At 63.7% G+C, this 45366-nt stretch carries 38 protein-coding genes and 2 pseudogenes; 23 read left to right on the top strand and 17 right to left on the bottom strand.

The annotated features are described in order from the left end of the window. The 7 genes and pseudogenes from OR16_RS10805 to OR16_RS10785 form a co-directional block, all read right to left on the bottom strand. A pseudogene (locus tag OR16_RS10805) lies at positions 1–1957 on the bottom strand (molybdopterin cofactor-binding domain-containing protein); the annotation flags it as partial. Next, a complete protein-coding gene (locus tag OR16_RS10800; protein ID WP_043419279.1) occupies positions 1954–2457 on the bottom strand; it encodes a (2Fe-2S)-binding protein in 504 nt (167 codons plus the stop codon). The gene OR16_RS10800 and the pseudogene OR16_RS10805, both read right to left, overlap by 4 nt. A gap of 291 nt (positions 2458–2748) precedes the next feature. Next, entirely contained in the window at positions 2749–3315 is a 567-nt protein-coding gene (locus OR16_RS45565; protein WP_237717016.1) for a hypothetical protein, read from the bottom strand. Continuing rightward, entirely contained in the window at positions 3312–4487 is a 1176-nt protein-coding gene (locus OR16_RS10795) for an alkaline phosphatase family protein (protein WP_237717015.1), read from the bottom strand. Before OR16_RS10795 ends, OR16_RS45565 begins: the two co-directional genes overlap by 4 nt. Before the next feature lie 218 nt (positions 4488–4705). Then, on the bottom strand, positions 4706–5053 hold the full coding sequence (locus OR16_RS10790) for a hypothetical protein (protein WP_006158002.1): 348 nt from the start codon (positions 5051–5053) through the stop codon (positions 4706–4708). A gap of 305 nt (positions 5054–5358) precedes the next feature. Next, entirely contained in the window at positions 5359–5517 is a 159-nt protein-coding gene (locus OR16_RS45560) for a high-potential iron-sulfur protein (RefSeq protein ID WP_237717018.1), read from the bottom strand. Between the two features lie 152 nt (positions 5518–5669). Then, positions 5670–7025, bottom strand: a complete 1356-nt coding sequence (locus OR16_RS10785) for a hypothetical protein (RefSeq protein ID WP_006158001.1) — start codon at positions 7023–7025, stop codon at positions 5670–5672. Between the two features lie 215 nt (positions 7026–7240). Between OR16_RS10785 and OR16_RS10780 the strand changes: the two genes are divergently transcribed. Next, positions 7241–7885: a lytic transglycosylase domain-containing protein gene (locus OR16_RS10780; protein ID WP_006158000.1), complete on the top strand. Its 645-nt coding sequence runs from the start codon at positions 7241–7243 to the stop codon at positions 7883–7885. A 66-nt stretch (positions 7886–7951) separates the two neighbouring features. Here OR16_RS10780 and OR16_RS10775 read toward each other — a convergent pair whose 3' ends face one another. Next, positions 7952–8809 carry a peptidylprolyl isomerase gene (locus tag OR16_RS10775; RefSeq protein WP_006157999.1) on the bottom strand — a complete coding sequence of 286 codons (858 nt, stop codon included), beginning with the start codon at positions 8807–8809 and terminating at the stop codon, positions 7952–7954. Positions 8810–9175: 366 nt separating this feature from the next. On the opposite strand from OR16_RS10775, the gene OR16_RS10770 reads away from it, so the two are divergent. Next, positions 9176–9469, top strand: coding sequence for a hypothetical protein (locus tag OR16_RS10770; RefSeq protein ID WP_006157998.1), 294 nt, complete (start codon positions 9176–9178; stop codon positions 9467–9469). A 690-nt stretch (positions 9470–10159) separates the two neighbouring features. Next, positions 10160–11014, top strand: coding sequence for a response regulator (locus tag OR16_RS10765; protein ID WP_081488739.1), 855 nt, complete (start codon positions 10160–10162; stop codon positions 11012–11014). Between the two features lie 151 nt (positions 11015–11165). On the opposite strand, the gene OR16_RS45555 is transcribed toward OR16_RS10765, so the two are convergent. Together OR16_RS45555 and OR16_RS10760 are read right to left on the bottom strand one after the other, a co-directional pair. Next, positions 11166–11507 (bottom strand): sensor histidine kinase, encoded by a 342-nt coding sequence (locus tag OR16_RS45555; RefSeq protein ID WP_237717014.1) that lies wholly within the window; start codon positions 11505–11507, stop codon positions 11166–11168. A 17-nt stretch (positions 11508–11524) separates the two neighbouring features. Beyond that, positions 11525–12211: a PAS domain-containing protein gene (locus OR16_RS10760; RefSeq protein WP_237717013.1), complete on the bottom strand. Its 687-nt coding sequence runs from the start codon at positions 12209–12211 to the stop codon at positions 11525–11527. A 313-nt stretch (positions 12212–12524) separates the two neighbouring features. On the opposite strand from OR16_RS10760, the gene gspG reads away from it, so the two are divergent. The 20 genes and pseudogenes from gspG to OR16_RS10665 all read left to right on the top strand — a co-directional run bounded on the left by gspG (position 12525) and on the right by OR16_RS10665 (position 38950). Then, entirely contained in the window at positions 12525–12959 is a 435-nt protein-coding gene (gene gspG, locus OR16_RS10755) for a type II secretion system major pseudopilin GspG (RefSeq protein WP_006157996.1), read from the top strand. Positions 12960–13018: 59 nt separating this feature from the next. Further along, positions 13019–14222: pseudogene (locus OR16_RS10750) on the top strand (type II secretion system F family protein). Between the two features lie 7 nt (positions 14223–14229). Beyond that, positions 14230–15933: a GspE/PulE family protein gene (locus OR16_RS10745; protein WP_043419257.1), complete on the top strand. Its 1704-nt coding sequence runs from the start codon at positions 14230–14232 to the stop codon at positions 15931–15933. Continuing rightward, positions 15914–16822: a hypothetical protein gene (locus OR16_RS10740; RefSeq protein ID WP_043419255.1), complete on the top strand. Its 909-nt coding sequence runs from the start codon at positions 15914–15916 to the stop codon at positions 16820–16822. Before OR16_RS10745 ends, OR16_RS10740 begins: the two co-directional genes overlap by 20 nt. Further along, the gene (locus OR16_RS10735; protein WP_006157992.1) at positions 16819–17349 is read left to right on the top strand and encodes a hypothetical protein; all 531 of its coding nucleotides are present in this window, start codon (positions 16819–16821) and stop codon (positions 17347–17349) included. The genes OR16_RS10740 and OR16_RS10735 overlap by 4 nt, the downstream gene beginning before the upstream one ends. Further along, entirely contained in the window at positions 17346–17912 is a 567-nt protein-coding gene (locus OR16_RS10730; RefSeq protein WP_006157991.1) for a hypothetical protein, read from the top strand. The genes OR16_RS10735 and OR16_RS10730 overlap by 4 nt, the downstream gene beginning before the upstream one ends. Continuing rightward, positions 17909–18520 carry a hypothetical protein gene (locus OR16_RS44520; RefSeq protein ID WP_006157990.1) on the top strand — a complete coding sequence of 204 codons (612 nt, stop codon included), beginning with the start codon at positions 17909–17911 and terminating at the stop codon, positions 18518–18520. The genes OR16_RS10730 and OR16_RS44520 overlap by 4 nt, the downstream gene beginning before the upstream one ends. Positions 18521–18667: 147 nt before the next feature. Then, positions 18668–19843 carry a secretin N-terminal domain-containing protein gene (locus OR16_RS48190; protein ID WP_423739649.1) on the top strand — a complete coding sequence of 392 codons (1176 nt, stop codon included), beginning with the start codon at positions 18668–18670 and terminating at the stop codon, positions 19841–19843. A gap of 11 nt (positions 19844–19854) precedes the next feature. Continuing rightward, the gene (locus tag OR16_RS48185; RefSeq protein ID WP_423739648.1) at positions 19855–20859 is read left to right on the top strand and encodes a type II secretion system protein GspD; all 1005 of its coding nucleotides are present in this window, start codon (positions 19855–19857) and stop codon (positions 20857–20859) included. A gap of 72 nt (positions 20860–20931) precedes the next feature. Then, the gene (locus tag OR16_RS10715; RefSeq protein WP_006157989.1) at positions 20932–21381 is read left to right on the top strand and encodes a type II secretion system protein; all 450 of its coding nucleotides are present in this window, start codon (positions 20932–20934) and stop codon (positions 21379–21381) included. 8 nt (positions 21382–21389) lie between these two features. Then, positions 21390–21779, top strand: coding sequence for a type IV pilin protein (locus tag OR16_RS10710; protein ID WP_006157988.1), 390 nt, complete (start codon positions 21390–21392; stop codon positions 21777–21779). A gap of 65 nt (positions 21780–21844) precedes the next feature. After that, entirely contained in the window at positions 21845–22387 is a 543-nt protein-coding gene (locus tag OR16_RS10705; protein ID WP_237717017.1) for a type II secretion system protein, read from the top strand. 214 nt (positions 22388–22601) lie between these two features. After that, positions 22602–24101: a multicopper oxidase domain-containing protein gene (locus tag OR16_RS10700; protein WP_043419252.1), complete on the top strand. Its 1500-nt coding sequence runs from the start codon at positions 22602–22604 to the stop codon at positions 24099–24101. Between the two features lie 10 nt (positions 24102–24111). After that, positions 24112–25707 (top strand): multicopper oxidase domain-containing protein, encoded by a 1596-nt coding sequence (locus tag OR16_RS10695; protein WP_006157985.1) that lies wholly within the window; start codon positions 24112–24114, stop codon positions 25705–25707. 17 nt (positions 25708–25724) lie between these two features. Continuing rightward, complete coding sequence (locus OR16_RS10690; protein ID WP_006157984.1) at positions 25725–34244, top strand: choice-of-anchor Q domain-containing protein; 8520 nt, start codon at positions 25725–25727, stop codon at positions 34242–34244. A gap of 126 nt (positions 34245–34370) precedes the next feature. Continuing rightward, a complete protein-coding gene (locus OR16_RS10685; protein WP_100227865.1) occupies positions 34371–34898 on the top strand; it encodes a hypothetical protein in 528 nt (175 codons plus the stop codon). A 46-nt stretch (positions 34899–34944) separates the two neighbouring features. Further along, the gene (locus tag OR16_RS10680; RefSeq protein ID WP_006157982.1) at positions 34945–35730 is read left to right on the top strand and encodes a hypothetical protein; all 786 of its coding nucleotides are present in this window, start codon (positions 34945–34947) and stop codon (positions 35728–35730) included. A gap of 11 nt (positions 35731–35741) precedes the next feature. Continuing rightward, a complete protein-coding gene (locus OR16_RS10675) occupies positions 35742–36590 on the top strand; it encodes a hypothetical protein (RefSeq protein WP_050982935.1) in 849 nt (282 codons plus the stop codon). Positions 36591–36652: 62 nt separating this feature from the next. Beyond that, a complete protein-coding gene (locus tag OR16_RS10670) occupies positions 36653–38227 on the top strand; it encodes a c-type cytochrome (RefSeq protein WP_006157980.1) in 1575 nt (524 codons plus the stop codon). Between the two features lie 93 nt (positions 38228–38320). Further along, on the top strand, positions 38321–38950 hold the full coding sequence (locus OR16_RS10665) for an SCO family protein (RefSeq protein WP_006157979.1): 630 nt from the start codon (positions 38321–38323) through the stop codon (positions 38948–38950). Positions 38951–38988: 38 nt separating this feature from the next. Here OR16_RS10665 and OR16_RS10660 read toward each other — a convergent pair whose 3' ends face one another. The 7 genes from OR16_RS10660 to OR16_RS10630 form a co-directional block, all read right to left on the bottom strand. Beyond that, on the bottom strand, positions 38989–39531 hold the full coding sequence (locus OR16_RS10660) for a GAF domain-containing protein (RefSeq protein ID WP_006157978.1): 543 nt from the start codon (positions 39529–39531) through the stop codon (positions 38989–38991). A gap of 4 nt (positions 39532–39535) precedes the next feature. Continuing rightward, on the bottom strand, positions 39536–40516 hold the full coding sequence (locus tag OR16_RS10655) for a Bug family tripartite tricarboxylate transporter substrate binding protein (protein WP_006157977.1): 981 nt from the start codon (positions 40514–40516) through the stop codon (positions 39536–39538). Between the two features lie 92 nt (positions 40517–40608). Then, positions 40609–42438, bottom strand: coding sequence for a gamma-glutamyltransferase family protein (locus tag OR16_RS10650; protein WP_006157976.1), 1830 nt, complete (start codon positions 42436–42438; stop codon positions 40609–40611). A 206-nt stretch (positions 42439–42644) separates the two neighbouring features. Further along, positions 42645–43142, bottom strand: a complete 498-nt coding sequence (locus OR16_RS10645; protein ID WP_006157975.1) for a hypothetical protein — start codon at positions 43140–43142, stop codon at positions 42645–42647. 61 nt (positions 43143–43203) lie between these two features. After that, positions 43204–43443, bottom strand: a complete 240-nt coding sequence (locus OR16_RS10640; RefSeq protein WP_006157974.1) for a hypothetical protein — start codon at positions 43441–43443, stop codon at positions 43204–43206. A gap of 139 nt (positions 43444–43582) precedes the next feature. Beyond that, a complete protein-coding gene (locus OR16_RS10635) occupies positions 43583–44833 on the bottom strand; it encodes a CaiB/BaiF CoA transferase family protein (protein ID WP_006157973.1) in 1251 nt (416 codons plus the stop codon). After that, a partial coding sequence (locus OR16_RS10630) for an enoyl-CoA hydratase/isomerase family protein (RefSeq protein WP_006157972.1) occupies positions 44830–45366 on the bottom strand: 537 nt, incomplete at its 5' end. The genes OR16_RS10635 and OR16_RS10630, both read right to left, overlap by 4 nt.

The raw sequence follows: 45366 nt of genomic DNA, 5'->3' as shown, positions 1-45366 counted from the left end.
GTCGATGCGCGGCACGCTGATGCTGCCGTCCGTCGGCCACCACTCACCTCGATCACCGCCGCCACATAGGTCACGAAGCTGTAGCAGACCGCCCAGCCCCACGCCCGTGCCCCTTCGGCAGCGTCTTGCCCCAGCCGGCTTCGCGCGTGGCCAGTTCGATCACGCCGCGCAGGCGGCCGATATCGAGCGGATATTGCTGCGGGGACTCGCCGTAGTTCCAGGTGTCGGACAGATGCGTCGGGTCGATGCGGCGGTCCGGGCCGAGCAGCGCCAGCAGGTAGTCGCGATGGTCGCACCCGGCTGCCGCCGCCAGTTCCGCCGCGAACGACTGCACGGCGAAGGCGTGGGGGATGTTGGACACCGAGCGGAACCAGCCGATGCGGGTGTGGGCTTGCACCTCCGGGTTTTCCACGCGCACGTTGGGAATGTCGAACGGCATGTTCACCGCCGACATGCCGAGCTCGAACGCGGCTTCGTTCTTCGCGCCGGCCACGAAGGTCGACGTGATGGTGGAAGCGGCGGTGCGATGCAGCCACGCCTGCGTCTTGCCGTCGGCGCCGAGCATGGCTTCCATGTGCTCGACGGAGACGGTGTGGAAGTAGTCGTGATGCAGGTCGTCGTCGCGCGTCCAGGTTACCTTGACCGGCTTGCCGCCCATGGCCCTGGACAGCAGCGCGGCCTCGGCGGCAAAGTCCGGCTTGGACTTGCGGCCAAAGCCGCCGCCCAGCAGGGTCACGTGCACCGTGACGTCTTCCGGCTTCAGGCCGAGATGCCCGGCCACTGTTTCACGCGTGGCCTGCGGCGCTTGCACCGATGCCCATACCTCGCACTTGCCATCGGCGATGCGCGCCGTGGCAACCGGCGGCTCCATCGTGGCGTGCGCGATATGCGGCAGGTAATACTGCGCCGTGATGCGCTTGCCGGGGCCGGCCAGCGCGGCCATGGTGTCGCCCTGGTTGCGCACTACCTTGCCGGGCTGGCTCGCGGCTTGTTCCATGGCGACGCGGAACGCACCGGATTCGTAGCTGGCATTGGGGCCATCGTCCCAGCGCAGCTTCAGCGCTTCGCGGCCCTTGATGGCCGACCAGGTATTGGTGGCGATCACCGCCACGCCCCCCAGCGGGTGGAACAGGGCGGGCGCGGGGCTGCCGGCCAGCTCCACTACCTTGATCACGCCGGGCACCTTCATGGCCTGCGTGGCGTCGACGCTGGCGAGCTTGCCACCGAACACCGGTGGGCGGGCGATCACGGCGTACAACATGCCGTCCATCCGTACGTCGATACCGTACCGCGCGTGTCCGGTGGCGATGTCGTGGCCATCGATACTGCGCGTGTTGTCCTTGCCGATATAGCGGAACTGGGCCGGGTCCTTCAGCTTGAGGCTGGCAGCCGCTGGCACGGGCAGGCTCGCGGCGTCCTTCGCCAGCGCGCCGAAGCCAAGGCTCTTGCCGCTGGGCACGTGGACCACGGCGTGGTTGCGTGCCTGCACTTCGCTCACCGGCACATTCCAGCGGGCTGCGGCCGCCGTTTCCAGCATCATCCGCGCGCTGGCGCCCACGCGCCGCATCGGCTCGAAGAAATGCCGCACGCTGCGCGAGCCGTCGGTGTTCTGGTTGCCGTAGCGGATTTCGTCGCCGGGCGCCTGCACGACCCGCACCTGGGCCCAGTCGGCTTCAAGCTCGTCGGCCACCACCATCGGCAAGCTGGTGCGCACGCCTTGGCCCATCTCGGAGCGGTGACAGACAATGCTCACCTTGCCGTCTTCCCCAATGGAGAGGAACACCAGCGGGCTGTCGACGGCGCCGCCGGGCATGCCGTCGCGGCCGTACTTCTTGGGCTCATCGGCGGCCAGCACGATGCCGTCCAGGCCAACGGCCAGCGCCAGGCCGGCGAGGGCGCCCATGCTCTTGAGCCAGGCGCGGCGTCCGGCGGATTGCAGTTGGCTGATTTGGCTCATTTGGCGCTCCTCTTGCCTGTCGGCTGGGCAGCCGGCTTCGCCGCCAAGTTCGATTTGGCGACGTGCTGGATGGCGGCGCGGATGCGCGTATAGGTGCCGCAGCGGCAGATGTTGCCGCTCATGGCGCCGTCGATGTCTTCCTCGCTTGGGTGCGGGTTGGTGTGCAGCAGCGCCGTGGCGGACATCAGCTGGCCCGCCTGGCAGTAGCCGCATTGCGGCACGCCGAATTCCTCCCACGCTGCCTGCAAGGCCTGCCCGATCTTGTCGGCCGACAAGCCCTCGATGGTGGTGATCTTCTTGCCGGCCACCGCGGAGATCGGGGTCACGCAGGAGCGGATCGGCTGGCCGTCCAGATGCATGGTGCAGGCGCCGCACAGGGCCATGCCGCAGCCGAACTTGGTGCCGGTCAGGCCGATGTGATCGCGCACGGCCCACAACAGCGGGGCGTCGTCGGGCAGGTCGATCTTTTGCGGCTTACCGTTGATCGTGATGGTTCTCATGTTTTTGTGGGGGTGGTGCAACGGGGACGAGGGCTGGCTGACGAGCCAGGTGCCTGCGCTGCTTTGCGCAAAGCGCATTGTGATGCCGGCGGAAGATGTCAGGGAATGGCGAGGTCGGGATTTGTCAATTCCAGAAACTGGAATTATGGCGATGCGCGGAGATGAGGCGGGGCGGCGACCGCAAGCACAACTGTGCTTGCAAGGCATTAAAGTCCTTTCAGAGACATTAGATGGCTTGCAGAGTGTCTAGGCTGCCGGGACGGTCAGCTTGCGCTGCTGTCCCGGCGCCGCTCAATGCAGATGCGGCAGTACCTTGGTGTGCTCGGCCTGCACCGCTTGCAGCTCGTGCGGCTTGAGTCCAAGCAATGCGAGGATGGTCGGCGCGATCTGGTTGGTCTGGACCGGTTCGTCGACGATGTTCTGGTCGATGCCTGCGCCCCACACAACGATGGGTACGTGACGGTCCTGCTTGGCGTCGCCGCCGTGTTCGGCGATCTTCGACAGTTTGCCGCCGGCCCAGACGGTACCTTGCTGCGCAATGCCGACGAGATCCGGCACGCGATCGTCGCCGCGCGCCACGCCGAACAGGTCAGCGGCTTCTTCGCCAGCGTAGATCTTGCTCACGCCCGCCTGGCTGAAGGCCCTGGCGATGGCGTTGCCAGCAGCGTCGGAGCCGAGGCCGTTGCCCGAATAGCTGAGCAGGAAGGTCCTGGCAAAGCTGACGGCGGCGGGAGAGCGGTCGTTGAACCACATCAGGATCCCGTCATCGTCGATCGCATGGGCCACCAGATGGGATTTGGACGAGTCCTTGCACGTGGCGGCGTATTTTTCCCAGGCGCAGTTCAGCGCGTCGATCATGTCGCCATCGTTGATGATGGTGAGATCGTGATGGTGAGATCGGTGCGGTTCTGCGGGGACTGGCCGTGCTTGGCCGACAGGACCACCACGGTGTTGGTGCGGTCGAGGGCGCCGACCATTGTCGTCAGCTGGTTGTTGACGAAGGTCAGCGCGCTTTGCAGCACCACGCCGGGCGCGGTCCCGTTCATGGTGTAGCCGCCCAGGCCGCCGGCAACGATGGTGGCGGTGTTGTTCGGATCCGTGTAGTAGCTGGATTTGTTGAGTTTCTGCGCGGTCGACACGGCCTGGAAGTTCATGCCGAAGATGGCGGGGGTGCCCGGCGAGCCGTTGCCGGCATGGTCGTGGCCCTTGATCCAGTTGAGGACGGCCTGTACCTTGAAGCTGTCATAGCGTTGTGTGTTGGTGTTGTCCTTGGTCCAGTCGTTACCCGGGCCGGCGGGCAGCGACGGATCGCTTACCGAGCTGTTGATTTCGGGGGCAAACAGATCGTCGATGCCCTGGCCGGACGGCCCGTTGAGAATCTCGTAGGCGGCGTGCTTGTCCGACCAGGCGGTGCGCAGCCCATGCTTGTGCGCGACCTCGAAGATCGTGTTGACCTTGAGATACTGATGCGGATAAACCGGCTGGCAGGTCTGCGCGGAGACCGGCAGCAAGGCCGGGTTGATCAGGTCTTGCGGGTGCCCGGTCAGCTGCGAAATCCTGGTGAAGTCCGAGTACAGGCCGGGGATGCCCTGTCCGCTGTCGAGCCGGTTCAGGTCTTTCGCTATCACTTCTGCGAAATACACTTCAGCGCCCGGCTTGGCGCTGTGGCAGCTCGCGGCCGTGGTGCCGGCCGGCAGCAGGCTGCGGCTGTAGGCGTCGTCGTAATAGATGCCGGTGGTCCTGGGGTTGCCACCCGTCGCCTGGCCGACCATGCCGGGGAAAGAGTCCGAGGGGAACGGCGTTTGCGCATTCCGGTAGGCGACGCCATGGCGAACCAGTTGCGCAAGGGTGGAGGCTGGATTTGCGTTGACGAACCAGTCCAGGTCGGCCTGATGCAGGCCATCGACCGAAACCAGCAGCACATGCTTGGCACGCGGCTGACGGGCGTCGTCGTCCGCGCGTGCGGACGTGGCCAGCCCACATGACAGCGACAGCGCCACGGCCAGGGTAAGCCTTCTTGTTGCTCGCATGATATCTCCTCGAATGACTGCCACAGGGCAGCCGGGAGACGCTATCAACCGCCCATGTCCGATCGGTGTCAGTGAATGGACGGAGAGGTAACAATTTGTATGGGTGTCTTGAAGCACCCGGAGTCGAGCATGAGGCCGGCGGGCTTTTACGCAGCGGGCATGCCACGACACCGCATCTCAGGCGGTGTCGTGGCGGATGGCCAGTTGCGGGTACGGCATCAGGCGTTGGCACCCTCGGTGAAGACATCGACCTTGCCGCTGCGGGCGCCGTCGGTGTAGGCATCGAAGCTGCGGGCCGGCGTTGCGGAGACGCCCGAGCGGTCCAGGCCGGCGACCAGCGCGCCATCGGTGTACGGGTCAAACTTGCCGGCACGTGCGCCGTCGGTGTAGGCATCGGTTGCGCGGAAGTCGTAGCCATACTTGTCGGCGGGCACCGAGGTGCGGAATTCGTAGCCGTACTTGTCGCCGGCGTGGGTGTCCTTGGCGGAAGCGGCCTGGGCGGCGCCGATGGCGGCGAGCGACAGCACGAGGGTGGAAGCCAGCTTGAGGGCGAAGGTCTTGGTCATGATGTTCTCCAGTATCTTAAAATTCGTTGAATTTCATTGATTGTTCGCTGCGCCTGCCAGAACGTTGCTTTGTTTGTGTGCGCCGTCCATGTAACGAACTATAGGAGAATCATCGGTGCGTTAGACCAGCCTTGTCCGGATATATTGTTCAGAATATTTGAATTAACGTCGGTGGCGTCAGGCAGCATGGCCGCATGCGGACCGGACCGGGCGTCCAACCCGGCGCGCACTAGCCGGCCCAGAAATTGACAACCGCAGCGCGCCCTGCCGCAGCGGCCAAGACAGCCTTGCTCAGGGATGCGGACTCACCGGCGCGAAAAAGCCATGCACCATCCGTGAGGACTGATAGGGCCCTCCAGAACCTTGCAGGTGCCAGTATCGGAATCCGGCGTTGTCGAGGGCCTGAAGGAAGTGCATTCAGAGCACGATTTGCCATCCTTAGGGCTATCCTGGTAGTGGAGCATCCCCTTCGTCGCCGAGGCGCCCTTGGCGGCCGGTGAGTGAATCGCGATCGGAATCAGAGCAATGGATCCCAGTATGATGGTGCCGCGACGAAGCAAGTTTCGGCGGCTCAACGGTATCATTGTTTTCACGGCGCTTCCTCCCTGATCAAGGCCTAGAACATGAACCACGCATAGAAGAAAAGGGTGTTGTTATCCGCCGCGCGCCTGAGTGTCGAATCGTAGTTCGAGTGGCTACCATTGAACTTGGTATAGCCCGTATATTGAAGACCAAAGCGCACGTTCATTTGCGGGTCCCAGGCAAACTTGAACTTCGGCCAATAGTTCAGTTCGACGAGATAGCCCGACGTATCCGGCTTGCCTGTTGTGGTGCCGAACCTGGCGAAATCGGCGTCGCCCGTCACCTTGAACGCGCCGGCGGTAATGCCATAGGTGCGGTCGTATAGATAGGTGATCTTCGCCCGGGTCGAGCGCAGGCTCGAGCTGGGATTGTCGTTGCCCCCGTTGGGAAATCCGGATCGCCAGTCGGTTTTCTCGTTGATCATGGCAGCCTGTGCGCTGATGATGTGGTGATCATCCTTGCTGAAGAACTGGTATTGGGCATCGAATCCAAGATCGCGAAACCGGTCCGCGGGTGTGCCGCCGCTGTCCGGTGCTTCGACCGAGGCAATCGTTCCAAAGTGGCCGATCATGAAATTCTGGTGTTCATCGCCGATGGTATAGGCGATACGCCAGTACGGATTGGCGCCAGAAAGCGAGACTCTTTGGCTATCGGGGGTACCCGCGCGCAAGACCGATAGCGCCCCTTTTGCCGTTTGATATGAGGTCGCCTCAAGGTATAGGGCATCGAGCACGTGCGCATAGGCACCAATCCCCGCAACCCGGGCACCCGACTCAAGGAACGTCAGCGTGCCTCGGCCCGGGGCCGCGATGCTCGGGCTCCAGTACGGAAAGCTCCAGGCCGGCGCCGTATTGAAAACGTCCTGAACGGTGGGGTTGTTATGCAATGTCAGGCCGACAATGGTTGGCTTCTCTTCCGACCCGAACAGCTTCACGACACGTAGATCCGTATTGTCGAGCGCGCTATGCCCGGCGAACGTCTGGTTATCCGTGGTGCTGATATTGTTGTAGGTCCACTGGATGAAGGCCCCGGCGTTGTCCGTGATCTTCCCGCCGGAGAACAGGCTGATGGCTTCGGCAACAAACTCGTTGTTCTTGCCGTAGAGCTTGTCGCCGGTCGATTTGTCGGTATTGTCGTTGATGGAGTTGCGTGAGAAGACCGCCATCAGCGCTAGCGGCACCTTCTCGCGTTCACCCAGCGTGTATCCGCCAAGCTTGAATTTCCGTCCGAATGGTGTCAGCTCAGGATAGATCGTGTGACAGGACGCGCAATTCAGGCCGGTTTGCCGGGCAAAAAGCGGATTGGCTTCGGTCTGTGGCATGAAGCCAAAACTGCCGAGCAACCAAAGCGCAAGCATGGCGCTTTTAATGACAGCACAGGGGGTCTTCATTGCGGTTCTCCCGTCGGTCTTCCGCTCGGCGTCAGCCTTACAGAAAACTCTAGGTCAGCCACGCGCGGTCGTTAAGGGGGAGATCTACTCCTGCTCGCTTGGGTGCACCCACCCCTGGCTCGGGATGCGATGGCTTGTCCTACCGCAGCAGTAGGGAACCAACCCATGCCGCATCTCATCACTCATCTGCACAATGCAGTTTGGGGGATATCCAGATGCGTGCTCGCGTGTTGCCGCCCTTGCCGAGAGCTGGCTTTCTCATTGCGTCCTTCGCACTGGGCCTGGCTTGCCCGTGCGTGGCAAAGGCCCAGATATTCGGCGCCGTCGGTGCCGATGGATCGATCATGCTGACAGACAGGCCGGGCAATCCGGCGCTGCACCTGGTTGTCACCTCCAGTGAGCCGGCAGCGCGGGGCGCAAGAAAGGACAACGCCGCCGCGTCCGCGACGATGGATTCCGCTCAGTATTCCGAGATCATTGCCGAGGCCAGCCGCGATGCCCGGGTGCCACCCGAGCTGATCTCGGCGGTGATCGTGGTCGAATCCGGATACAACCCGAACGCGGTGTCCAAGAAGGGAGCGCGCGGCCTGATGCAGTTGATGCCGGAGACCGCCAGGCGGTTCTCCGCGGGCGACATACTCAATCCCCGCGACAATGTGCTGGCCGGCGCCAAATACCTGCGCTTTCTCCTGGATCTGTTCAGAGACGATGTTGAGCTGGCACTGGCAGCGTACAACGCGGGAGAGAATGCGGTGATCCGGGCGGGCTATCACATCCCCGCGTATGCGGAAACGCAAAGCTATGTGCCGATGGTGATGGCGCATTATCGGCGCCTGAGCGCAAGCAGGAGCGCTCCGTAGGCGCTGGGTACCTCGGGGCGATTGACAACCCGCCTCCCGCCTCCCGTCAGGAGGCGACTGCCGTCACTATTGCTGAATCGTCGCGCGTTGCATCTGGGCACTGATGAACCCAGCGCTCGCGCTCTTGAGGGCGAGCACCTGCAGCTGCTGGCGAATCGCGCCCTTCATCTGATCGAGGGTCGGCACCTGCGTCGCACGCTTGGCCTCCAGCTTGACGATCACGCGAACGCTATCGACGGCAATCGGCGTGGGCGTAACGCCGCCGGCGGATAGTTGCGTCACGGCCTGCGCGACCGCCAACGGCACGCCTTGCGTCTTTCCCTCGGCCGCCGGTGTCTTGAAACTCACCCACGGCATCTCGCCACCGTCTGCCTTGCTCGACGCAATGCTGTACTCGCGCACGAGCGCGTCGAAGGCCGCACCTGAACGCAATCGCTCAAGCACCTTGGCTGCGGTAGCATCGTCAGCCACGGACAGAATTCGCAGTTTGTACTCCTCGTTGCCCATCAAGCCGACGATCTCGTGGTAGCGTGCGCTCACCTGTGCATCGGTGATCGGCTCGGGATGGATATTGTCCCGCAAGTAGAGTTCCGTCTCCGCAGCGGCCTTGCTTGCATTGACCGCATCCTGAACCGCTGGCTTCATGCCGTAGTTCTGCTGTTCGGCACCCTGGCGCAAGACCTCGCGCGCAATGAGTTCCTGCTTGAACAGCCGGCGCAGCTCCGGCGTATCCGGCTGACGCGCCGCGCGCATGGCGTCGCTAAGCCGCGCTAGCGGAATTGCCACGCCATTCACGATCGCCAACGTGTCCGTTGGCAACCTGCTGTTGTCCTTGCTGGTGGCCTGCTGGGCGAAAACGGGTGCTGCCTGGCCAAGCGCGAAGGCGATGGAAGCGGCTATGAAGCTCAAGGCGTTCGTTCTCATTCGCATCTCCCGGTTGCGTGTCGTCAATACGATCGCTGCCGTGGGTCGAAGGACAGCAGCGGCACGCCGCGGCACTTGACTCCTCCAAGCCTTTATTTTGGTGGCGGCCAGTCACGCTCGCCATGGGTCAACACCCTACAGGTGAAGTAGGGTTGCCCACCAAGGAGTCGCATCGCACAGGAGATGAATGTTGGGGGCTGTGACCCTTACCGTCTTGCATTGGGGGATCTTGCCCATGCCCTTTGGCGTGGATTACTACTTCTCTTATTACCTGCCTGGCCGAGCATAGTGGCAGACCCTGGGACTGGCGTCGCCTCGCCCCGCTGGATGTCCCGGGCCGTTGTTGAATCGCTAAGGAAGACCATCATGAACAAGCTTACCGCTACCGCACTTGCCTGCAGCCTGGCGTTCACAGCCGCGGGCGTCCTTGCTGCCGATGACACGGTTAGCGACATCGCCATCAAAAGCCTGATGAATCACGAAGTCACGGCGCAGGAAGGGACCCAGAGCGATGCGCAGGACTACCATGGCATGGCCGCGGAGCCAATGAAGGACGAGCCGGCGAGCGCCGACAGCATGAGCGAGCAGCAGATGACAGACGAGCCGATGAGCCATGACAGCATGGCCGACGATGGGGCAAGGAATTCGACGGAGCAGTAGTCCGGATGGATGATGGCGAGGCGCCTGTGCAGCTTGCCCTGGTCGTGCCGGTATTCCGGCCCGGCCGTGACTGTTCATGACGCCAGGCTCTTCTCCCTCGGCACAAGCGGATCGCCCGGGCCGTCAGGGACGGCTGACCTAGTGCGTCTCGAGCCTTGGTGCATACCGCTGCCTTTCGCGCAGGGTGCAGGGCGTCCAAGGCATTGCGCGAAAAGCGCCGTGTTGGCCAGCGCATGACATGACATTAATGTATTAGATGAAGTGCATTGAAATTGTATCTGAATGGATTGTGCCGAATACAGCCCTAATCCATCTGGGCGGTGTATCTCCGTGAGTTTAGTTCCTAGCCTTGTATTACAGAAAGTTACGGAACGCGAAGACCACTGGGAGAGGCTCATGATGAGCAAACGCTGGGAGGGTTGCACCGGCCTGCCGCGGCATCTCCATGCCAGCGGAGCATCACGCCGAAACCAAGGAGGACCCGCATCGATCGGATCAGGCGCATTGCGAGCACGATCGCATGATCGTTGAACCGTTTTGTGCCCCGTCCCCCGGCGGGCACTTTTCTCATGCCGGCAGCACTTACGGCTGCGGATTTGTTGATCCATGCTTTATGGGAGAACATCGCTGATTTTAGCCAATCGCAGTAATGAATAACAGAAGAAAATAGGGTGGTAAAGGGAGGGGGAAGTGAATATAAAATATAACGTTTTAATCGTCGAAGATCATCACCTTCTACGAAGCGGCCTACGCTCGATGGTATCCGGCATCGGCGAGTTCAATGTTGTCGGTGAGGCAAAAGACGGCAGAGAAGCGTGTCATCTTGCCATCTCATTGAATCCGGACCTGATCCTGATGGATCTTTCGATGCCCGGCATGAACGGAATCGATGCGATCTCCGCGATCCGACGCCGAACGCCGGCCGTTCGGATTATTGCGCTCACTGTTCACCAAAGCGACGAGTACGTACGGGAGGCGCTGCGCGCCGGGGTGGATGGCTACGTCTTGAAGGATTCTTCATTCGAGGACCTGGTTTTTGCAATGCATGCCGTCATGCAGGGCAAGAAGCACCTGAGTCCGGAAATGTATGGAAACCTGGTGGAATCGTTTGTTAGCGGAAATGACCATGCGGCTTCGAACAAGAATGCGTGGGACGTGCTTACGGCCAGGGAACGCAGCGTCCTGAAGCTGGTTGCGGAAGGCCGCTCCAACAAGCAGGCCGGGCAATATCTGAACCTCAGTCCAAAGACGATCGAGAAATATCGTGCCAGCCTGATGCATAAACTAGGGATCACGAATCTGACTGGACTGGTTTTGATCGCAATCAACATGGGCCTGATCACTTCTCTGGCCAAGCGATACTACGACCCGAATCGCGCCGAAGATCCGCCACTGACGCATGCAGATGTGGCCCCCGATGGCAACGCGGATAGCGACGTGAAACGCGACGTGAAAAGCGGCGGCGACGTTCGCCGTGACCAGTCCGGCAGCACTGCCGGAAACGATGATCGGCTTGGTGGCCTTGGCGCTGGCGCTCAGGAATAGGCTGACTGGTGCGGTGGTGGCAGGCGGCGGCATTCAAGGCCATGTTGGCGCGGGCGGCACGAGGAGCGCCGCCCGCGGACCTTGTGCGGCCATGAGCCGCGTGCACGCACCACAGGCCGATGCCGGCACGTTGCCGTTGTGCCGCGGCGGTTCAGATTCTCCACGTTGCCGAGACGAGGGTACCGCTGCGCTGGCTTGACTGGAGCGAGAAGCTCCCGCCGTTGGATTCGACCCGTTCTTGCATCCCGATCAGGCCTAGCCCAGAGAAGGACGCGTCGTCGGCTGACAGGGGAAGCTGCTCGAAGCCAATGCCATTGTCTTGTATCGTCAACAGGATGTCGTTGGCGTTGCGTTGCAATGTCACCCTGATCTCGGTTGCCACCGCGTGCTTCACGACGTTGTTCATTGCCTCCTGGGCCACGCGGTACATATCCGCTTTCAGACCATCCGGCACCTCGTCCTCCCTGACCCGGCAATCGAAGATGACGACCACCTTCCCGCTGCCGTGCTCTACCTGCCTGCACAGCGATGCCAGAGCGGGGGCCAGGCCCAGATCGTCCAGCAGCCTGGGGCGCCCCGCTCGATGCGCAGCAGGGAATCTTCAACCATCAGTTTGATCAAGGTCAGTGCCTGCCCGAGGCCGTCGTGGAGTTCGGAGGAGACTCGCTTGCGCTCTTTCTCCTGCCCGATCATCAGGTGCGTGTAGAGCCGGCGAAGCTCCGACTCAGGACGGCTCAGCGCCTCGATGCTGCCATTTGGCAAAATGACGGGTTCCTCGAAGACAACCAGGAACGCGCTGAAGTTGCCTTCGCTATCCGCAATGGGTTGCTTGTGCAACAGGATATCGGTATCCCGGCCCCCCCGTCCGCGCAAGACCGCGCCAAAGGAGTGAAATGCACTGGACGCACTGCCGGAGAATCCCTCGCTAACGCGCTCCTGGTCGCTGTCCCGAACCAGATCGACAAGCGACTTGCCTATCAAGTCCACAATCGAGTAGCCAAACATCGCCGCGGCGCTGCTGTTCGCCGACAAAAACCGTCCGCCCGGCGCGAGAATGGCCAGAGCGGCACCATGAACATCTGTTATCGCGCGCAGGACCCTGTTGCTCGAATCGATCGCGGCCATCATCTTGCGCATTGCATCGGTGACGTCACGCAGTTTCAGATGCTCTCCTCCGTGGGGAGTGCTTGCGCTCATCGGAACTCCTAAAGTGCTGCTGCGGCCGCGGTCCGCGCGAGATGGACGGATTGCGCCGGTCACCTCTTTATGCAACGGCGATGCCCAGGAACACGGAAAGACGCCACCCAAGTGCTATTCCCTTCAGGTGTGTCCTATTGTATGTACCCGGAAACCCAAAAGCCAATACGGCTCATTGCCGTAGCCATGTGGAGGGTCTCTACCCATGGCGTTCGGCGGGTATCCCTACTTCTTTCCCATCGTTCGCTAGCCAAGAATGAGAAAAAGGCCGCGGTTGTGCCGAGGCTATCGTTCCGAGGGCAAGGGGTTATCCATGCGCATCGATACGCAACTGAAGAATTGGGGGCGAACCGAGGGCTTCACGCTACTGGAACTGCTGGTCGTCCTGGTCATCATCGGCTTGCTGGCAGGCCTTGTTGCACCAAAGTACTTCGCTCAACTCGGTAAGTCAAACATCAGCATTGCCAAGGCGCAGATCAGCTCCCTGGGCAAGGCGCTAGACCAGTATCGCCTGGATGTGGGGTCCTACCCGACCACGGAAGAGCGGCTCGAAGCGCTGGTGGCAAAGCCACAGAACGAGCCGCGCTGGAGCGGGCCTTACCTGGAGAAGGCCGTGCCGCCGGATCCATGGGGCAGGCCCTATCAATACCGCTCGCCAGGCGAGCATGGTGACTACGATCTGGTCTCCTTCGGCAAGGATGGGCAAGTTGGAGGCGATGGCGAGAATGCGGATGTCACGTCCTGGTAAGCGTGCCCTGCCTGCGAAGAGGTAGCGCGCTGCTTGGATGGCCGGACAGGGAGAACGAGGTGAAGTACCTGATGCGCGTCTTTGATACCTGCGGCGAGGTGCAGTCAATCCACATCGACAGCGACTCGCCGGCCAGTGCGGCCGCAACAGCGCGCTCGCGCGGGCTGCGCGTGGTATCGATTCGGCTCGCCGCTGGCGCCAAGCGCGGGCCTGGCCGCTGGATGACGCTGCAGGTAACGAAGTTCGACGTCGAGTTGTTTTGCCAGAGAGCTGGCCGCTTTGCTAGACGCCGGTGTTGGTGTGATCGACGCCCTACGCACGCTGGGCAGCAACGAGCGCCGCGATGCCTCGGCAAGAATCTACCGGCAACTGCTAAGGCAACTGGATGAGGGCCACGCATTGTCCGCGGCGCTCGAGCATGCGGATGAAGTCTTCCCGACTGTCCTGATAGCTTGTGTCAAGGCCAGCGAACAAACTGGCGGCCTTGCCGAAAGCCTGAAGCGCTATTCACGCAATAGCGCCACGTTGCGAGAACTGCGTGCCCGGGTGGTTTCCGCGGCAATCTACCCGTCCGTCCTGATGGTCGTGGGGCTGGCCGTGGTGTTCTTCCTGCTGGCTTTTGTTGTCCCGCGCTTCGCGAACCTGCTCGAGAACAGCGGCCGCGAGCTGCCGCTGCTGTCGCGATGGCTGATGGCCTGGGGCGGCCTGGTCCACGCGCACGGGTCTTCGCTGGCTTTGGGCTTCGTGGTGTTGCTGCTGGGATCGGTCGTCGTGCTGCGCCGGCAGGGCGTGCGCGACTGGATCGCCGATCGCATTCTTGCATTGCCCGGCATCGGCGCGCATTTCCGTATCTATCGCCAGTCGCAGTTCTTCAGAACCTCGGCGATGCTGGTCGACGGCGGCATTCCAGTGGTGCAGGCACTTGATCTCGCCCGTGGCCTGATCGGCCGTGGCGACCGCGTGGCGCTCGCCACGGCGATGAATTCCATCCGGAACGGCGGAAAGATGTCCGACGCGTTCCAGGATTGCGGGCTGGCGAGCGCGATTACATATCGACTGCTGACCGTCGCCGAAAAGACCGGCGGCCTGGGCCCGGTGCTCGACAAGATCGCGGGATTCCAGGAGGCGAAGGTGTCACGGGCCATCGACGTGATCTCGCGGCTGGTCGAGCCAATGATGATGATCTTCATCGGCGTCGTCATCGGCGGCATTGTCGTCCTGATGTATTTGCCAATTTTCGAAATAGCCTCCAGCCTTCAATAGGTACGTCATGAATCCGAACGGCGCGAATACGGAAAGAGGGAGTGTTCAGTTCCGGACCACCCTGCGCGAGCTCGGCGAGCGCCACGGCTCCGGGATACGCGCCCTCGAGGCACTGTTCGCACAACAGCCCATGGGGGCCGACGAGGTTCTCGCGCAACTGGCGGCCGAGTTCAGGATGGCCCCGATCAGTATCCGTGAACTCCATCAGCTTGAACCGGAGTTTGAAGTCATTCCCTTTGTCGAGGCGGCTACCAGGCTGTGCGTAGGATTCCGGCAGGGCACGGGCCTGCTATTCGTGATCGCCGACCCGCTGGACACGCGAACCCGCAGCTGTGTCGATCAACGCATGCGCGCACACCCGACAGTGCACTACAGCTGGTCGCTGGCCAGTGTTGGGGACCTGACTGCCTACCTGGCCGCGCGTGAAAAGGATGTGCGTGCACTGGACACGCTTGCGTTCGATGACCCGATACAGCGCACCAATGATCCGTCCGCGCTGGCCTTGACGCTACAGGGCATCAGCAGCGACGACAGCGCGGTAGTGCGCCTGCTCAATTCGACGATCTACGACGCATTGAAGATGAAGGCCAGCGATATTCACCTTGAATGCAGGGCGAACGGCCTGGTGATCAAATGCCGTGTGGATGGTGTGCTGACGGTGGTCGGCCGGGCGGAAGGCCGAGGCGTCGCCGATCAGGTGCTATCGCGCGTCAAGGTGATCTCGGAGCTCGATATCGCCGAGCGGCGGGTGCCGCAGGATGGTCGCTTCAAGGCCCAGTATGCGGGGCGGGACATCGATTTTCGCGTGTCGATCATGCCGAACCTGTTCGGCGAGGATGCCGTTCTTCGCATTCTCGATCGCTACCAGCTGTCGCAGGCGTCGGGTGGCTTGACGCTCGAGGCGCTTGGCTTCCAGGAGGCCGATATGCGCTTCATGCGCTCGGTCGCATCGATGCCGTATGGCATGCTGCTCGTGACGGGACCCACGGGCAGCGGCAAGACCACCACCCTCTACGCAATCCTGACCGAAATCAACGACGGCCTGGACAAGATAGTCACGATTGAAGACCCGGTCGAGTATCAATTGGGCGACATCCTCCAGATTCCGGTGAACGAAGCCAAGGGGTTGACGTTCGCCCGGGGGCTGCGTTCAATCCTGCGACACGATCCCGACAAGATCATGGTCGGCGAAATCCGCGATCCGGAGACCGCGCAGATCGCCGTGCAGGCGGCGCTCACGGGGCATCAGGTCTTTACGACCGTGCACGCGAACAACGTGTTCGATGTCATCGGCCGTTTCACCAATATGGACGTCGATCCCTATAGCTTTGTATCCGCATTGAACGGCGTGGTGGCGCAACGCCTGGTTCGCCAATGTTGCGCCGATTGCGCGATCGAGGAGGCGGGGGACACGGACGCGCTGGCACGCGCCGGGATCGATCCCGAGGTGGCAGCGGGCTTTCGCTTCCGCAGGGGTCTGGGCTGCGCCGCCTGCCGTGGCTCGGGATATCGTGGGCGACGCGCCATTGCGGAAGCGCTGCGGATGAACGACGAACTGCGTGAGCTGCTGTCGGAGCGGGCGCCGCTTGGCCGCATCAAGAGCGCGGCGCTGCGCCACGGGATGGAGACCCTGCGTACCGCGGCGGTCCGCCTGATGGCGAAGGGTGAGACGACCCTCGAGGAGATCAATCGTGTCACGATCGTCGAATGATGTCCTCGCAATCGGGCTGGGCACCTGTGCCGCAGCGGTCGGGGTGCGCCCCACGAGGCTGCAGCATCTGCTGCGCTTGGCGCAGCGCGCGCGCCGCGGGGTAAGGGCCGTCACCGCGCCGCCGTCCCTGCCGCCGGCCGTCGAGCACGCCTGCATCGCGATGGAGGAGGCACTGCACTTCTCCGAGCAAGGGGCGCTCGACGTCCTCCGGCGGGCATTGGCGGAGGCCCCCGGTGTTCCTGGACCGGCGACGAAATCGAAGCGCCGAGCGTTTATCGTGCTCGATGATTTCTGGGCCAATCACGGGATCCTGCGGGGCGACTTCCGCACCGTGCGCGCGCGGGAGGTCGAAGATATCGCCCGGAGCTATTTCGCGGAGACGTTCGGGCTGGATGGCGATGCCATCATGATCCGCACCGTGATGCAGCGGGGAGGCAGGGCAGTGTTCGCCAGCGCGCTGTCGAGATCGCTGCACGATGGCATCCGCGATGTCAGCGCGGATGCCCGTGTCGAAGTGCAAAGCCTGATGCTCGGGCTGCCGCAGGCGATGAATCGGGCCCGCCATAGCGTCGACGGCAGCGCTTCGATGCTGGTGGTGGTGGCCGAAACCGTACTGCACGCCGTGTTGATGGAGCATGACCGCTGGGTCGCCTATGGCGCGCAGCGCCTGTTTGCCGACGATGTCGCCGATACTTTGCGGCTTGCGGCCATTACCGAGCAGGTCTTCGAGCGGTTTTCAAACACGCGGCGAGAAGACTGCACGATCTATCTAGGCGGGCTCGACCTTGATCCTTCGGCGTTCGAACAACGGTTCGCCACCGTGCGCCGCTTGCAGGATATCGTGTCGAACGCTTCAGCCCCGCTGCGCTTGATGGGGTTCGCGCTATGATGCCGCTGCTCAAGATCGATTTCATCCGGCGCCCGGCAACCCTGGCGCCAACCGGTGTCGTGGTGCTGGTTCTGGCGGGCTTGATGCTGCTGCTCAGCGCCAGGACACTGTGGCATGCGTATCAGGACAACGATCGTGCCCGGACCCAGTTCGAGATTGCCGCGCGCGAAGAAACCTCCAGCAAGCACCTGCCCAAGGCGGCCCCCACCCCTGCCGCCAGGCTGGCAGAAAAGCAGGGCGAGGCGATCCTGCGCGAGCTCACCGTGCCATGGCAGAGCCTGCTCTCAATCGTGGAAGACTATCCCGCCCGCGATATTGCGCTGATCGGCATTGATCAAAGTCCCGCGCAAAGCCAGATCCGCATCACGGCCGAGGCCAAGGATGCCGATGCGATGATCGCTTACCTGAAGTACCTGCAGGGCAGCGTGCTCCTGCACGAGGCGGTGTTGAGCGGTCACCTGATCGAGACCAACATACCCGGGACGCCGGTTCGCTTCCAGATCGTCGCAGTATGGAGAAAGCCATGATGGCCCACCGGCTTGCCGATCTGCTGTTGACCCTGCACTTCGAGTTGCGGCGCACATTTGGCGTGCCAGGCCTTGTTGGCGCGTTGGCCTTGGGCGTGGCCGCTTTGACGTGGACCGCGATTCCCACCGTCGAGGCGCAGACGAGAGGCATGCTCGACAGCGCACGGCAGGCTCGTACCGCGAAAACACGGTATCCCGGCGACGCTGGCCGGGCGCCGGCCGAAGTGAATTCCCTGGGCAAGCTGCCGGCCTTGTTCACGACCTTCGCCGACAGCGGGAACGATATCGCCGTGATCTTCTCCCAGGCGCGCGAGAGCCATCTGACCCTGGGTTCGGCCCAGTACCAGATCGTCACGGAGCCCGGGGCAGGATTTACGCACTATCAGGTCGTGCTGCCGGTCAAGGATCAGTACGGCACGATTCGCCGTTTTGTCGCATCCGTTCTCAACAGCGTGCCAAACGCCGCGCTGCAGGAGATTCATGTCGAACGGCCAGCGGTGGACGGCAATGTTCTCGAGGCCCGTATCCGCTTCGATCTGATCTATCGGGCGAGCCGGCCATGAACACCGCGCTCGCCAGGAGAATGCTGATCGCCGGCACCGGGCTGGCGACTGCTGCATTGATGGGCTGGGACCAGGCGCCACAGCACCGCGCGCCAAGCGGGGTCTCTGCCATCAAGGCAGCCTATGGGCGCAACATCCCGAGCAAGACAGGCGTCCTGCCGGCCGCCCCTCCGGCTCCGGCCGCGGGGACGGCGCAGCGCACGCAAGCCGCGGCGAGCGAACCCGCGGTGCGCACGGTCGCCAAGGTTGCTCCGCGCGAGCGGCTTGCGGCGTTGCGCGCGCCCCTGTCGCCAGAGACAGCGCACGATCCATTCAGCGTTTCGTCCTGGCTCCCCCCGCCTGCGCCACCGGCGCCGCCGGCTCCGGCCCTCCCCCCTCCGGCACCCACGGCGCCGCCGTTGCCATTTGCCTATGTGGGCGCGCTGGGCGCGGACGTATCGAAGGAGCAAGTGTTCCTGAGCAACGGCGACCGTTTGTTGATCGTATCGCTGGGCGATGTGATCGACGGGCAATACCGCCTTGAGGCGATCACGGCAACAGGTGCGACCTTTACCTATCTGCCGCTTAACGTGAAACAGGTCATGTCCACCCAGGGCGAAGGAAAGTAGATGAAATCCCGATGCAGATCCGACGCTGCCTGCAGAGTAGAGCGCTGCGACGCGTCCCTCAGGTCGATAGCCGCGTCAGTTTGCACGGCTCCCCGCGCGAGTTATGCCAGCTACCACGCGCATCGATTCAGTGCGGCGCTGATCGCGATGCTGCTCGGTGGCTGCGCGCTGGAGCCAGGCGCGCTGCGTACGGCGAGCGTTCGCCAGCCCACCGATGCGGAGATACAACTGAACTACATGCACGAACGCAACGGCCAGATGAACGCGATCCTGGATGAGGTGGATCGGCTGCGAGCGAATTACCAGTTTCATGAAGCCGTGCTGAAGCTCGACGAGGCGAGCAGGATCGATCCCACCAGCGAGCGAGGGCGGAAGCTGGGCGCGGCACTGCAGATCGATTTGCGCGATCTTGTCATCCTGGCGGAGGTTCAGCGCATGCTTGAACGCGGCTCATATGACAGCGCGGCCGAACGTGTGCGCGAGGTGCTTGCGGAGAATCCGACCAATGTCCAGGCACAGCAGATGATGAGGCTGATCGAAGACAAGCGGCGGCAGACGCGGGCCGCGCGCGAGGAAAAGAGCGCGGCCGCATCGATCATGCGTACGCCGGTGACGCTGCAGTTTCGCGACGCGAACGTGCGGATGGTCTTTGAAGCACTGTCGCGCACGTCGGGCTTGAACGTCATCTTTGACCGTGATGTGCGCACCGACCTCAAGACGACGATCTTCGTGACCAACGCGGCGATCGAGGACGCGGTCAATCTGATCTTGTTGCAAAACCAGCTGGACAAGAAGGTCCTGAACGCGAACACGCTCTTCATCTATCCAGCCACGCCAAACAAGCAACTGGAGTACCAGGAGCTGAAGGTCCGAACCTTCCAGCTGTCGAACATCGATGCCAAGCAGGTACAGCTCTTGTTGAAGAGCTTGCTGAAGATCAAGGAGATCGTGATCGACGAACACGCCAACACCCTGTCGATTCGCGGAACACCCGACACCATTCGGCTCGCGGAACAGCTGATCGCCGCACAGGACCTTCCCGAACCCGAGGTCATGCTGGAGGTTCAAGTCCTGGAGGTCTCGCATGAACGGCTGACAGACCTGGGGATTGCATGGCCGAACAGCTTCACCATGGCCACGCCAAGCACGGCGTCCACATGGGGCGCCCTGCACACGCTGCCCATCAACCAGCTGGTGGTCAGCGGGCTGTCGGCAACCGCCAACTTCAAGCTGACGGATACCGATGCGAACCTGCTCGCGAGCCCTCGCATCCGCACCCGCAACAAGTCCGCACCCGCAACAAGGAAAAGGCAAAGATCCTGATTGGCGACAAGGTGCCGGTGATATCGAGCTCGAGCACCCCGAGCACCAGTGGTCCGTCCTATGCGCAAAATATCCAGTACCTGGATGTCGGTATCAAGCTTGAGGTTGAGCCGCAGGTCTACCGCGACGACGACGTCGGCATCAAGATCAGTCTCGAGGTCAGCAATATCACGAAGACAATATCGAGCAGCAACGCACAGACTGGCCTGAGCTCGCTGGCTTACCAGATCGGCACACGCAGCGCATCGACCAGTCTGCGTCTCAGGGACGGCGAGACACAGGTTCTCGGTGGCCTGATCTCGGATGCCGATCGCACCACGGCGGACAAGGTGCCTGGCCTGGGCCAGCTGCCGGTTCTCGGGCGCTTGTTTTCGGATCACAACGGCGACCACGTCAAGACGGAAATCGTTTTGCAGATCACCCCGCATATCATCCGTCCTCAACGCATCGCGGATGCCGATACGCGTGAAATCTGGTCCGGCACGGACACCAATGTGCGCACGGAGCAATTGCGTCTCGATCCCGCCAGTGCCGCAACGCCCGCCGTTGCCGCGCCCGTGGCGCCGGTCAAGCCAGGAAGGGTTGGCGGCGGAACCGTGGTGCCCGCGGCGCCTGTGACACCCGTGGCACCCGTGGCACCGGCGAGTGTCGGCGGTGCGGCCACCGGAGAGGGCGCACCTGCCGCCGCGGGTGGCGGCGCCACTGCGCCGGCGCCCCCTCCGTTGCCGCCCAGGGGCTCGCTCGGGCAGGCTCCGGCGGCGCCGCGGACTACCCCGCCAGTGGATCCGTATGCGGGGCGGTTCCCGGCCATCCAGGCCGCGCCGCCGGCGCCGGTGGCCGCCGCGCCGGCTGATGCGAACGCGGCTGCGCAGGACGCGACAAGCGCGGCTGGCACGACGCAGGCGCCAGCACCCGCGGCAGGGCCCTTTTCCACGCCACCCTCAATCCTGAAGATGCCGCCGGGCGATATGTCCAGCGACAACCCACTCTATCCGGTCCCCAACGGGACGCATTGACTCATGACACTCCAGGCCCAGTCCGCACGTTGCCGTGGCCGCCCGCTTCTCCATGGCCGCGGTTTCACCTTGATGGAGCTGGTGGTGACGCTGGCACTTGTCGGCATTGTCGCGCTGGCGATCCTGCCATTCTCCGAGTTGATGGTGCAGCGTGAAAAGGAGCAGGAGCTAAGGCTCGCGCTGCGACAGATCCGTACCGCGCTGGACGCCTACAAGGACGCCAGTGACTACGGATCGATCGAAAGAGAGGTCGGCGCTTCCGGCTATCCACCGACACTCACCGTGCTGGTGACCGGTGTCAAGGATGCGAAGGATCCCAAGGCTGGGCTGCTGATGTTCCTGCGCAGCGTGCCGCGCGATCCGTTCTTCAACGGCGATGCCACCACGCCGGCGGAGGACACCTGGAACTCGCGTGCCTATGGCAGCGTGGAGAGCAGCCCGCAAGGCGGCAATGACGTGTTTGACGTGTCATCCAAGGCTGACCGCCTCGGTCTGAACGGCATCCCCTACAAAGATTGGTGAGGCCCACGATGAAACGCGTTCGCAGCCGCAGGCTCCATGGATTTACCTTGATCGAACTGGTGGTCGTGATGGCGATCATCGGCTTGCTGCTGACCATTGCGCTACCGCGCTATCTTCGTAGCATCGATCGCGGCAAGGAGCAGGTGCAGCGGCAGAATCTTGCCGTGATGCGGGATGCGATCGATAAATACTTCGGTGACAATGGCGAGTATCCCGAGAACCTGGACGAGCTGGTGCTAAAGCACTATCTGCGCAGCGTTCCGCAAGATCCGGTCACGGGCGGCACCAGCTGGACGGTCATCGCGTCGCCGGATGCGGATAAGGCCGGCGTCTATGACGTCGCGCCGGCGAGCGAAGCGGCGGCGGTTCCGGCCGCTGCCGTGGCGCCGGAAAAATGAGCCGCCTTCGCTGTACGCATCGTGCAAGGCGGCATCGCCAGGGTGACGGTGCCCGCGGCCTCGTCCTGCTGACGCTGCTGATCGCGCTGATCCTTGTTTCGGTGGCATTGCTGGGCGCGCTCGATGTATGGGCGCTGCAACGGCAGCGGCTGCAGGAAGAGGAGTTGCTGTTCGTCGGCAACCAGTACAGGCTGGCGATTCAACGCTACTACCAGGCCGGCCGGACACTGCCGGCGTCGGTCGACGATCTGCTGGAAGACAAGCGCTTCCCGGTGCCGCTACACCATCTGCGACGTGCCTACCCGGACCCGATCACCGGTAAGAACGACTGGTTGTTCCTCCGCGACGGCGATCGTATTTACGGTGTGTATAGCAAGTCCACGGCGCCCGCGATCAAACACGCGAATTTCCCCAGGCGCTACGCGGATTTCGCCAATGCGAAAACCTATGCCGAGTGGCAGTTTTTCTATCTGCCACCGGGCCGCCGAAGCCGCGCGAGCAATGCGCTTCCGAGCAAGCAGGATTCGACCGGACAAGGCGATGCAGCTGGCCGGCGCACAGGCGTGAACAACGCCTCTCCGTTCAGTCCAAACGGGCGGTCCAGATGATGTGGCCGGCACGGCCGGGCCTTCGATGGATTGCCCTACCGCATCAGTAGGGTGTTGACCCATGCAAACCTTCATCGGCGTTATCCACAATACAGGCGTGGGGAGAGATCCGCGGAAATCAGTGATGACCGGCAAGGACGGGTGTCGTTGCCGCAGGCGTGGAAATTGATGTCCTACGGGAATCGTGCTGGCTGACCCGCAGGAAGGAGGTTATATGTTTAGTACTCGCATATATCGCGGCGGCGTGTCGGCGCTGGTCTTGCTTCTCTTCGCTCTACCCGCGATGGCCCAGTCATTCCGGGTTCAATGTCCTGAAGAAACGCCGCTTCATCCAAAGTCGGCCGCGGGTGTGGTCAGCGATGGAATCAAGTGTCAGCAGATCTCGGGTGGTGACGGCTACGCGACGATGGGCGACGGCACGCAGACCTACTTGTTCGCCTTCGGTCCACTGTCAGGCATCACTGACATCAAGAACGGCCTCCCGGGCACGCAGAAGGCGTCCGTGTTTCGCACGCCGGATGATCCGAATGGCGCGATTGGCCTCGTCCCGGATCCGAATGCCGGTGGCGCGATCACGGGACACGTCGATGCACGGGCGATCATGGATGTCGGCGTCATGAACGGCAACATGCCGGCCCCTACCATGGCGATCGACGAGGACGATGAATTCTTCCTGACCCTGACGAATGTCGGAATGATCATGCGCCCCGACCTGTTCGAGCAGCACACCGTGCACTTCCACGGCTACCCGAATGCGTCCGCGTTCTATGACGGTGTGCCGGATGCCTCCGTCGCCATCAACATTGGCGGCAGCTTCACTTACTACTACTTGGCGCCGGATGCGGGAACCTACTTCTGGCACTGCCACATCACCCCGCCGGAGCACCTCCAGATGGGCATGGTGGGTCAGATCTATGTGCGGCCACGCCAGAACCGGGTCCCTTTGAACGGTTCGCTGTACGCGGCGTTGCAAGCCCAGCAGAGCGATCCGCGCACGAAGTGCGGCGGCGACATTCTGTGCTCGACGCCGCTGCCGCGTGTGAACAATGGTGCTATCCACCAGCCCAACAAGAATAACTCACCGACGCTGTACGCCTACAACGACGGCGATGGCACGACCGCTTACGATGTCGAGTATCCGATCCAGATCCATGGTTTCGATCCGAACTTCCACTTCGTCGGCATGACCTTCAACCCGGAGCCATTTACCGACATGAAGGACAAGTACTTCCTTTTTAACGGACGGAGCTATCCGGACACGGTAACGCCGGGGGCCATGAGTACACCAGTGGCGGATGGCACTGCGCATTTCTCGCAGCCGCTGCCGACGGTCATCAACATTCCACTCGGTGGCAAGGCGTTACTGAGGATCTCGGATCTCGACGTCAGCGAGTTCCAGACGCTGGCTTCACTCGGCATCCCGATGCATGTCGTCGGCGTCAACGCGCGATTGCTGCGCGATATGACGGGCAACAACCTGGCCTACGACACGAATTCGATCACGCTGGGGGGCGGTGAATCGATCGATGTGATCCTGGACGCAAGCGTTCTGGACGCAAGCGGCAATTACCGTTACCCGGCGGGATCGACGTATTACCTGTACACGCCGAATCTGGATCACCTCTCGAATGACGCCGAGAACTTCGGTGGCTTGATGACGGAGGTCCACATCTGCACTGCGGCGGTGGACCTGACTACTAAGTCCTGCAAATAGGAGAAGCGCCGTGGGCCACACTACCAGCCATACGTGGATCGCGACTTTCGCGCGGCTCGTCTCCGTCATCTTTGCCGCGCTGCTCTGCATGCCGGCACACGCCGCCGCGCCAGGTATCACGGGGACGAGCTTCGATCTGACCGCAGAGGCGGCCCGTATCAGCCAGCCCGATGGATCGAGCGTCTACTCCTGGGGCTACGGCTGCCGTGCCGGCGGCACTGCGCCGGCCGGCTTTTCCCCTGCGGCCATCCCCGGTGCGGCCTGTCCGAACATGCAGATACCCGGGCCGACGCTGATCGTCAGGAAAGGCGACACCGTGACGGTGACGCTCAGGAACAACCTGCCGGCGGCCGCCGGCAATACCTCGATTCTCTTCCCCGGGTTTCAGGTCACCACGTCAAACGGCGTGCCGGGCCTGCTCACCAGGGAAGCCGCGCACGGCGGGTCGGTCACCTATAGCTTCGTCGCAACGACCGAGGGCACCCATGGTTACTACAGCGGTACGCAGGGCGACCTGCAGATAGAGATGGGACTGTATGGCGCCATCATTGTCTTGCCGACCACCATACCTGCTGGCTGCCGTGCCGTCGGCAGCACGCTGCCGGACGGGCAGACTGACTTCCGCAACGCGGCGGCAGCCTACACCAATAGCGCGGCGTGCTACGACCGCGAGTACCTGTTCCAGTTCTCCGAGATGGATCCCCGCATCCATTCCCAGGCGGAGCAGCAGGTCGGGACACCGGCCGGGAAGGCGTGCACACGGCCCAACGGCTGCATGACGGTCGAGACCGAGCCCTACCATCCGGCTTATTTCATGATCAATGGCCGCTCCATGCCCGATGACATGGATCCGAATTATGCCGTGCAGTATCCGCACCAGCCGTACAACGGCAATCCGCATATGCATCCCGGTGAGCTCGTGCTGCTGAGAATCATCGGTACCGGCCGCTGGCAGCATCCGTTCCATGAGCACGGCAATCATGTGCGGGTGCTGGCGCGCGACGGGAATCTGATACTCAGCCAGACCGACAATGTCTCGCCTGCCGGGCCGCTGTTGTTCACCACGACGACCACGCCTGGTCTGGCGATGGATGGCATCTTCTACTGGACGGGCAGAGGCCTCAACTGGGACGTGTATGGCCATGTCGATGGCGGCCTGTACACCGACCAGGCGTTCCCTGCATACCTCGGCAAGCCGGTGGTCTGCACCCCGGACGCAAACGGTTACTACACGGCAGACCCGATGGCGCCGAACTACTACGAGTGGTGCCAGGACCATAACAAAGCCCTCGAGACCCATCCGTTCGGCCAGGTCGGCAGTGGCGGTCCTGTCACGCTACCCGATGCGAACATCCTGACGAACGGTACCTGGTATGGCGGCAGTCCTTACCTGGGGCCCGATGCGACGACCCGCGCTGTTGGGCCTACGGGCACTACGCCGCCCTCGGGCACGATCGCGAATCCTCCGACGAGCGAGGCAGGGTTCGCCTTCATGTGGCACTCGCACAATGAGCGTGAGATCACCACGAACAATATCTTCCCGGGCGGGATGATGATGATGATGCTTGTCGATCCACAAGCCTTCACGATCAACGAAGCCAATTAGAGGTCAGGGGAAACGCGATGAGATCCAATCAGTTCAAGGCGAGCCTCTTCGACTTGGTCAAGACAGGCCTCGCTGCATCGATTCTATTGATGGCGAGCTGCGCGTCGTTCGCGCAGAGTGTCAACCTGACCGCGAGCGCGACAAGTACCACGCTGCCCGACGGACAAGTTGTGCCGATGTGGGGCTACACCTGCACCGGCGCCACTGCGCCCGCCGCTTGCAAGGGCTTGAATCCGAATGCCGGGACGAGCTGGACGCCCGTGGTGATTACCGTCGCTCCTGGCAATCTGACGATCAACCTTACCAATCATCTGCCGGTGCCTCCGGGCGCCACCTCGGGAATTCCCACGTCGCTGGTGATCGTGGGTCAGTTGGGCGGCGGTCTGGGCGTGGCGCGAACAGCCATGCCCAGCCCGAACCATGCGGTCCAGGCCGTGACCTGGCCGATCGCCGGGGATAGCAATGGCGCCACCTTTAGTCCGCCCAGTCAGGGGTCCCGTGTCCAGTCCTTTTCAACCGAAGTGGCCACGGCCACAGGCGCAAGCCCAACGGCGCTGACATGGAGCAATCTCAAGCCCGGTACTTACCTGATCGAATCGGGAACCCATCCGTCCATCCAGGGTCCGATGGGTCTTTATGGCGTGCTGGTGGTCACCACCGCTCCCGTAGTGCCCGCGCTGGGCACCGCCTATCCGGGCGTCACCTACAATGCGGACGTTCCACTGCTGCTCAGTGAAATCGATGCCACGCAAAATGCCGCCGTGGCTACGGCTGTGTCGACCGCGAATTTCAGCGAAACCTCTTCCCGCGTCCTCAGGGACTCTGTCAGTTCCATCGCGGTGGCGCTCGACTCCGCCGGCAACCCCATCGCGGGTACCGGCTACAAGATTGGCGATCTCGTCGCGTTCTCCGGTGGCGGCGCTTCGGTAGCGGCGACAGCGCATGTCGCAAGCGTGGATGGCGCTGGCGCTATCACCGGTATCACGGTTGACAGTGCCGGTGCGGGCTACTACGCCGTTCCCGCCGTCACGGTAACGAGTGCCACTGGCACCGGGGCACAGATCATTGCGGCTTTGACCTTGACTGGCGTGATTTGCAGCGACGGCGCAGCCGCGTGCTATCCGCCTGCTGTCAACTACGATCCGCGCTACTACCTTGTCAATGGCCTCGCTTTCGACAGGACCAAGACCGCCAGTTCGCTGTTCTCGACGAACCCTGCCAACGCCACCGGCAGTGTCCTGGTGCGCTTTGTCAACGCTGGTCTGCGCATGCACGTACCGTCCATCGTAGGCTCGCTGACCACCGACAACAGTTCGGGTACGCCCAAGGTGGTTTCGGGGCTGTCGCTGGTAGCGGAGGACGGCAATCTTCTCCCGGGGAACCGGCGAGTGCAGAATGAAGTATTCCTGGCTGCAGGCAAGACATATGACGTACTGATCAATGCCCCCGTCGCTGTCGCTCCGGCGACCGCGCCCACGGCCCTGGCGGTGTTTGATCGCCAGTTGAGCCTATCCACCAACAATCAGCGCGACGGCGGCATGATGGCATACATCGGTGCCAATGGCGCCACACTGCCCTCCAGCGGGGTGACTGCGAAGGCCAACCCCGACTCCTACTTCCTCCTGGTTTCCGGCGGTAGCCTGACGGTGGCGGACCCCGCCAAGGGCGTGGTCGCCAACGACGTGGGCGTCTACGGCGTCAAGTTGCTGACAGCCCCCACGGGCGGCACGGTCACCTTGAATGCGGATGGTACGTTTACCTACGTGCCCAATGCCGGCACCACGTCCGACAGCTTCACGTACGAGGCGAACGGAAACGCCGCGCTGACGGCGAAGGTGACGCTGGCCGCCTGTACCGGTGGTTGCAAGGGGGGCGCGCCCACAGCCGGCGGCGACAGCTTCACCAGCAGCATCGCATCGCGGTTGCAGATCGGCGCGCCCGGCGTGCTGGCGAACGATAGCGATCCTTCACAGCTTCCGTTGACTGCCGCGCTGGTCGCCGGCAGCGCCACGGGCGGCACGGTCACGCTGAACGCGGACGGGTCGTTCACGGCAATACCCACGACTCCGCCGGGCCCGGCAACGACGGCTAGCGTGACCTTCAAGTACAAGGCGGTGAATTCGCAGAAGACGCCGAGCAATGCTGCCACGGTGACGGTGACGTTCAAGGGCGGCAGTGGCCTTGTCGTGAATGTATTTGACGCGCCGAGCGTGCGGCCGGGGGCAACGCCGGTCAAGATCACCGACTACCGCTGGATCATCGAGGAAGACCGCACCTTCCAGATCGACCCCGCATGCCAGGTGAACTCCGCCACACGGCCGGCCAATTGCCCGCCGCTGCCGGTGCCGAGCCTGGGGACCAGCTTCCATGTCAGCTATATGCCCGTCATTGCCGCGGGCTGTGTTGGCCAGGTTGCCTGCGAGGCGGGGCAGACAGTCTTTGACCTAGCGAGCAATTCACACGTGCCAGCCGTGTGCGATGTTGGCAATGGCGTCTGTCGTACGGACTCCGCGCAGCAGGCCCCGGTCGACCCGAGCCAGGTAGCGCTCGACCCGGCCAAGCGCTACTACATTTCGATCTTGCCTGGCGATGCCGGCAACACCTTCTCCGCTGGCGCAGGGGCGCCCCAGCCGGTCGATCCGTCCCAGCCCATGGGAGCGCAAAGGCCTTTTAGTATTGCCAAGGACTGCCTGTCCGGCCCGGGCGGCGCGGATTTTGCCCCCGGGACGGGAACCTGCGGGCATGGCATGGGCGGTGCGCCAATCGCACCGTCGCAGAAGACCGTCAATATACCGCTGCAACAAACGCCGCTTGCGACAGCCAAGGTCTCGGTGTTTGTGTTCGAGGATGACGCACCGCTCAACGGCGAAGTCGACGTCAGCGGCGGCACCGACACCTTTGGGACATCCCGGGAACCGGGGCTGGGCGGCTTCGAGATCAAGCTCTTCGACGACGCCGGCGGCACAGGCGATGCCACCGGGCAAATGACCTATGACATGTTCAACATGCCCCTGTCCAACTCTTTGCAAGGGATGATCGATCCTGTCACGCACCTGTATGCGTGCCCGATCTCGCCGACGGAGAAGTCGGCGAAAGACGGACTGGTCGGCATGATTCCCACCTGTCCGAAATATGAGTCTGACGGCAAGACACTTTCCCCGCTGGTCGGCCAGGCCATCATTGCCAACCTGATGCCCGGTAGATATGGCGTGGTCGCAACGCCGGCAGCCGACAGAATTGCCAAGGGAGAGGAGTGGCTGCAGACGAATACGCTCGACGGCCAGAAGGGTCATGACGCCTTCATCAAGGTAGGTGGCCCCTCATACTTCCAGGAGTTCGGGCCGGCCGGCTTCCATGTCTCGGTCGGCTTCGCGAACGCGAAGATCATCAATGATCGCAGGACCAATGCCGCGAAGTCCGGCCTGTGCGACCGTACGGGAGCCTCGTGCGCCAATGCGGTCAACGGCAGAATCACCAACCTGCACTACAGCCGCCCGCCCAATCAGCATCTTTACGGCAGCGGTTCGCGTGACTCCCTGGCTTTCACGCAGTGCTATGTGAGTCTGGGGGATCCGGACGGCGAGGATATCGCCTTCACCAAGTGCAACGACAAAGGCGAGTTCAGCTTTTCCGGTATTCCCGATGGCACATTCAGGCTTACGGTCTTCGATCAATGGAACGACCAGATCGTCGATGGTCTTGCCACGGCGGTACGGCTTGGACCTAACGCGAGGAGCGTCAACGTCGGGGATCTTGCGGTACTGCAATGGCACACGAATCTCTATACCAGATCATTCATCGATCTGAACCGTGACGGCGTCTCGCAGGACGGCGAGCCCGGCCTCACGCTGGTGCCGACCAATATCCGCTTCCGCGATGGCAGCTATTCCAATTTCAACAATACCGACCTCAACGGCTACGCCGCGTTCAACGAGATATTCCCGCTGTTCAACTGGTATGTGGTGGAAGCCGATACGACCCGGTTCAAACAGACGGGCGTGCACGTGGTCTATGACGCTGGCGGTCCGCCGGATGGCACGCCTGGTGGCGGAAAGTCGAACATTGCGGCGAATTTTGCCAACACAACGGAATCCGCGACGGCACATCTGCCAGACAAGCTACGGGTCCCCGGCGCGGTGTACTGCGACAACGCTGATTGCACTGGCTATTCGATCCTGCACCCCGGCCACAGTGCCCCCAACCCGTCGACCGGCCGGATCGATCCGCCGTCGGTGACCACCCTTGGCTGGCAAGGCTTCTCCGGCCAGAGCTCGTTCATCGAGTTTGGCAAGACGCCGTTCGCCGATAATGAGAATGGTGGCATCAAGGGTGAGGTGATCTATGCCTCCACGCGGCCGTTTGACGACCCCGCGCTGCTGATCCACACCAGCTGGACGCCCAACGTGCCGAACGTGACTGTCAACCTGTACCAGCAGGGCACTGCCCGGGATGGAACGCCCAGCCTGACCCTGGTGGATACCACCACGACCAGCAGCTGGGACGATTGGGCGCAGGGCTTCCGCAGCGACGGCGTGCCCAATATGAACTGCCCGGGCCAGGAAACCACGGACCCGTACTTCTTTACGTTGCAGAACAGCACCCAGTGGCTCGATCCGCAGCATCGGTCCTTGCCGGCAAGTTCCCAGTTCAAGTGCTATGACGGCATGCACATGTTCAATCAGCTTCAGCCCGCGCCCTACGATGGGATGTATCAATTCCCCAGCGTGAAAAGCAGGAATCCGCAAACCGGCAGGCCGATGGGTACCAATTGCAGCGTCTGTGTGCCGAATCCCGCGGAGGCCGGAACGCCCATGCTGCCCGCCGGCAAGTATGTCGTCGAAGTGGTCGTGCCCCCGGGCTATGAACTGGTGAAGGAGGAAGACAAGAACATCCTCATTGGGGACAACTACATCGCGCCGGTGACCCAGCAGTTCGGTGGCCTGGGCAGCATCTTCATCCTGCCCGACCAGGCGGCCGTGAATGCCACCTACAACCCGAACAATCCGCAGAACCCGACCACAAATCTGGGATCCACGCCCAGGCATGAGGGCGACACGGGGAGCGTCGAGACCTTCTGGCCCTGCGTCGGTGCGCTGCGCATCGTTCCCGACTATATCAGCCTGTTCCCCGGCTCGCAGGAAGTGGCGCCGTTCGCGGGTGCGTCGCGGCATCTGTGCGACCGCAAGGAGGTCACGCTTACCGATCAGATGACTGTGCTGGCGAAGTTCTGGGTATTCAGCTCCACCCACGTCGCCGCGCACTTCACCGGCTTCATGCTGGACGACTTCTCTTCGGAATTCGACCCGTATTCGCCGCAATTCGGCGAGAAGTTCGCCGTGCCCAACGTGCCGGTGTCGATGAAGGATTTCGGCGGCAACGAAGTGGCCCGCGTGTACTCCGACCAGTGGGGTATCTTCAATGGCCTGAACTATTCGACCTGGGAAGTCAATCCGCCGAATCCGACCGGCTATGCGCCGACCATGATGGTCGCGTGCATGAACGACCCGGATATGCCGGATCCAGCGCATCCCGGGCAGACCATCAGGGATCCCATGTACAACCCCGCGTACAGCCAGTTCTGCTACGAGATTCCATTCATGCCGGGACAGACCCAGTACATGGACACGCCGGTGGTGCCGGTGCAGGCCTTCGCGGATGGCTATAACCAGCCTGACTGCGCGTACCCGGATGCCACGCCGGCGATCTTGAAGGTGGTCGGCGATGCCCGCAACGGCGGTGCCGGTCCCTGGGTCAGCACTGCAGGCAACAGCTTGACCATCACTGCCCTGGGCGATCAACAGGTGAGCAACCACGCCTACAGTGGGCCGGGGGCGAGCAAGGCGCCGTACAATCAGAAGTTCATCACGCGCCACTATGGTTTCGGCAACTGGTGTACCAGCGCCGGCGGCACCTGCACGGTACCGTCGAGCGTGACCATCGGTGGCGTGCCTGCGCAGATCACGGCGTGGACCGACCAGTCGATCACGGTCACTGTGCCTACGCTGTCGTCGGACCACGGTGAACTGGTGATCACTGCGGGCAATGGCAAGAAGTCCGTCGACACTGTCACTGTCAGCATTGGCGGGAAAGACCCGACCTACGTCGCCGGCGAAAACGCCACTGGCAACGCCATCCAGACGGCGATCGACAAGGCCATCCCCGGCGACCTGATCATCGTCGGCCCGGGTGTCTACCAGGAGATGCTGCTGATGTGGAAGCCGGTCCGGCTGCAGGGCGTTGGCGCTGCCTCGGTGACGGTCAACGCGAACACGCACCCGTCCGGCAAGATGGACCCGTGGCGGGCGCAGGTCAGCTGCCTGTTTGGCGTGTCGCGCAACGGTGGGGTGATCTCGCCGACCAATCCGTTCGACCCGACCAATACCTATGCCTGCCCAACGGGCGCGGCGACCGATCCGCTGGCCATGCAGCGGCGGATCGACCCGATTCCGTTCGAGCCCACCGTCGGCTGGGACAACACGCTCAACGGCAACCTGGGCGAGCTTCTGATCGAGCCCACGCTGATGGGCGCGTACGAAGGCGCGGTCATTACGGTTCTGGCGAAGGGCGTGCAAGACGTCAACGGACAGCCCGACCCCAACTGTGCCGCGAATGGCATCTGCACGCCGTTGACGGCAAGTGCCACGGATTGCGCGAACAATCCCAGCAACTTCCTCTGCAACCCGTCGCGCATCGATGGCATCACCTTCACCAACAGCTCGCAAGGTGGCGGTGGCATCTTCCTGCACGGCTGGAACCACAATATGGAAATCTCCAATAACCGAGTCTTCGGCAATGCCGGCACGCTCACCGGCGGCATCACGATCGGCCAGGTCGAGGTTCCGGACGGGACCATCGGTGCGGACGGCGTGACGCAGATTCCGTTCGGCTTCAACACCAATGTGAACGTGCATCACAACGCGGTCACCTCCAACGCATCCTATGGCGACGAAATCAATTCGACCACGCCGTCGGCGGCCGGTGGCGTGACCTTCTGCTCGGGAGCGGACAATTACCACTTCAACTACAACTGGGTGTGCGGCAATATGAGTAGTGGTGACGGTGGCGGCGTGGCGCACTTCGGCTTCAGCTATAACGGCGACATCTCGCACAACCTGGTGCTCTTCAACCAGAGCAACAACCCGACGCTACCTACCTACGGGGGCGGCATCATCGCCCAGGGCGTGCCGCCGGATGGCACCTTCTGCGAGAACCAGACCACCGACGTCGATTGCGCGCCGCAGCTATCCGACGGCGTAGGCCCGGGCCTCACGATCGACGGCAATCTCCTTGTCGGCAATACGGCCGAGAGCGGTAAAGGCGGTGGGCTGCGGCTGCAGGGCATCAACGGCACCGATGTACAGCGCAGTCCCAATGATGCGTCGAAGTGGTACCGGGTTTCCGTCACCAACAACATCATTGCGAACAACGTCGCGGGATGGGCAGGGGGCGGCGTGTCGATCCAGGACGCGGTGGGAGTCAACTTCATCAACAACACCATCGTTTCCAACGACGCGACGGCGTCGGCAGGCGTACTCTTCAACACGTCCGCGGCCGCTCAGTCCAACGTACCTCCGCCGACGAACTGCACCACGGTGGGCGCGGAAACGACTTGCGATCCGATCACAACGTCGACCTACCAGCCGGCTGGTCTCGAGACGGCGCGGCACACGCCCAACTTCATCGCGGCGTTCAGCAATGCAGGGGTCACCTGCCCGGGAGGAACCTCTGCCTGCGCGACGTTCTCGAACCCGACGATGGCCAACAATCTGTTCTGGCAGAACCGTTCGTTCTACATCACGGTGGGCGGCCTCAATCCGTCGATCCCCGGCTTGCAGAACGTGGTGACGTTGAATCCGACGCTGAACCAGGCCGGGAAGACGACGGGCTATTGCGATCCCAAGGCCATCTACTGGGACATCGGCGCTTTTGGCGACTCCGGACCGAGCAAGCACGAGTCGGGCCTCACGCTCAACCCGCAATTCTCGATCCTGACCGACGCCGCCGACTACCAGGGGGCAAGCAACCTGGGTTCCAACCCCGCCGTTGTCAGCCAATACTGCAATGGCTCACGGGTGCCGCCGGAAGGTGGAGGGATCGGATTCGCTGTACCGCCCGGTATCTCGGATGCAGTCTTGCCCAACCCGCTCTTCGGCCTGATGCCGACGGCGACGCCGGATGAAGGCAATCAGTGGATCAATATGTCCTACGGACCGCTCTCCCTGTTCAATGCCAGCATCTCGTCTGGCAGCCCGGGCTACGGTGTGCCGCTTGGCAACTACGCGATTACATCGGGTTCGCCGGCAATCAATACCGCGACCGACGCGGGTGCGCCGAATCACGACTTCTTCGGTACCGTCCGGCCGCAAGGCGGGAAGTTCGATATCGGCGCGGTCGAGTTCGTGACAGGCACCGGACTCAGCGCCGTCCTGACGCCCGCCCTGACGCCGGTGGTGGCGCCCGTCCTGGCGCCACTTACACAGGGATTCGGCAGCGTTGGACAGGGCGCTGCGGGGCCGGTACGCAGGCGTCGGCCTTGACGGGAGTGGCAACGCGTTAGGAAAAGAGGGAGCAGCGCGAGCTTGAAGGGGGAGGGCGCGGCCTTTGCCGCCCCCTCCGGGGTCGAAAAGCCAGAAACCGGTGGCCGCCAGGGGGGACGTAAGGACATGTCCAGCCATGCGAGGAAATTGATGACGATCGCGATGTTGCTCGCCGGTGGCGTCTGGGCGGGTACGGCCCTGGCGGACTCGGCCTTCCCGCAGGAAGCGCCTTCGGCGGCGCCGGCACGTGCGCCTTCGCCGTCCGCCAGGACCTCGCCCTCGCCCTATACGCCGGTGAAGCTGCCAAAGCACGCTAAGGCCTACTACGATCTCTACGGCGGTGTCGAGGATCTGCACGTGCGCCGGACCGCGTCGGGCAACCTGATCCGCTTCAGCTACCGCGTGACCGACCCGTGGATCGCCAAGGTCCTGAGCGACAAGAATGCGACGCCCTACCTGTTCGGGCGAAGGAGCCAGGCGCTTCTGCAAATACCGGTCATGGACAAGATCGGCCAGCTTCGTCAGTCGGGTCCGCTGGCGGTTGGCCAGGAATACTGGATGGTGTTTTCCAACAAAGGCAACCTGATCAAAACCGGGGACCGCGTCAACGTGATGATCGGTTTCTTTCATATCGACGGCCTGGTGGTTGAATGAACGCGCGCGGGCGCGATCTTTGAGGCATGGATTGGGGGGTGTGCTCATGAACCGAATTCTCTTCCTGGCATTGGGCCTGGTGTCCCTGGCGGGGTCCGCCGGCGCGGCGACGGAAAGCGCACCAGGGAGCCGGCTGACGGCGGCCCAGGTCGCCGACCGGAACGTGGCGGCACGCGGCGGGCTTGAGGCCTGGCGGGCGGTAAGCAGCCTGACCATGTCGGGCCAGATCGATGTTGGCGGCAAAAAGGACTTGATGGTGCCGTTCGTGGCCACCATGAAGCGGCCGCACAAGAGCCGCTTCGAGCTTCGCTTCCAGGACCAGACCGCCCTGCAGGTGTACGACGGGGCGCAAGGGTGGAAGGTCAGGCCCTTCCTGGGGCGCGATGAGGTCGAGCCGTACAGCGCAACCGAGGCCAAGATAGCCGCGCAAGCCGCGGAGCTGGATGGCCCGCTGGTCGACTACGCCAGGAAAGGCACCAAGGTCGAACTCCAGGGGATGGAGTCGGTGGAGGGGCACCAGGCCTACAAGCTCAAGCTGACGATGAAAGACCGCGTGGAGCGGCACTTGTGGGTGGACGCGTCGAGCTTTCTCGAACTGAAGATGGAGGGCGAACCGCGCAAGCTGGACGGCAGGATGCATAACGTTGCCATCTACTACCGGGATTACAAGGTGGAAGGCGGGCTGAAGGTGCCCCATGTCTTCGAGACCGCTGTCGTAGGCGTCAAGAAAACCCACAGGATGACCGTCGACCATGTGGCGATGAACCAGCCGGTGGACGATGCATTGTTTGCGAAGCCGCAGCTGGCGTCGGCCAGGTTACCCGGCAAGTAAGGGGAGCGGCTATGACGATAAGTTCGATAGGACCGACAAGACGGATCGCCCTTGGGGTTCTCGCCGCTTGTGTCTCGCTGGCGGCGCTGGCGGCGCAGGCATCGGCATCGCCCGATCTGAGCGTGGCCCAGATCGTGGAGAAGAACGCCGCCGCGCGCGGAGGGCTTGAGGCCTGGCGCAAGATCCAGACCATGGTCTGGGTCGGGCACGTGGAGAGCGCGAATGCGCCTGCACGTTTCTTGCTGGCGATGAAGCGTCCCAACAAGACGCGCTTCGAGATCACCGCGCTCAATCAGATGGCCGTGCGTGTCTTTGACGGCAGCCATGGCTGGAAGCTGCACCCGACCCAGGGCGGCAAGCCGAACCTGCAGCCCTATTCGCTGGAAGAGGTGAAGTTCGCGCATGACGAGCAGGTGATCGACGGGCCGCTCATGGACTACGAGGCCAAGGGTATCGCCGTGACGCTCGATGGCGTCGATGAAGTCGAAGGGCATAAGGCATACCGCCTCGGCATCCGGCTACCCTCGGGCGGGAGCCGCCACCTGTGGATCGACGCGAAGACATTCCTGGAGCTCAAGTACGACCGCGAATCCCGCAACGTCCTCGGCCAACTGCATACCGTCACCGTGTTCTATCGTGACTACAGGGCAATCGACGGGCTCCAGATACCGTGCATGATCGAGAGCGGCGTTGCAACGGCCCAGGCAACGGACAAGCTCGTGATCGACGAAGTCTCGTTCAACCCCTCGCTGGGCGACTGGATGTTCGCCAAGCCCGGCACGCCGAGACAGGACAAGGCGGTTTCGATCGACGCCCAGGCGCGGTCAAGGTTGGGCGATATGGTCCGCCCGGCGCCATAGCGATGAGCCGGGGACCATCTGCCCTGCGGGCGCTCGTAGCGTGCTTCGCCGCCGCCGCACTGATGGGGTTTGGCGGCCAGGCCTGCGGCGCCTCGACAACGGATGCCGGCGAAGCGATTTTCCAGCGCGGCGAGCTGCCTTCGGGCGCGCCGCTCAATGCGGTGCGCGAGGGCGGCATGCGCATGCAGGGGGCCGCCGCGGCCTGCGTCAACTGCCATCGGCGTAGCGGCCTCGGTGCCAAAGAGGGCTTTGGCACCGTACCGCCGATCACCGGGCGGTATCTCTTTCACCCACGCGCCAAGAGCCTCGAGGACGTCGACCTGCCCTATGTCGAGGGCATGCGGGCCGATCGTGATCCGTATACCGATGACACCATTGCCAGGGCCATCCGCGAAGGCCTCGACTCGGAAGGTAGGCCCCTAAGCTACCTGATGCCGCAGTTCGCGCTGAACGATGCCGACATGGCCGCACTGATCGCATACCTGAAGCGGATGGACCAACGCAAGCTGCCTGGGGTCACGGACACGGTACTCCACTTCGCTACCATCATCACGCCCGATGCGGATCCCGTGAAGCGCCGCGGCATGCTGGATGTGCTGGACCACTACTTCGCCGACAAGAACACCTTTCCGCTCGGACCGACCCCCGCGCTACGCACATCGCGCAAGATGATGTTCATGGTCAATCGCCGCTGGCAACTGCATGTCTGGGAGCTGACCGGCCCGGAGACGACCTGGCTGGATCAACTCAAGCGGCATCTGGCGGCGGAGCCTGTCCTTGCCGTGGTGTCCGGGCTCGGTGGCAGGAACTGGGCGCCGGTCCACGCATTCTGCGAGCAGGAATCAGTGCCATGCCTGTTTCCGAACATCGAGGTGCCAGTCAACAGCAATACCGATTTCTATTCCCTGTATTTCTCCAGCGGCGTGCTGCTGGAAGCGGACCTGATCGCGAAGAAGATCCTGGATGCGGGCAGTGGCAAGGTGGCGAAGTCAGTGCACCAGTTCTATCGTGCCGGCGACAGCGGGGAACCGGCGGCCAAGGCGCTCGCCATCAAGCTGAAGGGGCACGGTATCGCGGTATCCAGCCACGTTCTCGCCAACGGCGAGAGCATGGCTCAAGCGCTGCGCGGCGCATCGGGCGCGGACGCACTCATGCTGTGGCTGCGCCCGGGCGACATCGCCGCGCTTGGCGGCGTGCCGCCGCCGCGCGCCGACGTGTTCATGTCAGGCCTGATGGGCGGCCTCGAGCGCACGCCGTTGCCTGCGGGCTGGCGCGGCGTGACTCGTCTCGCCTATCCCGTCGACCTGCCGGAGCGCCGGCGCGTGCGCGTCGACTATGCGCTGGGCTGGTTTGCGATCCGGCATATTCCGGTCGTCGCCGAGCAGACGCAGGCGGATACCTTCCTTGCCTGTGGCCTGCTGGCGGAGACGCTGAGCCACATGGTCGATGCCTTTGCGCGCGACTATCTGGTGGAGCGCCTCGACGACATGATCGAGCGCCGGATCATCACTGGCTACTATCCACGCCTGACGCTCGGGCCAGGTCAGCGCTTCGCCTCAAAAGGGGGTTACGTCGTCCGCTTCGCCGAGCCTGAGCGCACACGGCTGGCTGCCGACGGGGAGTGGACGGTGCCGTAGGCAAGCATCCAGATGAAGGCCCACCCGGAGGGAAGTACGGATTGTCCAGGTTCGCTTGCGACAGCGTGTCGATGATTGCTGAAGGAGGTTTCCATGAGAACGTTCAAAGAACGATGGGGCAGGGCACTGGTATCGGCCCTGGTGGCCGGGAGCACGATCGCGGCGGTGATGCCGCTTGCCAGGGCGCACGACGACGCCGACCCGCATGCGCATCACCACATGATGCGGGACACGCACACATCGACCGCAGCGTACTCGCTACCTTCCGTGACGCTGGTACGGGACGATGGCCGTACCGTCTCCCTGAAGGATGAACTGGACGATGGCCGCCCGGTGGTCCTGACGTTCATCTATACCACTTGCACATCCGTTTGCCCGGTGATCAGTCAGACGCTCTCGCAATTGCAGGGCGAGCTCGGCCCGAATCGGGACAAGGTGCACATGGTGTCGATCTCGATCGACCCGGAGCAGGACACGCCGTCGCGCCTGCGGGAATACGCGACGAAGTTCGGTGCGGGTCCCGAATGGCAGCACTACACCGGCGCGGTTGCCGCGAGCGTCGCCACGCAGCGCGCGTTCAACGTCTATCACGAGGACAAGATGAACCACCGTCCCGTGGTTTTCCTGCGGGCGGCGCCTGGTGACTCCTGGCTGCGGATCGATGGCTTTGCTACCGCCGACGAGCTGTTCCTTGCGTACCAGAAGCTGGTCACAGCTAACTGAGCCGCCTGGCCGCAATGGCGGGTGCCCGGGGTCCGGTCTCAGCGGTCCCCCGCCACCACCCGGCTCGCCGCCATCACCGCCGGCACCACCATCTGCGCGAGCAGCCGCAACACGGCAACCTCGCTCTGCGCCCACGCGCTACGTGCCGCAAGAAAGTTGAAGGTGCCCACGCATCGTCCGCCCTCGCAGACCGGTACATTCACCACCGCCGAGAGCGCAAGCCCGCGTATCGTCGAAATATCGTCGAACACGGCTTCAAGCGCAGCGTCCCCCTCGCCCACGAAGACCTCGCCCTGATGCAGCACCCAGCGTGTCCACGGCGTGTCGGCCTTGAACTTGCGGCCGCCCAACGGGTAGGCGGCGGTGTTCGAGGACCATAGCCGCACCACTTCCGAGCTGGCACGCCGGTAGGCGTTGATGGTGAGCAGCCCCGGGCCTAGCAGCGCGGCGGTGGCGCTGCCGATCGCATCGAAGGCGATGGTGGGCCTGCCTGCGCGCGCCAGCGTGTCGCATAGCGAAGCCAGCAGCGGCACGGGCAAGCTCACGGCGCCGGGCACGGCATCATTCACGATGTCGGTCATGGCTTCACTCCCCCTTGATGCCCAGGTCCCGAATCAGCTTGCCATAGCGGTCCGCGTCGCGGTGCAGGATAGCGGCGAACTGCTGGGGCGTGGAGGTCGCGGTTTCCACGCCGATGGCGTTCATCTTTTCCTTCACGTCCGGCAGCGACATGATGCGGTTGATTTCCAGGTTCAGGCGCGTCACCAGCGCCGGCGGCATGCCGACCGGGCCGAAGGCGCCGTACCACACGGACAGCTCGTAGCCGGGTACGGTCTCGGCCACGGTAGGCACGTTGGGCAGCAGCGGCGAACGCTTGGCTTCGGTCACCGCAAGCAGGCGCAGCTTGTTGGCTCTGACGTGCGGCAGGGTCTGCGTGCCGGCGGAGAACAGCAACTGCGTCTGCCCGGCGACCGTGTCGACCACGGCGGGCGCGCCACCTTTATAGGGCACGTGCAGCATCTGCACGCCGGCCATCTTCTCGAACAGCACGGCGCTCAGGTGGTTGGTGGAACCGGGGCCGGCGCTGGCATAGGCCAGCTTGCCGGGGTTGGCGCGTGCGTAGGCGATCAGCTCCTTGACGTTGTGCGCGGGCACCGAGGGGTTGACCACCATGGTGTTGGTCACATAGGCCAGCAAGCCCAGCGGGGTGAAGTCTTCCACGCCGCGGAAGGGCATGTTGGGCATCAGCGCCGGGTTCATCGCGTGCGTGCTCATGGAGCCGACCAGCAGGGTGTAGCCGTCGGGCCGGGCGCGCGCCACCATGGCGGAGCCGATATTGCCGGATGCGCCGGGCTTGTTGTCGACGATCACCGGCTGGCCGAGCGAGCGGGTCAGGTGCTCGGACAGCACGCGGGCCAGGATGTCGGTGGAGCCGCCGGCGGCCCACGGCACGATCAGCGTGATCGGCTTTTGCGGGAAGGGATCGGCGGCGCCGGCGCCCGAGGCGGCGGCAACCAGCGAGAACGTGGCAAGGCCCAGCAAGCAGCGCTTCAAAACGGCTTTCATCTCTTTCCTTCTCCGATTGCTATGCGAACCGCCCCGTGCGATGCGCTTTGATTCGATCCGGCGCGTCAACAGGCCAGCTGGCCCGCGAGCCCTCAGCGGCCCACCGCATATCCCTGCATGCCCCGCGCATTGGCGCCGGCGCGCAGCACCAGCCGCCCCTGCGCATCGCGCTCGCGCGTGCAGGCGGACATCCGTCCTTCCGACCAGGGCTCGCCCACCTTGACCTCAAAGCCGCGCGCGCGCAGCGCCGCGATGGTGTCCTCGGGCATCCGGGACTCCACGCTGAGCCGGTTGAGCACCACCGAGCGCGGCCAGAACGAGCCAGGGAAATGATCGATATGCCAGGCTGGCGCATCGATGGCTTCCTGCAGGTTCATGCCGTGCACGGCATGGCGCAGGAAGAAGGCGACGGACCATTGATCCTGCTGGTCGCCGCCGGGCGTGCCAAAGACCATATAGGGCTCGCCGTCGCGCAGCGCCAGCGAGGGCGACAACGTGGTGCACGGGCGCTTGCCCGGCGCCAGCGTGTTGGGCAGGCCTGGCTCCAGCCAGGTCATCTGCAAGCGGGTATTGAGCGCGAAGCCAAGCTCCGGAATCACCGGGCTGGATGACAGCCAGCCGCCCGACGGCGTGGCCGCGACCATGTTGCCGTCGCGGTCGATCACGTCAATGTGGCAGGTGTCGCCGACGAAGATCTCGCGTTCGGCCCATTGCGCCACCGGCGGCATGGCCGCGAAGGTGGGTTCGCCCACGCCGAAGCGCACATCGGCTTGGCGCAGCGTGCGCTCGGCCGCGCCGAGGTCAGGCAGGCGGGGCGCGCGGCCATCGACGGTGCCGGGCTGGATCTCGGGCGAGGCGCGTTCGCCGATCTGGCGCGCGCGTGCGGCGAGGTAGCCGGGATCGAGCAGGCCGGCCAGCGGCGCATCGCAAAAGTCGGGGTCGCCGTACCAAGCCAGGCGGTCGGCCATGGCCAGCTTGGCGCTTTCCGCAATGCGGTGCACGAACTCGGGCGAGGTGGGCGCGTGCGCGGCCAGATCCGCGTGGCGCAGCATGCCGAGTTGCTGCAGGAATGCCGGGCCCTGGCTCCAGATGCCGCACTTGGCCACCGTATAGCGGCCGAAATCCAGCGTGGCGGGCGCTTCCACGGTGGGCGCCCATTGCGCCATGTCCTCGAAGCGCAGCAGGCCTTTGTGGCGCTCGCCCGTGGTGTCGCGCACCGCCTGGGTGCGGCAGAAGCGATCGATTGCTTTGGCGACGAAGCCGCGGTACCAGCAATCCAGCGCGGCGTCGATTTGCCGCTCGCGCGTGCCGCCGGCGGCTTCGGCCGCCTCGACAATGCGTGTATAGGTGCGTGCCACGCCAGGCACCGTGTGCAGGCTGCCAGGGCGCGGCACGCGGCCATCGGGCAGCCAGACATCGGCCGAGCTGTGCCATTCGTTCTGGAACAGTTCGCGCACCGCCAGGATGGCTTGCGAGATACGCGGCACCAGCGGGAAGCCGTCGCGCGCATAGCCGATGGCGGGGGCCAGCACATCGGCCAGCGTCCAGGTGCCGTAGTCGCGCAGCATGGTCAGCCACGCGCCGAATGCGCCGGGCACCGTGGCGGGCAGCAGGCCGATGCCGGGCACCAGGTCCAGCCCCATGGCGCGCATCGCGGCCGGGTCGGCCAGCGCGGGCGCGGGGCCTTGCCCGCAGACGGAGCGCACCGCGCGTTCGCGCTCGCTCCACAGCAAGATGGGCACCTCGCCGCCCGGCCCGTTCAGGTGCGGCTCCACCACCTGCAGCACAAAGCCGCCGGCAACCGCCGCGTCGAACGCATTGCCGCCGCGCTCCAGCACGCTCATGGCGGTTTGCGAGGCCAGCCAGTGGGTGGACGAGGCCACGCCGAAGGTACCGACGATTTCCGGGCGGGTGGTGAACATGGAGACTCCGTGGCGGATCGGGCGGGGTGGCGAAGCACATCGATGCGCCACGCAAGCCGAAAGAAGTTGGTGCCTGGAAGTATAAGGTTGCCGGATAACCGTTTGCGGTCAAATAATTATCGTTGCATAAGAGGATGGTTATACATGGCAGGCGCCCATTCGCCGGCGGCGATCCGGCGGCGATCCGGGGCAGCGCAACCCGCAGGCTAACCCGCCACCAGCGCCACGAGCAGAAGCAGGACATTGACGGCTATCAAGCCGTACAACACCAGCATGGGCACCGGCGCGGTCCGGCACAGCGCGTACAGCTTGCGCAGGCGCCCGTCCCGTGCGCGCTTCAGCACGTAGGCCAGGCTCACGGCGAACGCGCCAAACCAGGCCAGGTTGCCAAAGGCGCTCCCGGGGCCGGAAGCGCTCTTGTCAGCGAGAGGCGCCGGCGCGGCGCGCAACGCGGTGTCGGGCGCCGTGGCGGTGGCGAGCATGGCCGGTTGCGCATCGCGTTGCGGGGCGACAGGCTGCATTGGCGCCTGCGGATTCTGTTTCGGCGGCATCGGCCTTGCCGCTTCGCCGCGTCGTGGGCTGTCGCGCGCCGCCAGCTTCTCCGGAAGCTCGGGATGCTTGCTGGCGCGATTGGCGTCCCGGGCTGGCGGGCGTCGCGCTTCATGCTGCTGCCATTGCGCGAACACGCCGTCGAGGCAGCGCACGGAGTCGCAAGCGTCCCGTTTCCTGCGCCAGGCCAGGATATCCGCCTGGCGGATCGCGCCGCTACGCCTGGCGGATCGCGCCGCTACGCAGCTGCCGTTGCTGATCGGCGTAGATACGCTCGTAGTTCAGCGAGAGCAGGGTGTAGTCGCAGATGAGCCGCGCCGCGTGCGGGCGGTTGTCCGCTCGGGCCGGGCGCGTGCGGTATGTTGTTTTGCACACGATGTCAGACGCCTCCGCACCACGGATGGCAAAGAGGCTCATTGCCAGGAGGACGGCCAGGTGGCCTGTGACCCTGTTCATCGCGACTTCATGGAAGTGATGATTTAGGCGCTGAGGCCCGGGCTGGATCCAGCTGGCATTGTGCTACAAGGTCGAGTCCGCAGTACGCGCGCTAACGCACGTACTTGGCGGCCCTTGAGGCTCTCGATTCAGCCGTGTGTCAGGCGCGCCGTGCGGGCGTGAAGATGACCTGGTTTGCCGTCAGGTCCTCGATTTCTCCGGTGGCGAATCCAAACTCGCGCAATACCTCGCCCGAATGCTCGCCTAGCCGTGGCGCTGCCCGTGATGCCGGCTCGCTGCGCCCGCTCAGCGTCACCGGCAGGCCGAGGCCCCTCGTCACGCCGCCGTCCGGGTGCTGGACGTCAATGACCATGCCGGCGCTGCGGGTCTGTTCATGCTCCAGCGCCTGCCCGATATCGTTGACCGGCCCCGCCGGCACGCCGGCCTCGTGGAAGAGCCGCACCCACTGCGCAACGCCGCTGCGCTTGAGCTCCGACGTGATCAGCCCGGCAAGGACTTCGCGATGCGCAAGACGATTGGCGCCGGTCATGAAGCGCGCATCGTCGATCCATTCCGGATGGCCCAGCAACTGGGCGATCCGCTCCCAGTTGCTCTGGTTGGCGCCACCAATGGCGATCGCGCCGTCCGCGCATTCGAAGGTCTGGTACGGGGCAATCAGCGGATGCGCGGTGCCGGCCGGCCTGGCGACCACGCCGTTGGCAAAATAGGCCGCCGCGAACCAGTAGGTCTGCTGCACGGCAGCCTGCAGCAACGAGGTATCCACGCGCTGGCCTTCGCCGGTCTTGAGCCGGTGGATATAGGCGGCCAGGATGCCGAACGCGGCCAGGATGCCGGCATTGATATCGGCGACCGAATTGCCCGGCTTCACTGGCGTGCGGCCCGGCTCGCCGGTGACGCTGACAAGGCCGGCAAAGGCCTGCAGGATCAGGTCGAAGCCGCCCTTGTCGGCCAGCGGCCCCTTGCGGCCGTAGCCGGTGATCGAGCAGTAGATCAGCGCGGGATTATGCTGCGCGAGTGCTTCGTAGCCAAGCCCCAGCCGCTCCATGGTGCCGAGCCGGAAGTTCTCGGTCAGCACGTCGGATTGCGCGACCAGGCGCTTGAGCACGTCCTTGCCCGCCACGGTGCGGACATCCAGCGCGAGCGAGCGCTTGCCGCGGTTGAGCATCAGGAAGGACGGTGCGAGGTCGCTGTCGCCCGGACGGCGATAGCCTCGCGCATCATCGCCGGCGGGAAACTTCTCGATCTTGATCACGTCCGCGCCAAGGTCGGCGAGCATCAGCCCGCAGGTGGGGCCGGCCATGATCTGGGACAGCTCGAGCACGCGAACGCCAGCCAGCGGCAGGTGGCTGGCGGGCATGTCGTGCGAAGCGGTGAAGGCCGTCATGTTCATTCCCCGGTGAACACTGGCGCACGCTTCTCGGCGAACGCCGCCAGCGCTTCCTTGATATCGCGGGAGTTCAGGCTGGCCCGGTGCAGGTTGTCCGCCTGGGCGTGGTCGTACTCATCGCGCGCGGTGCAATTGAGCACTTGCTTCATGCTCTCCACTACCCGTGGCGCCTGTTTCCCGAGCGCGTCGACCAACGCCTCGACGCGCGCATCGAGCGCATCTGCAGGCACGGCCTCGTCCAGATAGCCGATCCGCACCATCTCGGCAGCCTCGATGGTGGCACCCGTCAGGAACAGGCGCTTGGCCGGCCCCAGGCCCAGCCGCGATACCCAGCGCCGGATGCCGTGGCCGTAGTAGTGCAGGCCGAGCCGGGCCGCGGGCATGAACATGCGAGCCGAATCCACGCCGATGCGGAAGTCGCACGACAGCGCCAGGTCCGTGGCGCCGCCATAGACCGGGCCGTTGAGGCGGGCAATGGTGATGAAGCGCGCGTTTTCCAGCTCGTCGGTCATCGCCTCGAATGCGCCTTGCTCGCG

Source organism: Cupriavidus basilensis OR16 (assembly GCF_000243095.1).
Taxonomy (GTDB): Bacteria; Pseudomonadota; Gammaproteobacteria; order Burkholderiales; family Burkholderiaceae; genus Cupriavidus; species Cupriavidus basilensis_D.
This window is presented reverse-complemented; position numbering and strand designations above follow the sequence as displayed.

Excerpts from the sequence above, each read along its gene's own strand:
- OR16_RS10800 (WP_043419279.1), bottom strand. The coding sequence starts at position 2,457 with ATGAGAACCATCACGATCAACGGTAAGCCGCAAAAGATCGACCTGCCC.
- OR16_RS45565 (WP_237717016.1), bottom strand. The coding sequence starts at position 3,315 with ATGATCGACGCGCTGAACTGCGCCTGGGAAAAATACGCCGCCACGTGC.
- OR16_RS10795 (WP_237717015.1), bottom strand. The coding sequence starts at position 4,487 with ATGCGAGCAACAAGAAGGCTTACCCTGGCCGTGGCGCTGTCGCTGTCA.
- OR16_RS10790 (WP_006158002.1), bottom strand. The coding sequence starts at position 5,053 with ATGACCAAGACCTTCGCCCTCAAGCTGGCTTCCACCCTCGTGCTGTCG.
- OR16_RS45560 (WP_237717018.1), bottom strand. The coding sequence starts at position 5,517 with ATGCTCCACTACCAGGATAGCCCTAAGGATGGCAAATCGTGCTCTGAA.
- OR16_RS10785 (WP_006158001.1), bottom strand. The coding sequence starts at position 7,025 with ATGAAGACCCCCTGTGCTGTCATTAAAAGCGCCATGCTTGCGCTTTGG.
- OR16_RS10780 (WP_006158000.1), top strand. The coding sequence starts at position 7,241 with ATGCGTGCTCGCGTGTTGCCGCCCTTGCCGAGAGCTGGCTTTCTCATT.
- OR16_RS10775 (WP_006157999.1), bottom strand. The coding sequence starts at position 8,809 with ATGAGAACGAACGCCTTGAGCTTCATAGCCGCTTCCATCGCCTTCGCG.
- OR16_RS10770 (WP_006157998.1), top strand. The coding sequence starts at position 9,176 with ATGAACAAGCTTACCGCTACCGCACTTGCCTGCAGCCTGGCGTTCACA.
- OR16_RS10760 (WP_237717013.1), bottom strand. The coding sequence starts at position 12,211 with ATGAGCGCAAGCACTCCCCACGGAGGAGAGCATCTGAAACTGCGTGAC.
- gspG (WP_006157996.1), top strand. The coding sequence starts at position 12,525 with ATGCGCATCGATACGCAACTGAAGAATTGGGGGCGAACCGAGGGCTTC.
- OR16_RS10745 (WP_043419257.1), top strand. The coding sequence starts at position 14,230 with ATGAATCCGAACGGCGCGAATACGGAAAGAGGGAGTGTTCAGTTCCGG.
- OR16_RS10735 (WP_006157992.1), top strand. The coding sequence starts at position 16,819 with ATGATGCCGCTGCTCAAGATCGATTTCATCCGGCGCCCGGCAACCCTG.
- OR16_RS10730 (WP_006157991.1), top strand. The coding sequence starts at position 17,346 with ATGATGGCCCACCGGCTTGCCGATCTGCTGTTGACCCTGCACTTCGAG.
- OR16_RS44520 (WP_006157990.1), top strand. The coding sequence starts at position 17,909 with ATGAACACCGCGCTCGCCAGGAGAATGCTGATCGCCGGCACCGGGCTG.
- OR16_RS48190 (WP_423739649.1), top strand. The coding sequence starts at position 18,668 with ATGCTGCTCGGTGGCTGCGCGCTGGAGCCAGGCGCGCTGCGTACGGCG.
- OR16_RS10715 (WP_006157989.1), top strand. The coding sequence starts at position 20,932 with ATGGAGCTGGTGGTGACGCTGGCACTTGTCGGCATTGTCGCGCTGGCG.
- OR16_RS10710 (WP_006157988.1), top strand. The coding sequence starts at position 21,390 with ATGAAACGCGTTCGCAGCCGCAGGCTCCATGGATTTACCTTGATCGAA.
- OR16_RS10700 (WP_043419252.1), top strand. The coding sequence starts at position 22,602 with ATGTTTAGTACTCGCATATATCGCGGCGGCGTGTCGGCGCTGGTCTTG.
- OR16_RS10690 (WP_006157984.1), top strand. The coding sequence starts at position 25,725 with ATGAGATCCAATCAGTTCAAGGCGAGCCTCTTCGACTTGGTCAAGACA.
- OR16_RS10685 (WP_100227865.1), top strand. The coding sequence starts at position 34,371 with ATGTCCAGCCATGCGAGGAAATTGATGACGATCGCGATGTTGCTCGCC.
- OR16_RS10680 (WP_006157982.1), top strand. The coding sequence starts at position 34,945 with ATGAACCGAATTCTCTTCCTGGCATTGGGCCTGGTGTCCCTGGCGGGG.
- OR16_RS10675 (WP_050982935.1), top strand. The coding sequence starts at position 35,742 with ATGACGATAAGTTCGATAGGACCGACAAGACGGATCGCCCTTGGGGTT.
- OR16_RS10670 (WP_006157980.1), top strand. The coding sequence starts at position 36,653 with ATGGGGTTTGGCGGCCAGGCCTGCGGCGCCTCGACAACGGATGCCGGC.
- OR16_RS10665 (WP_006157979.1), top strand. The coding sequence starts at position 38,321 with ATGAGAACGTTCAAAGAACGATGGGGCAGGGCACTGGTATCGGCCCTG.
- OR16_RS10660 (WP_006157978.1), bottom strand. The coding sequence starts at position 39,531 with ATGACCGACATCGTGAATGATGCCGTGCCCGGCGCCGTGAGCTTGCCC.
- OR16_RS10655 (WP_006157977.1), bottom strand. The coding sequence starts at position 40,516 with ATGAAAGCCGTTTTGAAGCGCTGCTTGCTGGGCCTTGCCACGTTCTCG.
- OR16_RS10650 (WP_006157976.1), bottom strand. The coding sequence starts at position 42,438 with ATGTTCACCACCCGCCCGGAAATCGTCGGTACCTTCGGCGTGGCCTCG.
- OR16_RS10640 (WP_006157974.1), bottom strand. The coding sequence starts at position 43,443 with ATGAACAGGGTCACAGGCCACCTGGCCGTCCTCCTGGCAATGAGCCTC.
- OR16_RS10635 (WP_006157973.1), bottom strand. The coding sequence starts at position 44,833 with ATGAACATGACGGCCTTCACCGCTTCGCACGACATGCCCGCCAGCCAC.